The sequence below is a fragment of the Novosphingobium sp. genome (assembly GCF_031417815.1).
Taxonomy (GTDB): Bacteria; Pseudomonadota; Alphaproteobacteria; order Sphingomonadales; family Sphingomonadaceae; genus Novosphingobium.
In genome coordinates this window covers 55069-111873 of sequence record NZ_JANOWI010000010.1, presented here as the reverse complement: position 1 = coordinate 111873, position 56805 = coordinate 55069, and the positions used below count along the sequence as shown (strand labels likewise).

General features: G+C 64.9%; 47 protein-coding genes and 2 tRNA genes (2 of these 49 cut by a window edge). 14 read left to right on the top strand and 35 right to left on the bottom strand.

What is annotated here, in order from left to right:
- Both RMN99_RS02525 and RMN99_RS02520 read right to left on the bottom strand, forming a co-directional pair.
- Positions 1-748, bottom strand: partial view of a hypothetical protein gene (locus tag RMN99_RS02525; protein ID WP_309621717.1) — the 5' portion only. Its footprint begins 47 nt before the window's first position; only the first 748 of its 795 coding nucleotides appear in the window; the start codon lies at positions 746-748; its stop codon lies beyond the left edge, outside the window.
- Between the two features lie 95 nt (positions 749-843).
- Positions 844-1572 (bottom strand): DUF1134 domain-containing protein, encoded by a 729-nt coding sequence (locus RMN99_RS02520; RefSeq protein ID WP_409035224.1) that lies wholly within the window; start codon positions 1570-1572, stop codon positions 844-846.
- A 208-nt stretch (positions 1573-1780) separates the two neighbouring features.
- On the opposite strand from RMN99_RS02520, the gene RMN99_RS02515 reads away from it, so the two are divergent.
- A tRNA-Ser gene (locus RMN99_RS02515) sits at positions 1781-1873 on the top strand.
- An 88-nt stretch (positions 1874-1961) separates the two neighbouring features.
- Here the strand turns inward: RMN99_RS02515 and RMN99_RS02510 are convergent.
- From RMN99_RS02510 to RMN99_RS02465, 10 genes are all read right to left on the bottom strand, one after another.
- A complete protein-coding gene (locus RMN99_RS02510; protein ID WP_309621716.1) occupies positions 1962-4376 on the bottom strand; it encodes a glycoside hydrolase family 3 N-terminal domain-containing protein in 2415 nt (804 codons plus the stop codon).
- An 84-nt stretch (positions 4377-4460) separates the two neighbouring features.
- Positions 4461-5648, bottom strand: coding sequence for an MFS transporter (locus tag RMN99_RS02505; RefSeq protein ID WP_309621715.1), 1188 nt, complete (start codon positions 5646-5648; stop codon positions 4461-4463).
- On the bottom strand, positions 5641-6690 hold the full coding sequence (locus tag RMN99_RS02500) for a LacI family DNA-binding transcriptional regulator (protein ID WP_309621714.1): 1050 nt from the start codon (positions 6688-6690) through the stop codon (positions 5641-5643). The genes RMN99_RS02505 and RMN99_RS02500 overlap by 8 nt, the downstream gene beginning before the upstream one ends.
- A 25-nt stretch (positions 6691-6715) precedes the next feature.
- Positions 6716-7639, bottom strand: coding sequence for a glycoside hydrolase family 16 protein (locus RMN99_RS02495; protein ID WP_309621713.1), 924 nt, complete (start codon positions 7637-7639; stop codon positions 6716-6718).
- On the bottom strand, positions 7636-9135 hold the full coding sequence (locus tag RMN99_RS02490) for a tryptophan 7-halogenase (RefSeq protein ID WP_309621712.1): 1500 nt from the start codon (positions 9133-9135) through the stop codon (positions 7636-7638). Before RMN99_RS02490 ends, RMN99_RS02495 begins: the two co-directional genes overlap by 4 nt.
- Positions 9132-10157 (bottom strand): cupin-like domain-containing protein, encoded by a 1026-nt coding sequence (locus tag RMN99_RS02485; RefSeq protein WP_309621711.1) that lies wholly within the window; start codon positions 10155-10157, stop codon positions 9132-9134. The genes RMN99_RS02490 and RMN99_RS02485 overlap by 4 nt, the downstream gene beginning before the upstream one ends.
- Entirely contained in the window at positions 10150-10866 is a 717-nt protein-coding gene (locus tag RMN99_RS02480; RefSeq protein ID WP_309621710.1) for a SapC family protein, read from the bottom strand. The genes RMN99_RS02485 and RMN99_RS02480 overlap by 8 nt, the downstream gene beginning before the upstream one ends.
- 25 nt (positions 10867-10891) lie before the next feature.
- Positions 10892-12406: a tryptophan 7-halogenase gene (locus RMN99_RS02475; protein WP_309621709.1), complete on the bottom strand. Its 1515-nt coding sequence runs from the start codon at positions 12404-12406 to the stop codon at positions 10892-10894.
- Between the two features lie 103 nt (positions 12407-12509).
- Complete coding sequence (locus tag RMN99_RS02470) at positions 12510-15521, bottom strand: TonB-dependent receptor (protein WP_309621708.1); 3012 nt, start codon at positions 15519-15521, stop codon at positions 12510-12512.
- Between the two features lie 163 nt (positions 15522-15684).
- Positions 15685-15760: transfer RNA gene (locus RMN99_RS02465), tRNA-Lys, on the bottom strand.
- Between the two features lie 178 nt (positions 15761-15938).
- Between RMN99_RS02465 and RMN99_RS02460 the strand changes: the two genes are divergently transcribed.
- The gene (locus tag RMN99_RS02460) at positions 15939-19643 is read left to right on the top strand and encodes an autotransporter domain-containing protein (protein WP_309621707.1); all 3705 of its coding nucleotides are present in this window, start codon (positions 15939-15941) and stop codon (positions 19641-19643) included.
- Here the strand turns inward: RMN99_RS02460 and folK are convergent.
- Genes folK through RMN99_RS02445 form a run of 3 tightly spaced genes read right to left on the bottom strand, consistent with a single transcriptional unit; the run spans position 19640 to position 21854 of the window.
- On the bottom strand, positions 19640-20128 hold the full coding sequence (folK, locus tag RMN99_RS02455) for a 2-amino-4-hydroxy-6-hydroxymethyldihydropteridine diphosphokinase (RefSeq protein ID WP_309621706.1): 489 nt from the start codon (positions 20126-20128) through the stop codon (positions 19640-19642). The two genes, RMN99_RS02460 and folK, sit on opposite strands and share 4 nt — an antisense overlap.
- A gap of 3 nt (positions 20129-20131) precedes the next feature.
- On the bottom strand, positions 20132-20983 hold the full coding sequence (gene aguB, locus RMN99_RS02450) for an N-carbamoylputrescine amidase (RefSeq protein ID WP_309621705.1): 852 nt from the start codon (positions 20981-20983) through the stop codon (positions 20132-20134).
- Between the two features lie 13 nt (positions 20984-20996).
- The gene (locus RMN99_RS02445) at positions 20997-21854 is read right to left on the bottom strand and encodes a hypothetical protein (RefSeq protein WP_309621704.1); all 858 of its coding nucleotides are present in this window, start codon (positions 21852-21854) and stop codon (positions 20997-20999) included.
- Between the two features lie 113 nt (positions 21855-21967).
- Between RMN99_RS02445 and msrA the strand changes: the two genes are divergently transcribed.
- Positions 21968-22495, top strand: coding sequence for a peptide-methionine (S)-S-oxide reductase MsrA (gene msrA, locus RMN99_RS02440; protein WP_309621703.1), 528 nt, complete (start codon positions 21968-21970; stop codon positions 22493-22495).
- A gap of 13 nt (positions 22496-22508) precedes the next feature.
- Here msrA and RMN99_RS02435 read toward each other — a convergent pair whose 3' ends face one another.
- From RMN99_RS02435 to RMN99_RS02425, 3 genes are all read right to left on the bottom strand, one after another.
- Positions 22509-23333 carry a hypothetical protein gene (locus tag RMN99_RS02435; RefSeq protein WP_309621702.1) on the bottom strand — a complete coding sequence of 275 codons (825 nt, stop codon included), beginning with the start codon at positions 23331-23333 and terminating at the stop codon, positions 22509-22511.
- 186 nt (positions 23334-23519) lie between these two features.
- A complete protein-coding gene (locus RMN99_RS02430; protein ID WP_309621701.1) occupies positions 23520-25652 on the bottom strand; it encodes a penicillin acylase family protein in 2133 nt (710 codons plus the stop codon).
- A 56-nt stretch (positions 25653-25708) separates the two neighbouring features.
- On the bottom strand, positions 25709-26941 hold the full coding sequence (locus RMN99_RS02425) for an RsmB/NOP family class I SAM-dependent RNA methyltransferase (protein ID WP_309621700.1): 1233 nt from the start codon (positions 26939-26941) through the stop codon (positions 25709-25711).
- A gap of 52 nt (positions 26942-26993) precedes the next feature.
- On the opposite strand from RMN99_RS02425, the gene RMN99_RS02420 reads away from it, so the two are divergent.
- Positions 26994-27161, top strand: coding sequence for a DUF1674 domain-containing protein (locus RMN99_RS02420; protein WP_309621699.1), 168 nt, complete (start codon positions 26994-26996; stop codon positions 27159-27161).
- A gap of 396 nt (positions 27162-27557) precedes the next feature.
- The gene (locus tag RMN99_RS02415) at positions 27558-27818 is read left to right on the top strand and encodes a BrnA antitoxin family protein (protein ID WP_309621698.1); all 261 of its coding nucleotides are present in this window, start codon (positions 27558-27560) and stop codon (positions 27816-27818) included.
- Here the strand turns inward: RMN99_RS02415 and RMN99_RS02410 are convergent.
- Genes RMN99_RS02410 through RMN99_RS02395 form a run of 4 tightly spaced genes read right to left on the bottom strand, consistent with a single transcriptional unit; the run spans position 27815 to position 33498 of the window.
- A complete protein-coding gene (locus tag RMN99_RS02410; protein WP_309621697.1) occupies positions 27815-29191 on the bottom strand; it encodes a cytochrome P450 in 1377 nt (458 codons plus the stop codon). The two genes, RMN99_RS02415 and RMN99_RS02410, sit on opposite strands and share 4 nt — an antisense overlap.
- Before the next feature lie 39 nt (positions 29192-29230).
- The gene (hemH, locus tag RMN99_RS02405) at positions 29231-30244 is read right to left on the bottom strand and encodes a ferrochelatase (protein ID WP_309621696.1); all 1014 of its coding nucleotides are present in this window, start codon (positions 30242-30244) and stop codon (positions 29231-29233) included.
- Entirely contained in the window at positions 30244-32511 is a 2268-nt protein-coding gene (locus tag RMN99_RS02400; RefSeq protein ID WP_309621695.1) for a molybdopterin cofactor-binding domain-containing protein, read from the bottom strand. Before RMN99_RS02400 ends, hemH begins: the two co-directional genes overlap by 1 nt.
- 21 nt (positions 32512-32532) lie before the next feature.
- On the bottom strand, positions 32533-33498 hold the full coding sequence (locus tag RMN99_RS02395) for an Mrp/NBP35 family ATP-binding protein (protein WP_309621694.1): 966 nt from the start codon (positions 33496-33498) through the stop codon (positions 32533-32535).
- 117 nt (positions 33499-33615) lie between these two features.
- On the opposite strand from RMN99_RS02395, the gene RMN99_RS02390 reads away from it, so the two are divergent.
- The 3 genes from RMN99_RS02390 to RMN99_RS02380 all read left to right on the top strand — a co-directional run bounded on the left by RMN99_RS02390 (position 33616) and on the right by RMN99_RS02380 (position 37041).
- On the top strand, positions 33616-34635 hold the full coding sequence (locus RMN99_RS02390; protein WP_309621693.1) for a protease modulator HflK: 1020 nt from the start codon (positions 33616-33618) through the stop codon (positions 34633-34635).
- A complete protein-coding gene (locus tag RMN99_RS02385) occupies positions 34632-35468 on the top strand; it encodes an SPFH domain-containing protein (protein ID WP_309621692.1) in 837 nt (278 codons plus the stop codon). The genes RMN99_RS02390 and RMN99_RS02385 overlap by 4 nt, the downstream gene beginning before the upstream one ends.
- 82 nt (positions 35469-35550) lie before the next feature.
- Positions 35551-37041: a Do family serine endopeptidase gene (locus RMN99_RS02380; RefSeq protein ID WP_309621691.1), complete on the top strand. Its 1491-nt coding sequence runs from the start codon at positions 35551-35553 to the stop codon at positions 37039-37041.
- Here the strand turns inward: RMN99_RS02380 and RMN99_RS02375 are convergent.
- Positions 37038-38138, bottom strand: coding sequence for a putative sulfate exporter family transporter (locus tag RMN99_RS02375; protein WP_309621690.1), 1101 nt, complete (start codon positions 38136-38138; stop codon positions 37038-37040). The genes RMN99_RS02380 and RMN99_RS02375 overlap by 4 nt on opposite strands.
- A 133-nt stretch (positions 38139-38271) precedes the next feature.
- Here RMN99_RS02375 and RMN99_RS02370 point away from each other — a divergent pair, with 133 nt between their 5' ends.
- Positions 38272-39144, top strand: coding sequence for a dienelactone hydrolase family protein (locus RMN99_RS02370; protein ID WP_309621689.1), 873 nt, complete (start codon positions 38272-38274; stop codon positions 39142-39144).
- Here RMN99_RS02370 and RMN99_RS02365 read toward each other — a convergent pair.
- Complete coding sequence (locus RMN99_RS02365) at positions 39141-39632, bottom strand: hypothetical protein (protein WP_309621688.1); 492 nt, start codon at positions 39630-39632, stop codon at positions 39141-39143. The genes RMN99_RS02370 and RMN99_RS02365 overlap by 4 nt on opposite strands.
- A gap of 115 nt (positions 39633-39747) precedes the next feature.
- Here RMN99_RS02365 and RMN99_RS02360 point away from each other — a divergent pair, with 115 nt between their 5' ends.
- The 3 genes from RMN99_RS02360 to RMN99_RS02350 all read left to right on the top strand — a co-directional run bounded on the left by RMN99_RS02360 (position 39748) and on the right by RMN99_RS02350 (position 43313).
- Positions 39748-40662, top strand: coding sequence for an SPFH domain-containing protein (locus RMN99_RS02360; RefSeq protein WP_309621687.1), 915 nt, complete (start codon positions 39748-39750; stop codon positions 40660-40662).
- Between the two features lie 4 nt (positions 40663-40666).
- A complete protein-coding gene (locus tag RMN99_RS02355) occupies positions 40667-41113 on the top strand; it encodes an NfeD family protein (RefSeq protein ID WP_309621686.1) in 447 nt (148 codons plus the stop codon).
- Positions 41114-41192: 79 nt separating this feature from the next.
- Positions 41193-43313: a PBP1A family penicillin-binding protein gene (locus tag RMN99_RS02350; RefSeq protein ID WP_309621685.1), complete on the top strand. Its 2121-nt coding sequence runs from the start codon at positions 41193-41195 to the stop codon at positions 43311-43313.
- On the opposite strand, the gene RMN99_RS02345 is transcribed toward RMN99_RS02350, so the two are convergent.
- Entirely contained in the window at positions 43310-43555 is a 246-nt protein-coding gene (locus tag RMN99_RS02345; protein WP_309621684.1) for a DUF6356 family protein, read from the bottom strand. The two genes, RMN99_RS02350 and RMN99_RS02345, sit on opposite strands and share 4 nt — an antisense overlap.
- Before the next feature lie 114 nt (positions 43556-43669).
- Between RMN99_RS02345 and RMN99_RS02340 the strand changes: the two genes are divergently transcribed.
- Positions 43670-44149: an Lrp/AsnC family transcriptional regulator gene (locus RMN99_RS02340; RefSeq protein WP_309621683.1), complete on the top strand. Its 480-nt coding sequence runs from the start codon at positions 43670-43672 to the stop codon at positions 44147-44149.
- Here RMN99_RS02340 and RMN99_RS02335 read toward each other — a convergent pair.
- The 10 genes from RMN99_RS02335 to RMN99_RS02290 form a co-directional block, all read right to left on the bottom strand.
- The gene (locus RMN99_RS02335; protein ID WP_309621682.1) at positions 44146-46041 is read right to left on the bottom strand and encodes a TonB-dependent receptor domain-containing protein; all 1896 of its coding nucleotides are present in this window, start codon (positions 46039-46041) and stop codon (positions 44146-44148) included. The genes RMN99_RS02340 and RMN99_RS02335 overlap by 4 nt on opposite strands.
- A gap of 357 nt (positions 46042-46398) precedes the next feature.
- Positions 46399-46956 carry a VOC family protein gene (locus RMN99_RS02330; RefSeq protein ID WP_309621681.1) on the bottom strand — a complete coding sequence of 186 codons (558 nt, stop codon included), beginning with the start codon at positions 46954-46956 and terminating at the stop codon, positions 46399-46401.
- On the bottom strand, positions 46953-48041 hold the full coding sequence (gene hppD / locus RMN99_RS02325; protein WP_309621680.1) for a 4-hydroxyphenylpyruvate dioxygenase: 1089 nt from the start codon (positions 48039-48041) through the stop codon (positions 46953-46955). Before hppD ends, RMN99_RS02330 begins: the two co-directional genes overlap by 4 nt.
- Before the next feature lie 66 nt (positions 48042-48107).
- On the bottom strand, positions 48108-49253 hold the full coding sequence (locus RMN99_RS02320) for a glycosyltransferase (RefSeq protein WP_309621679.1): 1146 nt from the start codon (positions 49251-49253) through the stop codon (positions 48108-48110).
- Between the two features lie 4 nt (positions 49254-49257).
- On the bottom strand, positions 49258-49785 hold the full coding sequence (locus RMN99_RS02315; RefSeq protein ID WP_309621678.1) for a DUF2141 domain-containing protein: 528 nt from the start codon (positions 49783-49785) through the stop codon (positions 49258-49260).
- Entirely contained in the window at positions 49782-50666 is an 885-nt protein-coding gene (locus RMN99_RS02310) for a hypothetical protein (RefSeq protein WP_309621677.1), read from the bottom strand. The genes RMN99_RS02315 and RMN99_RS02310 overlap by 4 nt, the downstream gene beginning before the upstream one ends.
- Complete coding sequence (locus tag RMN99_RS02305) at positions 50663-51814, bottom strand: glycosyltransferase (RefSeq protein ID WP_309621676.1); 1152 nt, start codon at positions 51812-51814, stop codon at positions 50663-50665. Before RMN99_RS02305 ends, RMN99_RS02310 begins: the two co-directional genes overlap by 4 nt.
- On the bottom strand, positions 51811-52554 hold the full coding sequence (locus RMN99_RS02300) for a polysaccharide deacetylase family protein (protein WP_309621675.1): 744 nt from the start codon (positions 52552-52554) through the stop codon (positions 51811-51813). Before RMN99_RS02300 ends, RMN99_RS02305 begins: the two co-directional genes overlap by 4 nt.
- Positions 52555-52604: 50 nt before the next feature.
- A complete protein-coding gene (locus RMN99_RS02295; protein WP_309621674.1) occupies positions 52605-53582 on the bottom strand; it encodes an agmatine deiminase family protein in 978 nt (325 codons plus the stop codon).
- A gap of 2 nt (positions 53583-53584) precedes the next feature.
- Positions 53585-55279, bottom strand: coding sequence for a M28 family metallopeptidase (locus tag RMN99_RS02290; RefSeq protein ID WP_309621748.1), 1695 nt, complete (start codon positions 55277-55279; stop codon positions 53585-53587).
- Positions 55280-55398: 119 nt separating this feature from the next.
- On the opposite strand from RMN99_RS02290, the gene RMN99_RS02285 reads away from it, so the two are divergent.
- Positions 55399-56805, top strand: the 5' portion of a protein-coding gene (locus RMN99_RS02285; RefSeq protein WP_309621673.1) for a bifunctional [glutamine synthetase] adenylyltransferase/[glutamine synthetase]-adenylyl-L-tyrosine phosphorylase. 1302 nt of this gene lie beyond the right edge of the window; the window shows 1407 of its 2709 coding nt (coding positions 1-1407); its start codon is at positions 55399-55401; its stop codon lies beyond the right edge, outside the window.

The following is a 56805-nucleotide window of genomic DNA, read 5'->3' as shown; positions in this document are numbered from 1 at the left end:
TTTCCTGCGCCAGCTTCGGATCGGTCTTGGCGATGTGCGCAATCATCGCGTCGATCGTTACTTTCTCGATCTCTACTGCGGCCCAGTCCGGTGCATAGTTGGCCCACTTGGTGTCGATCGCCAGTTTTTCCTGGGTCAGCCCCACCATTTTGCGGCCCAGCGGGCTGCTCATGAAGGTCATCACCGTACGCTTGTGTTCGGGCGATAGCTCCATCGCAGCCTTCGCGCCGCTATCGGCGAGATCACCCCGGATCGATTTGGCCGAAATGTCGCGTTCATCAATGATGTCGTCCGCCGTCCGCGACAGGCTGAGGTTCTGGTAGGTACTTTTCTGCAGCGCCTGAAAAGCGGGTGATTGCAGGAACACCGCGATCTCCTGCAATTCGGGCAATGTGAAATTGCGGCAATACATGTCGGCCATTTCTGCCCTGTACTGCGGGATCATCTCGTTCTCCGCACGTACCATGATCGGGCGCCAGGCGGCAACCACCGCGTCGCTCAGCCCGGGAAATTCGCGCTCCATTATGGTCAGCTCGCGATCGGACTCGATCAACTGCCTGACCAGCGTTGGCAAAGTCTGGTTGAGCCGACTCTCGATCTGTTCTGTGGGCACGACCAATGCCGCTATCCGGTCGCAAACCGCAGACATTTCGGTTGAAACGGTAACTTGCGGCGCGGGCGTCGCTGCGGCGGCCTGCGCGGCGAAAGGCGCATGCACAGCCACGGCGGCCAGCGCCAAATATCCCATACGGCCAATCACCAATCCCGACTCCTGCATGGTGGCGAAGATCAGGCTAGCGACGTAATAACGCGGGGAAAAGCGGTTTGCGTGTGCCGCCCGGTTCAGAACGGGAACCACTTCTGCTTGCGCGAGAACTTCATGTACCCGGCATTGACCCCAAGCCGCAGGCCGACGCCCATGCGGATCGGGATCAGCACGACATTGCCGCGGCGCAGATAGCTGACATTGAATCCGCCGATCAGGTAGGCTTGCCCCTCGCCGGCAGCAAAACGGTGATACAGGTCATCGCTATTGTAGAGGTTGTAGACCAGCACGAAAGTGCTGCCCGCGCTGGCCCCGGCGTCGAAACCCACCGAAGGCCCCGTCCAGTAGACCGGATGCTGCCCTTCGACCTTGTGGAACAACGTGCCCGAACCATAGCGCAGCCCGATCACGAACGCCCCGCCGCCTTCGCGCCCGGTGATATAACCGTTTGGCTCGCCCTGCTTGCGCAGGATATCCTCGATGATCCCGGCCAGGCCCTTGGCACCCTTGCCGAACACGCCTTCGGCCGCGCCCAGAATGTCGTCCCGCTTGTAGGTCGTATCGCCGGGCTGCGAGGTGGAAACGGCATCACCGGCCACCGTCGGCGCGGCTTCCTCAGGCAGCGCCGCGCTGGTCGCGGTCGCGACCGGTTCGGGCGCACCGCTGGGGCGGGAGAGATCGCCATCGATCGCCTTGTCGGGATCGACCGGCTGGATCTGGGCCGGCGCGGCCACCGGCCCGGCGACCAGGATCAGGCTCATAACGACCAGGATCAGCTTGCGCAGGAGCGAACGGGACTGATGCATGGCGTTACCCTCAATGATGCTATGCGGCGGCAGCCGGCGCACAGCTGGTCCATCTATCCCGCCTTGCAGAATCGAACCTGAACCTCGCGACAACGGTGCGGCGGCAGAGCGAGTCGGTTTTGCGACCAGCCGAACACAAATTTGCCTGTTCCAGCCCCTTGCCGCCTGCCAAAGCCCTCGCTATAGCGCCGCTTCGCCGCAGCGATCCGGAGACGTGGGTGAGTGGCTGAAACCAACGGTTTGCTAAACCGTCGTACTGGTAAATCCGGTACCGAGAGTTCGAATCTCTCCGTCTCCGCCAGCGGCCTTCCGCAAACACTACTGAACACGCAGCGGCCCATGCGGTGCCGCCCGCGCCGGGTGGCGCTTGCCTTGCTGGTGGTGCCTGATCAGCGCGAGCCGCGCACCACAACAGGGCAAGCGGCCTTGACCGGCCCAGAATCGATCCGTGCGGTGCGCAGGGTCATGCCGAAGCCCGCCGAAGCGGTCAGCCGCAGCGGTTGTCCGACACTGGCGAGGTTGGCCCCGCCGCGCTGGAAGCAGCGCAGCGGGATCCGGGTCTTGATCACACTGCCGGGCCGCACCGCGCGAACCCGCGCGGTGATATCAAGCGATACGCCGCCCAGCGAAACACTGACCTTTCCGCGGCCGGGGCGATCAATCCGCCAGTCAAGCGCCAGCGATCCGCGCACAAGAGATCCGCCAAGGTTCACCGGGGTGCCCTCGATCGTCAGCGCGCCATTGCCCGACCAGCTGAACTGACGGGCATCTTCCTGCGCGGAAAGATCAACCGCGCGCACCGCGATCGAACCATCGTTCGAGATATGCCACGGCGCCAGCGCCTTGCCGCGCACGAAAAACGATGTTGCGGTATCGAACTGCGACAGGTCGATCCGCGGATCCTCATTGACATGGCCCACGGCGCGGTTTGCGGCATAGCTAAGGCCGTATCCCACCGCAAACAGCGGGGCCACCACCGGTGAGCGGGCATCGGCGGGCCAGGCAAACGGCAGGCGTCCGGTGAAATCGCGCACCGGCGTGCCGTCCTTGCCGGCAACCAGCACATCGGCCACGCCGCCGCCTTGGCTGCCGGGGAGCCAGGCGGCGACAAAGGCATCGGCCTGGTTGAGCAGGTGACCGGTAAACAGCGGGCGGCCCGAAAGGAACACGATCACCACCGGGATACCCTGCGCCTTGAAGCGGGTGACCAGCCGGGCCTCATCGCTGGGAGGGGTGAAAGCCAGGTGCGGCACATCGCCCTGGAATTCGGCATAGGGCACCTCGCCCAGCACCACGATCGCGACATCGGGTTTGACGGCATAAGTGCCATCAGCGGCAATCGCTGCCTGTCCGCCCGCCGCGCTGACGGCATCAACGATGCCCTGGCCCACGGTCTGGCCGCCCGGAAAATCCTTGGCCGTGGTATCGCTGCCTTGCCAGGTGATCGTCCACCCGCCGGCCTGCATCGCCATGCTGTCTGCACCGGGCCCCGCTACCAGCACCCGCGCGCCGGGCTTGACCGGCAGCAAGCCGCCATCGTTCTTGAGCAGGACCAGCGATTTCGCCACCGCCTCGCGCGCCACGGCAAGATGTGCGGGCGTGCCGATTGCAGCCGGATTGCCGCGCCTGACCAATGTATCGCCCATCAGGCCGAGTTTATATTTCACGCGCAGGATCCGCCGCACGGCGTCATCGATCCGGGCCGGGGCAATGCGGCCTTCGCGCGCCGCGCGCAGGGTCGATTCGTAAAGCCCTTTCCAGCTGTCGGGCGCCATGAACAGGTCGAGCCCGGCATTGATCGCCTGCGGGCAATCGGTGGCGGTGCAGCCCGGCACCTGACCGTGGCCGTTCCAATCGCCTACCACCAGCCCGGCAAAGCCCATCCGCCCTTTGAGGACATCGGTTATCAGACTAGCATTGCCGTGGTTCTTGATCCCGTTCCAGCTGGAGAAGCTGACCATCACGGTCAGCGCTCCGGCATCGATCGCGGCGGGATAGCCTTGGGCATGCTTGGCCACCAGTTCGGATTCGGAAATGCGCGCATCGCCCTGATCGCGGCCTTCCATCGTGCCGCCATCGGCAAGGAAGTGCTTGGCTGTTGCGGCAACCTGCTCGGCCCCCAGCGGGCGGCCCGCCACCAGTTCGCCCTGCAGCCCCAACGTCATCGCCCGGCCATAGGCGGCGACCAGCGCGGGATCGGCGCCGTAGCCTTCATAGCTGCGCCCCCAGCGCAGATCCTGCGGCACGGCGAGCGTCGGCGCGAAGGTCCATTCGATTCCGCTGGCTGCCACTTCGGCCGCGGTGACCGCGCCGATGCGGCGGATCAGATCGGGATCGTGGGCCGCGCCAAGGCCGATGTTGTGCGGGAACAGCGTTGCCCCCGGCAGGTTCGAATGGCCATGGACCGCATCGACCCCGAACAGGATCGGCACCCCTGCACCGCTGGCGCGCGAGGCATCCTGGAATTCGCCAACCAGCCTGGCCCACTTGGCCGCATTGGCGCGCTCATCGCCGTAGGGTCCCGAATTGCCGCCCGCCAGGATTGAGCCGAGCGGGTATTTGGCAAGATCGGCCGGGGTAATCGCGCTGATATCGGCCTGGATCATCTGGCCGACTTTTTGTTCCAGCGTCATCTTCGCGATCAGCGCGTCGATTTTCGCTTCGGTGGCAGCATCGCTCAGCGCGGCGGGGCTTTTCGCCTGCGGCCACAGCGCGGGATGCGCGATCCCGGCATCGCCAGCTGCAAGCGCCAGCGCCGTCGTGCTGCCCAGGACCAGTGCCATGGCAGCAAAAGCCGATTTCATCCGCATACAATCCCCACCAGCAGCATTCTTGTGAACGTTCCCAACTTTATTCGCATGCGCCGCCGCGAAAATCAAGCTGCGGCTTCAGCTTTGTGGGGTGATGGTGGCAAGCAATGCGGCGGCGCACAGCGCCAGTGCGGCCAGGATCACGAACAGCGCCTGGTATCCGAACAACGGCACCAGTGTGATCGCCAACCACGGCATGATCAGCGATGGCACGGTGTTGGTAAGGTTGAACAATCCCAGATCACGCCCGCGCCGTCCGGGACGCGGCAGGATCCGCAAGGTCTGCGAAGAATGCAGCGATAGGAACACCGCGCTGGCAAGGCCAAACAGGCCATATGCGGCCATCGCAAGCGTCAGGTCAGCCGCAAGCGCCATGCCGATCAGCCCGGCGGCCGATACCAATGCCGAGACGGCCAATGGCACGATCGGCCGGTCGACCCGGTCAGACCAGCGTCCGGCCGCCAGCGCCACCGGGATCGACAGCACCATGATAACGCTGAACAGCAGCGCGGTCTTGTTCTCGCCAATGGCCGGATCAAGGCTGCGCAGCCAGAACAACAGGTAGGCAAACAGCGTCGCCTCGGCGATCTGGACCGAAAGCCGCGCGCCCCACATCTGCAACACCTTGCGCCGGGCAGCGGGCGTGATTGGCGGCGGTTGATCCGCTGTTCGGCGTCCGGTTGCGCCACCGGGCGGTGCCAGCCACAGCACCGGCACCACGCAGGCCGCCACGATCAGCGCCACCACCGCAAGCCGTTCGGTCCCCGGTATCAAGCCCGGCTGGGTTACGAGTGCGCCTGACAAAGCCCCGGCCCCCGGCGCGATCGCCATCAATCCGCCGAGCAGGCCCTTGCTGGAATCGGGCACCCGATCGCCCGCCCAGGCGGCCAGCGGCGCCAGCATCATGTTGAGCGCCAGTTGCCAGGCGACTACTGCCATAATCAACCCGTCCAGTGTCTGCGCTTTGCCGATCCGCGGCAAAAGCAGCGCCGACAACACCAATCCGCCAGCGATCCAGCCGCGGCGATTGCCGGTAATGTCGCTGAGATAACCGAAAACGACGTTGCCAAGCGAGGCCACCAGCGCCCCGGCCAGGGCAATCCGGGCCAGCCAGCCAATCCCGGCATCGGTTCCGGCAAGGTTGGCCACATGGCTTGGCAGCAAGATCATCAGCAGCGGGGTATAGGCAATCGCGCCGCCGGCCCAGGCCAGCGCATAAAGCAGGACGAAGGTATCGGGCCGCGCCGCAGGCGCAGCGTCAGCCACGCCGCGAGACCGAGCCGCGTTCCACCATCTGCGCCTTGATCACGGTCAGCGCGGCCGGCGCGGGATCGCCTTTTTGTGCGGCGATGATCAGTTCAACCGCCTTGGATGCGGTGGCTGCGATCGGCTGGTCGACCGCGGTCAACGGCGGCTGGGTGAAATGGACCAGCGGGGTGTTATCGAAACTGATCAGCGACAATTCCTCGGGCACCGCGATCCCGCGCTGGCGCGCCACTTCGAGCGTGGCCAGCGCCATCTGATCGTTGCTGGCGATGATCGCGCTGGGCGGCTGCGGCAGATCGAGCAACAACTGCGCCGCCGCCTCACCCGAAGCGTAAGAGAAATCACCCGGTGCCAGCAGGCCTTCGGTCGAAAGCCCCGCAGCCGCCATTTCGGCCGTCCAGCCATCGATCCGCCAGCCGCTCAGCTCGTATTCGCTCGATCCGGCGATGAACCCGATGCGCTGGTGGCCGCGTTCAATCAGATAGCGCGTGGCGGTGCGGGCCGATCCTTCATCGTCCATCGATACCGGGATGCCGTGGCCGCTCCGCTTGGACCCGATCCGCACGAAGGGGATGTTCTGCTCGGCCAGCAAGGTGACGATCTGGGCGTTGTCCGAATGCGGCGGGGTCAGGATGATCCCGTCGGGCTGCAGCGCGGCAATCGCGCCCAGCAGTTCGCGCTCAACATGATCCGAATGGGTATCGACCAGTTCGAAAATCATCCGGTAGCCGTGCTCGGCGCATTTCAGCATCCCGCCCAGCAGCATCTGATCGACCCAGTCGGTCCCCTGGCGGGCCTGCCAATCAGCAATCGTGCGTTCGCGGTCGTTGATCGCCAGGATCAGGTAGGAACGCGATCCGCTCATCCGCTGGGCGGCGATCGAGGGAACATAGCCCAGCTTGTCGATCGAGGCCTGGACGCGGGCATTCATCTCCGGGCGGACGTTGGGTTCGCCGTTGATGACGCGGCTGACCGTTTGCAGCGACACGCCGGCATCGGCAGCCACATGCTTGATCGTCACAGCTTGGCGGCGTCTTGCCATGCCCTATCTGCCCCCGCCCCGACTGTTACCCACCCGAAGCCCTAGCGGCAGGCGCGCCCTTTTGCCAGACGCGAACCCAGTCCACTTCCATCCGCTTGGGATAACCATCCTGGCGGACCCCGCCCAGGCCCCGGCCTTCAGGCAGCTTGCCGCCGATCGCGAGGTTCAGGATCAGGTGGAACGGCTGGTCAAATGGCGCGCCGGGGGTCTTCGCGCCGGTGGTGAACCACTTGTCGGCGGCCTGCTCGGCATAGGTCCGCCCATCGACCTGCCAGACCACCCGGTCGGCAAACCATTCGACCGCATAGGTGTGAAAACCGTCCAGCACTTCGGGAAAGGCGATCTCTGTGCTGGCAAATTTGTTGGCCGGCCACTTGCCGCCGAAATGCAGCGTGCCCAGGATCGTGTTCTCGCGCCCGCCCTGACATTTGGGACACAACACGCCGAGGTTGACCGCCTCGAGAATGTCGATCTCGCCCGATGCGGCCCAGGCACCATAGCGGGTCTTTTCGGGCAGCATCCAGATTGCCGGCCAGGTCCCCTGCCCTTGCGGCAGCCTGGCGCGCACCTCTATCCGGCCATAGCGCCAGGCGGCCCGGCCGCGGGTGGTCAGCCGTGCGGAAGAAAAATCGCGCGTCGCCTCCTTGTTTCCCAAGGCGGATTGGCGGCGCTGTTCGGCCGGGAGTGCGGGGCCGGTGGTGCGTTCGTACCTCGCAGTAATCACCAGCTTGCCGTCCTCGATCGCCGCGTTGCGCTTGCTGCGGGTGTAGCATTGCCGCTCGTCATTGCCGCCGCCCCAGCAGTCCTCGTCAAAGCCCCATTTGCGCTTGTCGATCTGCGGGGCATCGAATTCGTCAGCCCAGACCAGCGACCAGCCGTTCTCGGCGCTCGACATGGCCGGAGCCATCCCTGCAGCCACCAGCGCCAGCATTGCCGCAATCCGCTTCATGCCGCCATCTCCTGTTTCGCCGCGCAATAGTTGGCGATATAGTCCATTTGCTGGGGCAGCCCGGCCACGGTCTGACTGACCCCGTCGCGCAGCATGGTCAGGAACCGGTCGAGCTCGTCCTGGCGCAGCTTGTCGGCTACCGGATGATAGCTGGTCGGCATGATCCCCTGGCCCAGCATCACCTGGATCCAGCTGTTTTCGGCAAACAGTTCCTCGTTCTTGCGGAACACCCGCCCGGTTTCGCGAAACAGTTCGATCTTCTGTTCCAGGCTTTCAGGGATCGCCATCGCCGCGCACTGGCGCCAGAAGGCGCTGTCGCGGCGGTTGGTGGCCTTGTAATGCAAGACCAGAAAATCGCGGATCTGCTCCATATCGGTGAAGGTTTGTTCGTTGAATTCGGTCACGTCGCGCGGGCTGATCTTGCCGCCAGGCAGCATCCGGATCAGCCGCAGCACCGCGCGCTGGATCAGGTGGATCGAGGTTGATTCGAGCGGTTCCATGAACCCGCCCGAAAGCCCCACCGCCACGCAGTTCTTGTGCCACTGCTGGCGCCGCACCCCGGTGCGATAGGCGATATGGTTGGGCTGGGTCAGCACCTCGCCCTCAACCGATCCGAGCAGGCGCTCCAGCGCCGCCTCGCGGTCCAGATAGCGGCTGCAAAAGACGATACCGTTGCCCTGACGGTGCTGCAACGGGATCCGCCACTGCCACCCGGCGTCATGGGCAATTGCGCGGGTATAGGGCACCGCCGGGCGGACGCTGGCGGTCTGCACCGCGATCGCACTGTCGCAGGGTAGATAATGCGTCCAGTCATCGAACCCAGCGTGGAGCGCGCCTTCGATCAACAACGCGCGAAAGCCCGTGCAATCGAGAAACAGATCGCCCTCGATCCGGCGCTCGCCGTCGAGTTTCAGCGCCGTGATTTCGCCGCTCGCGCTGTCCAGCTCAACCTCGGCAATCCGCCCTTCGATCCGCCTGGCCCCGTCGCCTTCGGCCTTGCCGCGCAGAAACTTTGCGTAAAGCGCGCTGTCGAGTTGGTAGGCGTAGTTCATCCGTTCATCAGGCAAGTGCGCGAACTTGCCCTCCAGCGCGGCCTTCAATTCAAGGCTGTAGTCATCAAAACTGTGCGGATGGCCGCGCTTCAATCCGGCCAGCCAGAAGTGCTGGAAGCCAGCCGACCAGTGATCCTTGCCGGCCGCGCCGAACGAGTGGAAATAGCTGTCCCCAACGTCCTTCCAGTTTTCGAACTTGATCCCCAGTTTGAAGGTCGCCTGGGTGGCGCGCATGAATTCGGGCTCGTTGATCCCCAGCAGGCGGTTGAACAGCAGCAGCGGCGGGATCGTGCTTTCGCCCACCCCGATCGTGCCGATTGCATCGCTTTCCACCAAGGTCAGGTCGATCGCGCTGCCCAGCGTATTGGCCAGCGCCGCAGCGGCCATCCACCCGGCGGTGCCGCCGCCCGCAATCACCACGCGCAGCTTCGACTTGGGGGTCATCGCGACAATCCTCTCAGCAATTTGGCCTTGATCTGGCCGGCAGTATCGGGGCTCAGCGGGGCAAGAATCCCGCGCGCGGCTTCAGGCAGATGCTCCGCCGCCGCCGCCCCGCCAGAAAAAACGTAGTGTTCGAACTGCTCGCGCCATTGCGCCCGGGCTTCGTCTGGCAGGTCGCGGATCGCCAGCACCGCGTGGTACAGCGCGTCCTCGGGATGGCCCAGGAACACCGGCACATCGCGCCACCAATAGTTGACCAGCACGTTGAACGCGCCCAGCCCTTCGACATGGTGCCACCACAGCGAGGGAATATGGAGCGCATCGCCAGGTTCCAGATCGGCCACCAGCGCATGCTCCAGCGCCTCGGCAAAGCGCGGATAACGCGCCAGATCGGGTGCCCGCAGATCGACCATGCTGACCGGGCGGCCAGCCGGGGTATTGTCCAGCGGGCCGGGATAGAGATTGGCCATCTGCCCTGGCGGAAACAGCACGAAGCGCCGCTTGCCCACCGCGCAGACTGCCAGATTGTCGGGCACATCATTGTGCGCCGCGATCCGGGTGCGGTTGCCGATCCACACGCTGGTGATCGGGCGGCGATTGCCCAGCGGCATCGGATTGGCTTCGGCCAGACCGGTGAAATAGGCATCGACATCGATCGAGGAGAGATAGATCACCGGGGCGTCGCGCTGATCCGCATTGGCGATGATCCCGTCCAGGATCTTGTCCAGCGGATCCTGCGCCATGCGGAAATTCACGCCCATCGCCGCGTCGTAGAACAATCGCTCACCGCCGCCGGGCAAGCCCATGCTGACCGGAAAGGTCCGGTCGCGGGCATGGCTGACGAGGTAATCCCGGACCGCCGCTGCCCCCGTCAGCCCGACCTGCACCAGCGGCCAGTCCGCCACCAGACCGCGCACTACAAACGGCTCGCGCGCGGCGCGCAGCCGGTCATCCAGCTGCGTGCGGTCAAGCGTTAGCTCGGCAACGCGCGGCAGCGCGGCAAGGGCGGCGTCCGCCTCAACCATGGCCCTTGCGGTTCTTGCGCCGCACAAGCTTGCCCAGGTTGCCGAGCGAGGCGACCGCGAAGTAAAGCGGCGCGAGATGCCCGGCTGCGTGAAGTTCAGCCAGGATACCCGGCTCCAGCCCGGCCAGGGCTTCTTCATTGACCATGTTGTAGCCGACCATCCGGTGCGCCGCGCCGCTATCCAGCGTGACGTCCATCGAGAACGGTTCGAGCAGATCATAGCGATCGACCGCAGCGAAGAAATCGGCGCTCGCCTGGTACCCGTTATCGAGCAGGCCGAGCATCTCGATCGCTTCTTCAAGGAACGGCGAGGGCGTGCCATCTGCGTCGAATACCCGGATCCCCTCACCATCCGCAGCGATGCGCGGGTGGGCCATGTCGATGTGGACCTGCGATGGGCCTGCGCCATCGGCGGCACGGCCGATCAGGAACGGTTGCACGGCCAGCGACAGCGGGCGGCACACGGCATCCCAGCGGGTCCCGGCCAGGAACAGGTTCTCGCCCGGTTCAAACCCCAAGAGCGCCAGCGCGGTCCACGCGCCGCTGGCCCCGTCGCGGCGGAAAAGCAGCGGAAATTCGCAGGCCAGGCGGCGGAATTCGGCCGGCACCGCGAGCGCCGCAGAGACACCGTCGCCCAGTTCGCCGCCGGCCTCGGCGCGGATGCGCAGGTCGGCGTGGGTCTTGGGGTCGAGGATCTGGTGCTGGCTCATCAAGGGTTCCGTTTGGCTGGAAGGTTCAGGCTGCCTGCGCGGCCAGGGCATCAAGATAGGCGCGGTTGGTGGGCAAGGCAGCGCGCAGCGCGCGGGACCGGCCCTGCACTTCGGCCAGCTGGGCGGAGGCCGCAGGCGGTGCTGTCTCGCGCACCGGCGGCACGGCAAAGCCCATGCCGTAGAGCACATAATGCTGGCTGGAAGCCGAGAAAATCTCGTCAATCTGCGGGAAATCCCAGGCCGAAGGCGGCTGGTCGCGCCATAGCGCCAGGTTTTCAGCCAGCCGCGCCGGAATGGTCGCAGATTCACGCTGGGCCTGCCAGTACGGCTCCGCGCGGCGGCTGAGTACATAGTGCAGCTTCAAAAATTCGACGATCCGTTCCCAGCGATAGCGGAACAGCGCGTTGAACCGGTCGGCATGAATATCCATCGCGTCGCGGCTCATGGGGAAATTCTCGGTCAGCGCGCGCAGCGACAGTTCGATCAGCACGATCGCCGAGGCTTCCAGCGGTTCGATGAACCCGGCCGACAGTCCGATCGCCAGACAATTGCCGTGCCAGAACCGCGAACGGTGGCCGGTGGCGAACGCCAGCTTGCGCGGGGTCAGCGCCGCAAGGTTGGTTTGCGGCAGCTGCTTTGCGACATAATCGCGCAGGATCGCTTCCGCCGCATCCTCATCCATAAAGCGCGAAGCATAGACGCAGCCGATCCCGCGCCGGGTCGGCAGCGCAATATCCCACAGCCAGCCAGCCTGGTGCGCGGTGCCGACGGTTTGCGAGGCAATCGCGCTGCCGGGCAGCACCGGGACTTGCAGCGCCAGGGCGCGGTCGTTGAACGACACGTCCGAGCGGTCAATCCACGCGGCGCCGCAGTGTCCGCCGATCAGCAGCGCGGCGTGGCCGCTGCAATCGAGGAACAGATCGGCGGCCAGGGTGGTGCCATCATTCAGCCGCAGCGCCGCGATATCGCCGTTCGCCGCAGCGTCCACCCCCAGCACCGTGGCCGAGCGCAAGGTCACCCCCAGCCGGGTGGTGGCATGGCGTGCCAGCAGCGCGGCGAACTTGCCGGCATCGAGGTGATAGCCGTAGTTTAGCGCCCCGGCATAGTCGGGCATCGCGCGCTGGCGCGGGGCGAGATTTTCCGTGCAGGCCGCCGCTTGCGGGGTCATCGCAGCGGCGAAATCGGCGCCGTTCTGGGCCGTCCAGGCTGCGAGGAGATCGCGCATGTCGCCGGGCGGCGGCGGGGTGAACGGGTGGAGATAGCTTTCGTGCGCAGCCCCGGTGATCCAGCCATCAAAGCGCGAACCCTGCTTGAACGAGGCATCGCAGGCGGCGAGGAATTCAGCCTCGCTAATCCCGATAGTCGCCAGCGTATCGCGCATCGTCGGCCAGGTCCCCTCGCCCACGCCGATCGCCGGGATATCGGGCGATTCGACCAGCGTGACCTGCAGGTCCGGACGGCGCGCGGCGAGCATGCAGGCGCTGAGCCAGCCAGCCGTGCCGCCGCCAACGATTGCCACTTGCCGTACTGCGCCTTCCACCAGTTTCGCCTTTTCGTTCTAGCTGTCCCCGAAACGGTTCGAGAGCCGCACCTTGGCGGGTGCGACTCTCGACCGGAAAGCAGACAGGATCAAGCCGAACCTGTCAGAAGTTCAAGCGGAACCCGGCCGAATACCGGGCATAACCGGGGGCAGCGAAGGTCACTGACTGGTCGTTGCGCGTGTGCCCGCGCCGATCGGCGTTGGTCACGTTGATCCCTTCGACGAAGACCGTGTAGCCCTTCTTGATTTCCCAGCTCGCGCTGACATCGAACTGCCCATAGGCATCGATGTAGCCCGGATCGAAGCCATAGCCCGCCAGGAACCCGTCACGCCAGTTGTAGGCGACGCGGGCCTGGATGCCATTTTTGTCATAGAACAGCACCGCGTTGGCGCTGTCGCTGACTCCGTTCACCGCGAACTGCGTAACAGTGTAGCGCAAGGTGTTGTCGAAGCGGGTGTCGCTGTTGACGATCGTGTAGTTGACGATTGCCCCAAAGCCGGTGTCACCAAGCGTATGCTGGATCGCAAATTCCCAGCCCGAAAGGTGCGCCGTCTGGCTGCTGTTGCCAGGCGCGCCTAAGGTGAAAATCAGCTCCGGATCGCCAGCTTGTCCGATAATTCCTGTGGGTATTTGAGGACCATTCGGGTCGTTTGGATTGGTGCCGTAAGCGACGACGCTCGGCCTGTTTGTAACCAGATACTGCAGCACACTCTGGAACGTCGCGTTGGGCCCGAGGGCGGCAATCGCGGCGTTGTACGCAGCGCCCTTGGATGGGTTGGTCAGTCCGAACGCTGGTGCCTGCGTGGTGGTGGTTCCGATAAAATCGCTGACGTGCTTGTCGAAGTAGCCGACCGAAATGTAGCTTGATTTGCCGTAATACCATTCAGCCGAAACATCGATATTCTTCGACTTGTACGGCAGAAGGCCAGGATTGCCCGATTGCCCGGTGCTGCCCCCATTTGGACGAGCCGGTGAATTGACGGTCAGTCCGCCCGCCAACTGAGCATAAGACGGGCGCGTAATCGTGTGGCTGTAGGACGCACGCAGAATCACGTTCTGTGTTGGCCTGAAATCGAAATCAAATGCCGGAAGCCACTTTTCGTATTCGCCGGTCTGACTGATCGCCACCGAAGACCCTTGAGGTGTGACGATGCCAATTTCGTTACCGCCGGTCCAGACAGTGGTGGTCGGAGCACCGACGACAGCCGAACTTGTGACCTTGGTCTGCTCATGCCGAAGGCCAGCGCGCAGGTGCGCTGGATTGTTGAACATGTCCCAGCTGAACAGGGCCTGGGCATAGGGCGACAGGGTTTGCTCGCCGATCGGGCGATCAACCTGATAGTTGGCGAGACAGGTTCCCGGCTGCGCGGAGCCGCTCCATGGCGACGAGCAAACGCCGATGGTGCTTTGCAGCAGGTTGATCAGGCCAACAGTGTCAATCTGGAAGTAGCTGGGGATGATGTTGGTGCCGTTCGAGCCGTTCATGCCCGCAAGCCGGCCTGGCAGGTTGGTCAACGTATAGAGGCTGTCTGGGGTCTGTCCCGCGCTGAGCGTTCCGCCCCAGCTGTCGCTCTGGATAAAGCCATAGGCTGAGCGGACCTTGTTGTCGGTATAGGTGACGCCGAAATCGAGGCTGTCAACGATCCCGCTGTCGAAATCGAACCCGCCGCGAAGCGAAATTTCGTCGATCCGGTCCTTCATGTAGGCATTGCGGAAGGCATTGCCCGAGGGACGGATATTCTGCGCCAGCAATTCACTGCCGGGGTACAGGTTGACAGAAATCACCGGCATTGGCGTGGTATAATCGACTGTCTGGTTGCGCACGCCATAGATCGCGCTGCCGACGGCGATGTTGCTGCCATAAGGCGACGTCGGCTTGCTTTCGGCAATCGAATGATGCGCGTCGAGTTCGAACCAGACCGGGCCGTCACCCTTCCAGCGGGTGTTGAAGCCGATCGACTTGTTGATCGAACGGTTCTTGGCGATCGCACCGGTGATCGCGATATCCTTGCCCTCACCGGGACCAAAGGCTTCGGAATAGAAGTTTGGGCCGGCCGCCGGGCCATTGGTCCAGCTGCTGGTGGTGTTGTTATGATTGAACCACACGCCAATGCTGCTGGTGCGGGCGTCGATGGTGTTCTGCGAGTAGGTGTAGTCGAGTACCATGGTCAGCGATTCGGTCGGCCGGATCTGCAAGACTGCCTGGCCGTTGATCCGCTCACGCTCGATATCGGTGAAATCATAGCCCGCGTTCTGCGTCACCTGATAGACATCGGTGGGCTTGGGGTGGTTGGTGACCTGTGCGTAATTGCCGCGCCAGTCGTTGGCGTCAACCGGCAGCGAACCCCAGTTGTTTTCGTTGCCGAGATAGCCTTCGCGCCAGCCGGCATTGAACTGGGCCAGGCTGGCCTTGCGCTTCTGGTACGATCCGGTGATCAGGATCCCGATCGTGTCGTTGTTGAAAGTCGAGCTGACGATACCCGAGAATTCGGGGGTCACCTGCGTGCCTTCAAAGCTGTGGTCGACCACACCCTTGACGCCGAGGCTGCCCTGGAACCCGGGGCGATCAAGCGGACGCGGAGTGAGAATGTTGATCACCGACCCAATCCCGCCGGTCGCCAGATTGGCGCGGCCCGACTTGTAAACTTCGACCCCGGCAACGCCTTCTGCGGCCAGGTTGGCGAAATCGAAACTGCGCGAGGCCGGCGCTTCACAGCAGCTGCCCAGCCCCGAAGTCGGCATCTGGCGGCCGTTTAGCAGCACCAGGTTGAAATCGGGACCAAAGCCGCGAACGGTAACAGTCGATCCTTCACCGCTGTTGCGGTCGATCGACACGCCGGTGATCCGCTGCAGCGATTCAGCCAGGTTTGTATCCGGGAATTTGCCCATATCTTCGGCCGAGATCGCATCGACCACGCCGACCGCGTCACGCTTGGTGCGCAGCGATTTCTGCAGGCTGGCGCGGATCCCGGTGACAACGATGTCGTCGGCCTGGGGTTCATCGCTGGCTGCCGCTGCATCCTGGGCCATGGCCGGCTGCGCCGCCATTCCCAGAGCCACGACCGAAGCACCGACCATCATTTTCCCGGCCAAGCGCGTGCGCAGTCCCGTCATTTCCCGATTCCTCCCCGTGAATGCCTGCACATTTTGACGTGCAGCGCCTCATTGTGAACGTTCACCTAAATGATAACGTTCACTTCGTCAAGACCCACAAAACGCGTTCCAGCCGGAATTGCACAAGTTGGAGTTCTGCCTCACCGCGCGGGAGAGGGCAACGTGGTGAGCCCTGCTGGGTTCGAACCAGCGACCTACTGATTAAAAGTCAGTTGCTCTACCGACTGAGCTAAGGGCCCCAAAGCGGGGTGGCACCACGGGGGCCCACCTAGGGGGGCAGGGGCCGCTGGTCAAGCAGGGCTTAAGGGGCATACTGGTTTTGCGCATCATCGGGAAATCATCGTTTGACCAACCTAAGTAAGAGCGCGCAGCAAGCCCAGGTTGGGTCGCAGCAACTGGTTTGCCAGGGGAATTTGCATGCTGACCGTTTTTGCCCGCAGTTCGATCAATCCGCGCAGCCTTGCCCGGCGCCTGATGGCCTGGGCCGCAGCCGCGCTGGCGGGGATGATCCTGTTCGCCGGGCCGGTGGCGGCGCAAACGTTTACTGCAACCAGCGTTACGCCCAGCACCTTTTCCGGTGCCGGGCAGACCTTGACCTTCAGCGTCACGGTCAATTCCGGCAACCGGCAAGTGACCGGTGCCACGGCAGCGAGCGCGATTGGCGTTTCTTATGTTTGCGCGGTGCCGCCCGGCGGCGGTAACAACACAAACATCACCTTCACGTGCAGCGGCACCTATGTGACCACCCTGTCCGATGTTGGCGCACAACAGGTGTTCGATGTCCCAACGGTGACAATCGATTCGGCCGGCGTACCGATTAGCCTGACCGCCAATCCGATCTTCGCGAACTATGTTGCGCCTGCTTCGCCGCCGACCGTAAGCAGCATTTCTCCGACCTCAGGTTCGACCAGCGGCGGCACCAGCGTGGTAATCACTGGCACCAATTTGAGCGGGGCAACTTCCGTAACATTTGGTGCGACTTCGGCAGGTTTCACAGTCAACAGTGCAACCCAGATCACCGCTATCGCTCCGTCCGGCAGCAACACCGTTGATGTGCGGGTGGCCACCCCAGCCGGCACCAGCGCCACATCGGCGGCGGATCAATTCACCTACCTGGCGCCCCCCGCCGTAACCTCCATTTCGCCCGCCAGCGGCCCTGCGGCGGGCAGTACCGCGGTGACTATCAACGGATCGAACTTCAGCGGCACCACCGCGGTGACTTTTGGTGCGACCGCGGCGAGCGGCTTTACCGTCAACAGCGCCAGCCAGATTACCGCAACGTCGCCCCCCGGGACCGGCACGGTGGATGTCAGGGTTACCGGGGCGGGCGGTACCAGCGCCACATCGGCGGCGGACCAGTTTACCTATATCTCGGCAGTCGCCCCAGCAGTGACCACCAATCCGTCGAACCAGACGGTCAATGCGGGCGGCACCGCCACCTTCACTGTCGCCGCATCGGGAACGCCGACGCCGACCGTGCAATGGCAGGTGGATTCCGGATCCGGCTTTGCCAACATCGCCGGTGCCACATCGACCACGCTGTCCTTTACGGCCGCTGGCTCGCAGAGCGGTAATGCCTACCGCGCGGTGTTTACCAACACGGCCGGCAGCGCCAACACCACGGCGGCGACGCTAACGGTGAATACGGCGCCCAGCGTTACCACCAACCCGGCCAGCCAGACGGTGACCATCGGGGCGACCGCCACTTTTACCGCATCGGCCAGCGGTAGTCCGACCCCGACCGTACAATGGCAGGTTGATTCCGGTTCCGGCTTTACCAACATCGCCGGGGCCACTTCAACCACCCTGTCATTCACAGTCACGCCAGCGCAGAGCAATTACGCATACCGCGCGGTGTTTACCAACACGGCAGGCAGCGCGACCACTGCGGCAGCGATCCTGACGGTCAGCTTGGCACCGCAGACGATCACGGTGACCAGCCCAGCGCCGGCATCAGCCATGGTTGGCGGCGCAACCTATACCCCCAGCGCCACCGCCAGTTCGGGGCTGGCAGTTGCGATCACGATCGATCCATCGGCCGGCAGCGTCTGCGCGATCGCGGGCGGGACGGTTTCGTTCCAGACCGTCGGCACTTGCGTGGTCAATTTCAACCAGGCTGGCGACTCCACGTATCAGGCCGCGCCGCAGGTGCAGCAAAGCTTTGCGGTGGGCCAGGGCAGCAATGTCATCACGTTCCCGCCGCTGGCCGATACGCCGTTCACCTCCACCCCGCCCAGCCCGGCCGCATCGGCCAGTTCGGGCCTGGCAGTGAGCTATGCCTCCACCACGACCGGCGTTTGCACGGCAACCAGCGGCGGCGCGATCAGCTTCGTCACCGGCGGCACCTGCACGATCACCGCAAGCCAGGCCGGTAATGCCAACTATGCCGCAGCCACCCCGGTCAGCCAAAGCTTCGCGGTGACGCCGGGGGTGAACACGATCACTTTCGCGCCGCTGCCCAGCCGGGCAATCGCCAGCGGCAGCTTCGCGCTCGCGGCTACTGCCAGCTCGGGTCTCGCAGTCAGCTATGCCAGCACCACGGCGGCGACCTGTTCGGTCAGCGGCAGCACGGTAATGCTGCTCGGCGTCGGCACCTGCTCGATCACCGCCAGCCAGGCCGGTAACGGCACCTATGCCGCCGCCGCCCCGGTCAGCCAGAGCTTTGCGATCACCAAGGCGGTCAGCACGACCACGCTGACCAGCTCGGCTGCGACGGTGTTCTTCGGCCAGCCGGTGACGCTCACCGCCACGGTTGGCGGCGTTTCGCCGACCGGCACGGTGACCTTCAAGGATGGCACCACCACGCTTGGCACTGTGTCGCTCACCGGCACCACCGCCAGCTTTAGCAGCACCACGCTGAGCGCCGGGGCACACAGCCTCACCGCCACCTACAACGGAGATGCCAGCAACGATGTCTCGACCTCGTCCGCGGTATCGGTGACGGTCAACGCGCGGCCCGATCCTTCGGCCGATCCCGATGTGCGCGCCTCCACCGATCAGCAGTTCCGCCAGACCCAGCGGTTTGTCCGCGGCCAGATCGACAACATCGGCGGACGGCTCGATCAGCTCCATTCCGAAGGCGACAATCGCGGCGGCATGGCAGTGCGGATCAGCCAGGTGCGCCCGCAGCTGGCCTCGGCGCTGCCGTTCGGCGGTGTGCCGGCTCAGGCCCTCAATGGAACGGGCGCCATGCCGGGTGCAGCGATGGACGGCGGTGCGGCTCAACCGGTCGGCACCGTTGCCGCCGGGGCGGCAGCGGCCAGTGCCGCAGGTACAATGCAGGACGAAGCCCCGCGCTGGAGCATCTGGGCCAGCGGCGACATCAGCTTCGGCAAGCAGCAGCCCAGCGGCCAGGTCGAAACCCGCTTCACCTCGCAAGGCTTGACCGTGGGGATGGATGGCCGCTTCAGCGACAGTCTCAAGCTCGGCGCGGCGTTCGGCTTTGGCTGGGATAACAGCCGCTTTGGCACCAACGGTTCGCAAAACGATACCACCAACGCCTCGCTTGCCTTTTATGGCAGCTGGCGCGCGGCTCCGCAGTTCTACATCGATGGGATTGTCGGGCTGGGCTATGGCAACATCAATACCACCCGCTATTCCACTACCGGCGCGGTGTTCCTCGATGGCCAGCGCCGCACCAGCCAGACCTTCGCGGCGGTGATCGCCACCTGGGAAGGGCGGATCGGCACGATCGAGTTCGCGCCGTACCTGCGGGCTGACGGGATCTGGATCCACCTCAGCCCCTATTCGGAAACCGGATCGACCACCTGGGCACTGGCCTTCCAGGCGGCGGACGAAAACAGCTTCAGCGGGGTTGCCGGGACGCGGCTGCGCATTCCGCTGAACCGTTCGGGCAGCTGGAAGCTGGTCGGCAAGGCCGAATACCGCACCCGCCTGTCGGGCGATTACACCCAGTTGCTCGGCTATGCCGACCTGCAGGGGGTGCAAGGATCGCCCTATGCGATCACCGGCGCCGGGGTCGACAGCTCGACCTTCACCGGCGGTCTGGGGATCGAAGGGCGGCTGCGGCAGGCGACGATCCGGCTGAACTATGACCTGACGACCATGGCTGGCGGCAACATCGCGAACCGCTTCAGCGGCGCGCTGATCGTGCCGTTCTAAGCTCTCACCGGCCTGGCCAGGCGCGCAGCAAGCTGCCGCAGGGTCAGGCCGGTCAGCGGATCGCGCCAGTCCGGGGCGATTGCGGCGGCGGGCTTGAGCACGAAATGGCGCCGGCGGAATAACGGGTGCGGCACGCTAAGATCGGCCGAGGCCCAGGGTCCGCCGCTCCACAGCACAATGTCGAGATCGAGCACGCGGCTGGTCCAGCGCTGCCCGCCGGCGCGGCGGCCGAAAATCCGCTCAATCGCTTTGAGTTCAGCCAGCAGCGCTTCGGGATCAAGCCCGGTTTCAATCAGCCCGGCAGCGTTGGCATAGCGCCGCAGCGATGGCCCCACCGCCGCGCTGCGCAGCACCGGGGCGGCGATCAGCACGGCCATCCCGCGCCGCGCCAGCGCATCCAGCGCCGCCACCAGCACACGCTCGGGCGGACCGTGGCGGTGGTGGCGCACGTTGGAGCCCAGCGCGATCAGGTAGCGCTGGCGCATGGCCTAGATATCCTCGGCAATCCGCCCGTAGAGCTGCGGGCGGCGATCACGGAAAAAGCCCATGCCGGCGCGGTGTTTGGCGGCGCGGCCAAGGTCGAGCCTGCGCATCAGCACGCCGCTTTCCTCGCTGCCGAAGTGTTCCACCAGATCGCCCCATTCGTCGGCGATGAACGAGTGGCCGTAGAACCGCTGGGCACCCTCCGCGCCGATCCGGTTGGCGGCGACCACCGGCATGCAGTTTGACACGGCATGGCCCTGCATCGCGCGGCGCCACATCCGGCTGGTATCGAGCTCGGCGTCGTAGGGTTCAGACCCGATCGCGGTCGGATAGAACAGCACTTCGGCCCCCATCAAGGCCATCACCCGCGCGCATTCGGGGTACCACTGGTCCCAGCAGATCCCCACGCCCAGCCGCGCGCCGAATAGATCCCAAACCTTGAAGCCGAGGTTTCCGGGGCGGAAATAGTACTTTTCCTCATACCCCGGCCCATCGGGAATGTGGCTTTTGCGATAGGTCCCCATGATCGCCCCATCGGGCCCGATCATCGCCATGGTGTTGTAATAGTGGTGCCCGTCGCGCTCGAAAAAGCTGACCGGGATCGCCACCCCCAGCCCCACCGCCAGCGCCTGCATCGCTCGCACCGAAGGGTGTTCGGCGGTTGGCCGAGCCAAAGCAAACAGCGCCTCGTCTTCCACCGTGCAGAAGTACGGCCCCGAAAACAGCTCGGGCGGCAGGATCACCTGCGCGCCCTTGGCAGCCGCCTCCTCAACCAGCGCCGAAACACGGGCGATGTTCTCCGCCTCGTCAGCGGAACCGAGGGCAAGCTGCAGCGCAGCAACGGTTAGCGTGCTCATGCCCCGGCGGTTATCACTTCCGCTTGCGGAACAACAGGGTCATCCGGTCACTCTCGCCAATCTCGAGCAGGCGGGCTTTTTCAGCGGGATCGGTTACGCCCGAAAGATTGGGCGGCAAGGTCCAGACGCCGCCGGGCCAGTTGGCCGGGTCTTTCTTGTTGGCGTTGATCTCGCTCTTGCCGACCAGTTCAAACCCGCAAGCCTCGATCAGCGCGATCACATCCTGCTGGCGCATGTAGCCCATCGCGCCGTCGAGATAGCTGACTGGCGCCTTGTCCTTGGCGCGGTGCTCCTCGATCCCCAGCAGGCCATCCTTGTTCAGCAGGCCATGGATCGCGGTCAGTTCCTTGCGCAGGATATCGACCCGCCACAGGTTGTGAATTTCGCGCATGATCAGCACCCGGTCGACCTTGCCCTTGAGATCGCCGGGCACGTCATCGGTGTTCCAGCCATCGATCGCGGCGATCCCGGTCATCCCGGCAAACCAGCCCTGGGCCTTGGCCGGAAAGGTCTGATGGGTGCCGCTGTAATTGGTTTTCCAGTTGTCGCTGAGGCTGCGGACATCGGGGTTGAGCCCCACATAGCGGCCCTTGTCGCCCAGGAACGGCACCAGCACGCGGGTGTACCAGCCGCCGCTGGGCATATAGTCCACCACGGTCATTCCCGGTCTGATCTTGAAGAACGCCAGCGTCTGCGCCGGATGGCGATACTGATCGCGCACCCGGTCGCTATCACGGCGCGGATCGGCCAGCACCGCGGCCATCGCCTGCGCATCGTTGACCTTGGCGGCAGCAGAAGCCTGGGCATTGAGACCCAGCGCCAGCGGCGCGGTGAGAGCCAATGCCGAAAGGGCAAGAATGGTGCGGCGCATGACGAAATTCCTCCTGTTTGCAATCGGCTCGCACGTTAACGATGGCGCAGGCGATGACAAGGGCAGGCAGCGTGCCTATCTACGCCAAGTAACCCGAAAAAGGAGAACGATACGTGGCTGAAGCAATCCTGGCAGGCGGATGTTTCTGGTGCACCGAGGCGGTGTTTGGCCAGCTCGCCGGCGTCAGCAAGGTCGAAAGCGGCTATATCGGCGGCCCCGGCGATAACCCCACCTACAAACAGGTCTGTAGCGGCACCACCATGCATGCCGAAGCGATCCGGGTGACCTTTGATCCGGCGGTGATCAGCTATGCCGATCTGCTCGACGTGTTCTTCGCCACTCACGATCCGACCCAGCTCAACCGCCAGGGCGGCGATATTGGCACGCAGTACCGTTCGGCGGTGTTCGTGGTGGATGGCAACGAACGCGGCGGTATCGAAGCTGCGATCACGCGGGCCCAGGCCGAACGCAGCGAACCGATCGTCACCACCATCGAAGGCCCCGCCACCTGGTGGCCGGCCGAAGACTATCACCAGGAATATTGGGACGGCGAAGGCCAGCGCAATCCCTATTGCCTCGCGGTGATCCCGCCCAAGCTGGCGAAACTGCGCAAGGGGTTTGCCGATCGGCTCAAGGCCTGACCCGCACCCCGCCTCACAGCATCAGCCCGCCTTTTGGCACGTAGACCGCCGGGCCGCCTTTGGCGGTACCCGGCGCACCTGCCGCCAGACCTAGATTCTTGTCGCCCGATTTGATCTGTTTGGCCAGTTCATAGACCAGCTTGCCGGTGGTCTTGTCGCGCCGATAAGACAAGCGCACCAGTTCGGCGCCGATTGTCAGCGGCTCGTTGGTGGCGGAATACTTGATCACCGAATTGTCACTGCTGGCCGATTTCACGCCGACCTCGCCGCCGACCACCCCCTGGATCATCGGCACGTCGAGCGAGACGCCCTTGCCGCTCGAAGCGCTGGCCTTGACGCTGATCGAGCTGGTTTCGATGATCGCGGTGAGGACGTAGATTTCGTCGCGGTCAAACAGCATCTTCATCGCCGGACCCATTCCGGCGGCCTCGCTCGCCGCCGCCAGGAAGCTGTCGAGCGCATTGAAATCAGCGCGTTTTTCAAACACGTCGCCAAATTCGTATTCGACGTTCGAAGCCTTCTGATAGGCCGCCTTGAGCCCCAGTGAGCTGCCCGCCAAGGCCCCGATCACGCTGCCCAGCAGGTTCAGCCCGACATCGATCTTGAGCGATTTGGATTTCGAGCCGCTGATTGATCCCGCGCGCGCCCGGTTGATCGCCGGCAGCGGCACCGCGCCCGCATTGAACGAGGCGGCCAGCGGCCCTGCCGGAACCAGGATCTTGCCGTTGCTGGTCATCATCAGCAGCGGCTGGACACTGGCCTTGGGCAGCGCCAGCGTGGCATAGCCAAAGTCCTTCAGATAATCGTTCTGCGCCTTGCTGCACGAAAACAGACCCATGACACGCTCCCAAAACTAGGCGAATTGCGCCGCAGCGCGCTCGCTTGCTCGGTCTCGCCAGGCCATGACGGGGCTTATGGAGGCTCAGGCAATGCCGCTGGATCGGCGACTCCGGATTGGTTCCTCGTCGCCGCGACAATAACACGGATAGCCCTTGTGGGCGTGATCGAAATCACATCCAGGCGATTACCTTGACGCGATCCGGTGCGTGCTCTTGACATGCCCCTGCAGATCCTCCGGATAGAAATACACCGGGCGCAAGTTGCCCGACACATAACGCCCGACCTGGTCGGCAAAATGCGGCGAGGCCGGATCGCCGCTCTCCCCGCCGGCCGTCACGGCCCGCGCCCGCACCCTGGGGCCGAATTCGACCACCGCGACGAAGCTGTTGCCGTACGTGCCGTAATAGCGTTTGGTCCCTGGATAGCGCGACGCGCCAAAGGCGGCGAGCGAGCCCCAGTTGGCTGAGGCGAACATCACCGGCGCGCTCGGTTTGGCATCGTCGAAGGTCTGGACCACATTGCCGTCGTTGCGCTGGAAGTGATTGATATCGCCCCACGGTACTTTCCAGCTGCCGAAATCAGCGGTCAGCCGGGCCATCGCTGCATCGAGTGCAGCAAGGTGCTGTTCGTCGCTCGCCGCCGAGGCCATCCATTGCGGAACCCCAGGGAAATCCTTGAGGCCAGGATCCTTCTCAGCAGTGGCCCACAGGACTTCGCCGTAGTTCACTGCAAGCGTCGTTTCCACCGAAGTCAGGCCCCATTTGCGGTCCCAGGCCTGGAGCATGGTGATGGCTTCAGCACGCTTTGGATCAGGATTCCGGGCCTGCGCCTGAGCGAGCCGCGGGATCAGTGTTTCGAAGGCTGGAAGCCACGGATCGTATGCCGCTTGAATCAGGCTATCGAGCGTGAACTTGGGACGCGCGCTCAGCACCGCGATCGCATGCTCCGTGCGCGGCTGCGTTCCCTGGGCATCGGCATAGCGCGGGAAGTCACCCTGCTTCGGGCTGTCTTTCCCCGCCGACCACCACGGCCCGTCGTTGACGTTCATCACCCAGCCGTTCTGCGGGTTCACCACCTGCGGCAGCGCGGAAAGCGGGTGGAGGCCTTTCCAGTCGGTCGCCGGGTCGCTGCCGTCTACCGGCTTGGTATAGTCAAACCGGTCGTCGCGGACTGGCAGGAATTGCGGGTGGAAATAAGCGTATTCGCCCTTGTTGCTGGCAAACAGGGTGTTGTTCGAACTGTTCGCCTTGAGCAAGCCGACCTTGCGGAATTCGGCCACCGAGCGAACCTTGGTGCGCAAGAAGCTTTGCTGCAACGCGGCCACCGGCTTGTTCATCAGCGCAAAGGCGATCCATTTGTCGCCAACGCTGCGCACGATCGGGCCATGGTGGGTGGCATAGGTTGCAAAGGTACGCTGGCCGATACTGCCATCGGCCTTGCGAAAGGCCAGCGTGATCGCCTTTTCCTGCACCGCGCGCGATTGCTTGCCGTAGCGGTAGGCAAAGCCGCCCGCGGGCCGCTTCACAATGGTTTCGGTGAATTCGTCAACATTATCGACCCCGCTTGAGGTGTGCATCCACCCGGCCGCGTCGTTGAAGCCCTGATAGATGAAGAACTGCCCCCAGGTCGCCGCGCCATAGGCGTTCAGGCCCGAATCGCTTTGCACCTGCTGTTCGGAACGGAAGAAGAAGCTGGTGTGCGGGTTGATCAGCAGCAGCGGGTGGCCGCTGGCGCTGTGCGATGGGCCGATCGCAAAACCGTTCGATCCCGCCGGTTCGCGATAGGCGAAGGGCTGTTCGCCCAGCGCCAGCGGCACCTGCCGGCCAGAATAAAACGCCTCAAGCTGACTGAGCGGCACGTTTTCGATATCGCCGCCAATGCTGCCTTCGGAAAAGCACAGCGCCATCCACGGTTCGAACCGGGTGATGACCTTGGGCCTGACCTCGGGATGATCGGCCAGATACTGGTTGAGGCCCGCAGCCCAGCCCTGCATCAGGGCTTTCAACCACGCCGGGCTGGCCGCGTACTGGCGCTTAAGTTCAGCAGGATCAATGAACAGGCGCTGCCGCAAGTCAGACCAGATCGCGCTTTCGCCCTGCGCCTCGGCCAGCCGGCCCAGGTTGGTAAGGTAATTCAGTTCAATCCGGTTAAAGTCATCCTCGGCCTGGGCATAGATCATGCCAAAGACCGCATCCGCGTCGCTCTGCCCCTTGATATGGGCGATGCCCCAGTCATCGCGGGTGATCGTGGCTTGATAGGCCAGCGCCGGCGCGGGCAGGACCAGCGCCAACGCCGTAAAGGTTGCCAGAATGCGCATGTTCCCTCCTGTCGATCCAAGCCGATAGTGCCAGCTTGAACGGCAAGGGCAAGCGTTCAGTCGTGCTGCCAGCGCGCAATGAAGAACCCGTCGATCCCGCCCTGGCCCGCCAGCATGCCGGGATCGGTGCGCAGCCAGCCATCGGCGCTGGGTGCAATGCTGCCAGGCAGCTCGGCAGGCCCGATAGGCACGGGATTGAGCCGCACCCCGGCAGCCTGCGCCTCGCCCTCCTCACGCTCCAGCGAGCACACCGCATAGACCAGCTGTCCGCCCGGTTTCACCCAGCCAGCCGCGCGTTCGAGCAGGACCTTCTGAAACTCGGCCATTTCGGCGATCTGGCGCGGCCCGATGCGGTGGATCACATCGGGATGGCGGCGGCAGGTGCCGGTGGCGGTGCACGGCGCATCGAGCAGCACGGCATCGAACGGCGCGTCCGGCTCCCAGGTCAGTGCATCGGCCAGCACCGTTTCCGCTTCAAGCCCGGTGCGCGCCAGGTTCTGGGCCAGACGCTGGAGCCGTTTGGCGCTGTTGTCGAGCGCGGTAACCTGCCAGCCCGCCGCTGCCAGTTGCAAAGTCTTGCCGCCGGGCGCGGCGCACAGATCAAGCACGCGGCGGCCTTCCCCGGCGTCAAGCAGCCGCGCGGGAATGCTGGCCGCCAGATCCTGCACCCACCAGGCGCCAGCATCGTACCCGTCAAGATTTTCGACCGCCGTGCCGCGCGGCAAGCGCAGATGACCCGGCGCCAGTGACACGCCGCCCAGCCGCCCGGCCCATTCCGCCGTGGCCCTGGGATCGCGCAGCGACAGATCAAGCGGCGGCAGATCGCCCAGCCCCGCCGCGATTGCGGCAGCGCGTTCGCCCCAGCGCTGGGCCACGTCACGCGGCAGCGTCGGACTTTGCGGCAGCGTCACACCGCGCTTGCTCAGCGCCGAGAAGACCCCGTGCGCCAGCCGCCGCGGCCCGCCGATCAGCAGCGGCAGCCCGGTGGCGATCACCGCATGCGGCGGGGTTTCCAGCCGCAGCCAGCCAGCCAGCATCAGCCGCAGCACCGATCGTACTTTGGCATCATCGGCCAGTACCAGGCGGGTGGCGCTGTCGATCAGGGCATCCAGATCGGTCAGCCAGCGCAGCGCTTCACCAGCCAGCGCCCGGGCCAGCGCACGGTCGGCCTGGCCCTTGACGCCCAGCAAAGCCGCGTTCGCAGCCGCATCCAGCGTCTCGCCCCGGCGCAATACCGCATCGAGCGACTTGAGCGCACCCTTGCGCGCGGGCAAACCGGGAATATCCATTGCACGGCCCCTAGCCCTTGGCCCGCGCGCCCGAAAGGGCTATCTACGTCTCATGACCCAGCGCGCCACCAAACGGCCCCAGCCCTTCACCAAGCCCGCCCACTGGAGCAGTGATCCCGCGCCGCAGCCCGCGGCGGCGAAGGACGAGCCCGATCCCGCTGGCCTTTCCCCCACCCGCTATGGCGATTGGGTGAAAAAAGGCATCGCGGTGGATTTTTGAGATTTTTTGTATATACGTTATTGACGCAGTATAATTTGTGTGTATACGATAAACAATCAGGCATTGCCCGCGCCTGGAACTCGACAGGGCATATGATAGGAGCAGCGTGATGAATCGAAACGATATTGATCGCTTGGCAGCGGTCCACATGTGGAGTGGCTCCTGTGTAGATCGAGTACGATCCCGCTAAACGCGACGTAGTCCTTGCTGCACGCGGGCTTGATTTGGCGCGCTGCGGGGAAGCCTTTGATGGGTTTCATCTGACCAGGCACGATGACCGGTACAGAAATCAGGAATAGCGCTTTCGTTCGCTCGCCTTACTCGACGATACCGTAGTCATCATAGCGTGGACGCAACGAGGAAAACTGCGCCGCATTATTACGATGTGGAAAGCAAATGATCGAGAAAGACAAAGCTATCGCCTTGCTTGCGAGCGATCCGGATGAAATCAAGCCTGAGCTTGACGACGACTGGTTTGCCGAGGCCGATGCCTACATCGGCAGCAAGCTTGTGCGCCGGGGCCGCCCCAAGGCGGCGAATCCCAAGCAGCCGGTGTCGCTAAGGCTCGACCGCGATGTGATCGACTGGTTCAAACGCAAGGGCGAAGGCTGGCAGACGCGGATCAACGACGAACTGCGTAAAGCAGCAGGTCTCTAAAGCGCCACGAACCGCACTTTCAGCCCGTCCTTGGGCTTGGGGATCGGCCAGGGCTGCCATTTGGGAGCATAGCCGGGTTCGATTTCGATCCGGTAGCGGGTCAGGATCTGGGCCATCAGGATCTTTACCTGCATGTAGGCAAAGTGCAGCCCCAGGCACATGTGCGCGCCGCCGCCGAACGGGACCCAGGCATATTTGTGGCGCTTGGCCGCCGCTTCGGGCGTGAAACGCAGCGGATCGAACCGTTCGGGATCGGGCCAATACGCGGGATCCATATGCACCCCAGACGGGCTGATCCCAACCCCGGTGCCGGCCGGTATCCGATAACCGCCGAATTCAAATTCACGCAGCGCGCGGCGCGGGATCGAAGGAACTGGCGGGATCAGCCGCAATGCTTCCTTGAACGCCATTTCGGTCAGCTCAAGCTTGCCCATATCGTCATACATCAACGGGCGTCCGGCCCCTCCGGTTACCGCCAAGGCCTCGGCCCGCAGTTGGTCCTGCCATTCTGGATGCTTGGCCAAGAGCCAGACCAGCGAGGTGGCTGAAGAGGTGATGGTATCGTGCGCGGCCATCATCAGGAAGATCATGTGATCGACCACTTCATCAACCGGCAGCATTGTTCCGTCTTCGCGGGTGGCGGTGGCGAACTGGCTGAACATGTCTTGCCCGCCGCCTTCAGCCCGGCGTTTCAGCGCCTCGGCGGTGAACCAGCCGACCAGGAAATTGCGCCCGGCCACGCCCCGGCCCATCGCTGTAAACGGCAAGGGTTTGCGCACCACGCCAACTGCGGCCTGGACCATATCAACGAAAGCTTTGTTGATCGCAGTCGCTTCGGGGCCCAGCGGCACTCCGAGGAAACTGTCCGCCGCCAGATCGAGCGTAAGCTGCTTGATCGCTGGGTAAAACGGCATCTCGCGCCCGGCCCAGCCCTGCACTTGCGCGGCGATCCCCCGGTTCAGCGCATCGGTATAGTGCCGCATCGGAGCCGGCTTGAACGCGATCGAGAGCGCGCGGCGATCGGCCCGGTGATGATCGAAATCAAGTAGCATCAACCCGCGCGGGAACAGCAGATCAAGCACCGAACCCCAACCCTGCGCCGAAGAGAAGTTCTTGTCGCGATCGAACAGCACCAGCTCGTTGGCGTCAGCACCTGACAGCAGAACCGAGGTTCGCCCGAACGCGCGGTTGCGGAACACGTCGCCATAGGTTTCGCGCATGCGGGTGCCGAAACCGACCGGATCGGCCAGCAAAGGCAGCGTGTTGCCGAGGATCGGCCAGCCGTCCTCGCCCGGAATATGATCGAGCGCATGCTTGGGCTGATCCTGCGACCAGTGGGTGTATTGCGGAGCTTGCGGTGCGAGCGTGGCCATGGTTGTCCTCGTTACTTACACCGGTGTAACTTGTCTCGATCAGGAAATCCACCCCGCCAGTTCGCGCCGCACCAGCGCTTCCAGCATCGCCATCCCGGCCTCGCCCGCGTTGAGGCAATCGAGCGCTGCGAAATCCGTGCCGCCGGCCTCGACGAACTGCTCACGCCCGCGGATTGCCAGTTCCTCGCGGGTTTCAAGGCAATCGGCGGAAAAGCCCGGGGCGGCAATGGCAAGGCGCCTGGTGCCCTTCGCGCCTTCCGCCGCCAGAACCGCGTCGGTGGCCGGTTCGAGCCACTTGGCCCGGCCGAAGCGTGACTGGAAGGCCACTTCGACGCGCAGATCAGGGAAATCCCCCGCCAGCGCCTCGGCCAGCAGCCGCGCGGTCTTGCGGCAGTGGCAGTGATAGGGATCACCCAGATGCAGCGTGCGTTCCGGCATGCCGTGAAACGACAGCAGCAGCACTTCGGGGGTGAAAGCCAGGGCGCGCAACTGCTGTGCGATATCACCCTGCAAAGCCGCGATATGCGAGGGATCATCGTAGTAGGGCGGCAGGGTGCGCACCGCTGGTTGCCAGCGCATCGCAGCCAGCTGCGCACCCAGCGCGTCGATCACGGTGGCGGTGGTAGCGGCGGAAAACTGCGGATAGAGCGGCGCAACGAGGATCCGTTCGCACCCGGCATCCTTCATCCGCTGCAATTCGGCGCCCAATGCGGGATTGCCATAGCGCATCCCCCACGAGACCATGACGCCCTGCCCCAGCTGGTCCTGCAAGGCAGCGGCCTGCGCCTTGGTGATCGCCGCCAGCGGTGAGCCGTCTTCGCTCCACACCTGGGCATAGGCATGGGCGCTTTTACGCGGCCGGGTGTTGAGGATGATCCCGTTGAGCACCAGCCACCACAGCGCACGCGGAATTTCGACCACGCGCCGATCCCACAGGAATTCCTTGAGATAGCGGCGCACGGCGCGCGCATCTGGTGCATCGGGCGTGCCCAGGTTGACCAGCAGGACGCCGATCCGCGGGGGCCGTATCGCAGGATGATCAGACGGCAACATTATGCTTGTTCCGCGGTAAGCGGCAGGTGGTGCAGCCGCACCGAACCCGCCGAAAAAAGTGCATTGGCGATCGCCGGCGGGGCCACCACGGCCCCCAGTTCGCCCGGATCAAACGGTTCGCCGCCCGCTTCAATGAAATCAACCAGCACTTCGGGGCAATCGGCCAGTTGCGGCAGGCCCAACATGCCAAGCCGGGAAGTGGTGGGCAGGCCATTGGTGTAGCTGGTGCTCGATCCACTGGCGAGGCCCATGCCGAACAGCAGCCCGCCTTCGATCTGCTGGCGCGCGATATCGACATTCACGATCCGCCCGATATCGACCACCGCGGTCAGCGTGTCGACGCGCAGGCCGCGATCATCGCGCCGCGCGCTGGCCACCACCGCGATCCGTCCGATACGGTCATCCAGCTGCATCTTCCAGCAGGCCAGCCCTTGCCCGCTACCGGCCCCGCCGCCGCCCCATTGGGCCAGCGTTGCTGCACGTTGCAGGCAAGCGGCCAGGCGCTGATCGCCCGCCAGCATGGTCATGCGATAAGACAGCGGCTCGCGCCGGGCGCGCTGCGCCAGTTCATCGATAAAAGTTTCGACCAGGAACGCGCCGATGGCGTGCGAATTGCCGCGCATCCGCGTGGTCGGCAGTCCGATCTCGACCGGAACGTGCTCGATCTTCAGGTTGGCGATGCCATACGGCGGAATCAGCCCTTCGCCCGCCAGCCGATCCGATGAGGATTGCAGGAACAGCGCATCCTTTCCGCTCCGCTGGTCGAACAGCCGCCCGCCCAGCTCGCGCGTGCTGGATGGCATGGCAAGCCGCAGCCCCAGCGCCACCAGCGATCCATCGGGCGCGGTGCGCGCCGATAGCACCGCCTGTGACGGCGCGCGCGGACGGCCGGCAAGATGTTCCTGCCAGCGCGACCAGGTCAGCTGCACCGGGCGGCCCACGTCTTTCGCGATCAGCGCGGCTTCGAGCGCGTGATCGCTGTCCAACCGGGCATCGAAGCTGCCGCCCGCGGCAACCGGATAAAACGTCACATCGCCCGGCGCCAAATCGAGCGCGGCCGCTGCGGCCAGCCGCAGGGCCTGCGGAGCCTGACTGGCGGCCCACAGTTCCAGCCGGCCATTTTCGAACCGGGCCGTGGCACTGGCGGTTTCCACCCCGGCGTGGAGCGCAGGCGCAATCGTATAGAGCGCAACGTGATCGAATTTGCTCTTCAGCCAGGTATCGGGATCGCCCACCGTTGCCACCCGGTCGGCAGCGCCCGACCGCAGCGCCTTGCGCAGGGCGGCGCCAATCGCTTTGCTATCGGCGCGATCACCCACTGCAAATTGCGGGGCGATGCGGGCCAGCGCCTGCTCGGCTGACCACCAGTTGTCAGCCACTGCGGCCAGCCAGTGCGGCCCGGCAACGGTCTTGATGAAGCCCGGCATTCCCTTGGCCCTGGCGGCATCGAATGTGCCGAGCCGCACGGTGCCGATCGGCCCGTGGCGGATCGCGGCGTGGACCATATCGGGCAGCCGCACATCGCTCGCAAAAGTGTGGCTACCATCGACCTTGCTGGGCAGATCAAGCCGGACAAAACGCAATTGTGCGCCCGGCGGCATGTCGGCGGCGCGTTCCTGCGGTGCCATGGCGCGCAGCACCGGCGGATCTGGCGGGCTGTAATCGGCTGCGGCATCCAGCAGCGCGGCAAACGGCAGGCGCTTCCTGCCGTGGAGGATGAAGCCGTCCTGCGCTTCGCATTCTTCCCACTCTACGCCCCATTTCGCCGCCGCAGCCTGCGCCAGCACCGCCCGCGCGCCTGCTGCTGCGGCGCGGGCCGCCAGTTCGTGCGCGGCCAGCGATGTGCCATCGGCGGTTACAACGAAGGCATCGTTTTCGGCCATGCGCCGCGTCAACAGGCCATCGGGCGCATCGGCCAGCCCCGACAGCATCGGCAGCCACAGCTGCGACCAGCGCGCCGCCAGCACCGGATTGCCATAGGCCCCACTGACCGGCGCCGGTTCCACCGCCATCTGCCGCCAGTCTGCGCCCAGCTCCATCGCCACGATCTGCGGGATCAGGGTGGTGATCCCCTGCCCCATCTCGAGGTCGGGCACGGCCACGCTGACCACCCCGTCCTTGCCGATCTTGAGCCAGGCATCGAAGGCATATTCGCCTTCACCGGGGTGCAGCGGCGGCGCGAACTGACGCGGGGTCAACGCCCAGGCGGCAATCAGCCCGCCGGCCGCCCCCATCCCCAGCAAGATTCCCCGGCGCGTAAAAGCCATCTGCGCGTTCCTAACCCAAGCTCAGTGATTGTCGAGCCAATCGGCAACCTGCACGGCGATCCGCGCAAAGGCTTCGGCGGTCGGGCCTTCACCGGCAGCAGGCGGCGTTCCGGCATCGCTGGCCTCGCGGATCGCCAGTTCAAGCGGAATGCGGCCGAGAAAGGCCATATCGAGGCTGCGCGCGGCCGCTTCGGCGCCGCCGCTGCCGAACGGATCAGACACTTCGCCGCAATGCGGGCAAACGTATCCGGCCATGTTCTCGATCATCCCGATCACCGGAACCTGCCCTACTTCGAACAGCTGGATCGCACGGCGCGCGTCGATCAGCGCCAGATCCTGCGGAGTCGAAACGATCACCGCGCCGGCCGGCTTGTAGCGCTGCAGCATGGTCAGCTGGACATCGCCGGTGCCGGGCGGCAGATCGACCACCAGCACATCGGCATCGCCCCATTTCGCGACGATCAGTTGTCCCAGCGCATTGCCCGCCATCGGCCCACGCCAGGCGATCGCCTTGTCCGGCTCGATCAGCTGGCCCATCGACAGCAGCGGCACCCCCCATTTGGTCGGTACCGGGATCAGCTTGTCACCCTCGGCCCGGGGCTTGATCCCTTCGCCGCCCAGCAGGCGCGGTTGCGAGGGGCCATAGATATCGGCATCGACCAACCCGACCTTGCGCCCCATCCGCGCGAGCGAAATCGCCAGGTTCGCCGCGACAGTACTTTTGCCGACCCCGCCCTTGCCCGATCCGACCGCGATGATCCGGCGGCGCGGCTTGTCGGCGACCAGCGCCACCCGCACTTCGGCCACCCCCGCCGTGCTGCCGAGGACGGCCTTGACCTCGTCCTCCAGCGCGGCGCGGGCAGCGCTATTCAGTCCGCCCGCGTCGAGCACCGCGAGCGCGCGACCATCGGTAAATTTCAGCGATTGCAGGCGGGCCTGGACATGCGGCGGCAGCGCAGCGCGCAGCTCTTCGGAACGGTCAGTCATCGCGGCTGCCTGTAGCAAAGAAAAAAGCGAAGTGAGCCACTGTTTTTGTGGTCTGAGCCGCTTATAAGCAGCCGCATGGATGCAAAGGACCCAAACCAGCGCCCCCGGCCACTCGCAATGGCGCGCGGCAAGAGCCCGTGGGGCGATGGCAGCGGTGAGCGCGACGAGGACAAGGCCAAGCCCGCCGAGGCCGCGGCGGCGGCGGACGAGCTTGAGCCTAAAAATCCCTGGCTGGGCCAGGACGAAGACCCGCGCCCGCGCCGGTCGGCCAGCATCGAGGATATCCTGCGTCAACGTCCGGGCGGTGCCGGGCGGTTCAAGGCCAGCTGGATCAGCTTGCTGCTGGCGGGGCTGGTGGCCGCGTGGATTGCGGCGTCAAGCGTTCATGTGCTGGAACGCGACGAACGCGCGCTGGTGCTGACCATGGGGCGCTATTCGCACACGATCGGTCCGGGCCTCAGCCTGACCCTGCCGTGGCCGCTGCAATCGGTGATCCGGCGCAATGTTGGTGCCGATCAACTGACCGTGGTGCCCGACAAGGACGGCGAGACGCTGATGCCGACTCGCGATGGCGAACTGATCGACCTTGGCTTTCGGGTGCGCTGGCGGATTTCCGATCTGAAGGCTTTCGCCTTCAACTTCCCTGAGGGCGAGGCAGCGATCCGGCGGCTGGCCGATGCCCAGGTGCGCGCCGCGGTCGCCGAACTGCCGTTCAAGGCCACCTATGACGGGGCTATGCGCGGGCAGCTGCAATTGCGCGCCGCACAGCGCATGCAGCGTGTGCTCGATGCGTGGGGTGCCGGGGTGACAGTGGTCAGCATCGAACTGGTGCGCGTGGCCCCGCCGGCGCGGCTCACCGAGACGTTCCAGAAGATCGACAAGGCCCGCGAAGAAGCCCGCCGCAACCGCGAGAACGACGAAGCCTGGCGCCAACAGGAGCTGGGCAATGCGCGACGCGAGGCGGCTGAATTCGAAAGCGTCTATGCCCAGTATCAGGTGGCCCCGGCAATCACCCGGACCCGCATCTATTATGAAACGATGGAGCGGATCCTGCGCGCCAATCCGGTGATCGTCGGTGCCACCGCGCCGCTTAATGCCCCGCCGTCTTCCCCCAAGGCAGATGGGAAGCAGCCATGACCCGCCAAATCGCAACCAACCGCGTGCTGTGGTTTTTTGCCGCGCTGGCCGTGTTGCTTGCCGCCTCAAGCGTGGTGGTGGTGGACGAGGGCGAGCAGGTTGTGATCGCGCGGCTGGGCGAACCGGTGCGCGTCGCCAACCGCTTCCGCGCCGGGGGGCCTAGCGGGGCAGGGGTCGTGTTCAAACTGCCGTTCATCGAACAGGCGATACACCTTGATCGCGGGCTGAAGGGTTATTCGGCCGGCAACCAGAAGGTGCGCAGCGGCGATGCGCAGGACCTGCTGGTCGACGCCGATGTGACGTACCGGATCATCGATCCGGTACGGCTGGTGAACCGGCTGGGATCGCCCGAACGGCTTGATGGCGAACTGGGATCGCTGGTCGGCGTCATTCTCGGCGGGCGGCTCTCGCCGCTTTCCGCGGCCGAGATCGCGTTGCCGGGCAGCGGCGGTGCGGCGCCGTTGCTGCGCGCAGATCTGGACAGCCGCACCCGCGCGCTGGGCGTGCAAGTGGTTGATTTCCGGATCGGACGGGTCATGCCGGGCGATGCCGCGCTGCAGCTGGCCTATGATATCATGCAGGGCCGACACCTGCGCGAAGCCGATGAAGTGGCCGCCCGGCAAATCGCCAGCGCCCGTCAGACCCGGGCCCAGGTGGCCGCAGAAACCGCCGGAATCATGCAAGCAAGCGCTGGCAAGGATCCCGAATTCTACGATTTCTGGCGCGCGCTGCGCAGCTACACCTATGTGTTCGAGAACCCGGACCCAAAAAACCCGCCCTCTATCGTAATTCCGCCCGGCAGTTCCTATTTGCGCCACTTCAACGGCCAATAGGCATTCAATCCCGGTTCAGGCGAAACCGGGTGGAATCCGACCGGGCGGGACGTGAACGAAATCAGAGAAAGAGGATCACCACGTGCGATACGCTTATGGAGTGACCAGTGCCTTGCTGCTTGGCGGTGCCGCGCTTTCGCTGGTGACGGGCCTGCCCGCCGGGGCCCAGGTGGCACAGAACGACGACGCCCAGATGCGCGGCGTGGTGCCGCGGCCCGGCGCGCCCGAAAGCTTTGCCGATCTGACCGCCCAATTGCAGCCCGCGGTGGTCAACATCGCGGTGCGCCAGAAGGTTGAGGTGCCAACCTCGCCGCTCGCCCAGATCATGGGCCGGGGCGGACAGGCACGGCTGGCCGAAGGGGCCGGATCGGGCTTCATCATTTCAGCCGATGGCTACATCGTCACCAACAACCACGTGATCAGCCTGGATCAGCAGGGCGTGGCCGACAACATCTCGGTCAAGCTGGCCGATGGCACCGAATATACCGCGCGCCTGATCGGCCGCGATACCGACAGCGATATTGCGCTGCTCAAGATCGATGCCCCCGCGCCGCTGCCGTTTGTGAAATTCGGCGATTCGGGCAAGGCGCGCGCCGGGGACTGGGTGATCGCGATCGGCAACCCGTTCGGCTTTGGCGGCACGGTAACCTCGGGCATCATCAGCTCGGTCAATCGCAGCACCGGCAACGGCGCTTACAACCACTTCATCCAGTCCGACGCCTCGATCAATTCGGGCAATTCGGGCGGGCCGATGTTCGACATGCGCGGCAACGTGATCGGCATCAACAACTGGATCGTTGCGCCATCGGGCGGCAACGTCGGGATCGGCTTTGCGATTCCTTCCGATACCGCCAAGCCGATCGTCGCCAAGCTGATGAGCGGCAGGGCGATCGAGCGCGGCTTCCTGGGTGTGCAGATCCAGCCGATTACCGACGACATCGCCGATTCGCTGGGACTGCCGCATGACCGCGGCGAACTGGTCCGCGCGGTGCCGGCCGGGATGCCGGGGGCCAAGGCCGGGGTCAGGCCGGGCGACATCGTGCTCAAGGTCAACGGCATTGATGTGACCAACGACCGCACGCTGTCCGCGATTGTCGCCGATATCGCACCGGGCACTGCAATCCCGCTCGATATTCTGCGCCAGGGCAAGCCGGTCAGGCTGACCGCGGTGGTCGCCCGCCGCCCCAGCCAGCAGGAAATGGCGCAAAGCATCGGCCCGGGCCAGTCGCAGGGTGATCCGCTGCAGAACGCCAAGGGCCAGGGTCTGGCCGGGGCAGCTCTGGGGCTGCAGGTGCTCGACATGAACCCCGACATCGCGATGCAGTTGCGCGTGCCCGGATCGACCCGCGGCGCGGTGATCGCCGATGTCGACAGCGCATCGGACGCCGCCAACCGCGGGTTGCAGCGCGGCGATATCGTGGTTTCAGCCAATTTCGCGCCGATCACCGGCACGGCCGGGCTGGATGGCGCGATCAATGGCGCGAAAACAGCGGGCCGGCCCAGCGTGACGCTGGAAATCCAGCGGTCGGGCCAGCCGGGCACGATCTTCGTCGCACTGCGGCTGCGCAGTTAGAGCAGCACCAGCGCGAAACCGAGTGCGGCGACAAAGCTGGCAAGGGTGGCGGTGACGACCGGCACCGCCGCCTTCCAGCCCATCTGCAACAGCAGATCCATGCGGCTGCGCATCGCGGTGGCGGTCACCGCCAGCAGCAGCAGGCCCTTCGACAGGATCAGGCCATTGTCCACCACCGGCCGTGGAATGGCCACCATGCTGCCCAGCGCAACCACCCCCAGAAAAGCCAGGATGAACCACGGCAGCGCCAGGCGTTGCCAGATGCCGCCGGTGCCCGCGCCTTCAGCGGGGCCGATCCACAAGCTGGTCAAGGCCACGATCGGCGCGAGCATGGCAACGCGTGAAAGCTTGACGATCGTGGCATAGTTGCCGGCCGGATCGGAAAAGGCATAGCCGCCGCCCAGCGCCTGCGCGACATCGTGGATCGAAGCGCCGATCAGGAACCCCGCCTGCCCGTCGGACAGGCCAAATTCGCCCGCCAGCACCGGATAGACCGACATCGCAAAGGCGCTGGCCAGTGATATCCCGACCAGGGTCAGCGCGAACTGCGCCTGGCTGAGACGGTCCTTGCCGATCACCCCATAGAGCGCCAGCGCGGCGCTGGCCCCGCAGATCGCAGTCGCCCCGCCCGCCAGGATCCCGGCATAGCGCGATTGCCCGGCGATCCGTGCGCCGGCCATGCCCGCCGCCATGGTGACCGCCATGACCACGCCCAGCGCGGCAAACGGTGCGGGCCCAAGGGCCGCGACCTGCCCTGCCGTTACCTGCAGGCCAAGCACCACGATCCCCCAGCGCAGGCAGGTGCGCGAGGCGAAATCGAGCCCGGCGTGGCTGCGCGGATCGTGGCTGATGAAATTGAGCGATAGGCCCACCAGGAGGCCCAGCAGGATGATCGGAAAGCCATAGTGTTCGGATAGCCAGGCCGCGGTTGCCGCCCCCACCGCGCACAGCGCAAGGCCCGGAAACAGCGACGGCTTGAGCGGTTCGGCGCGGGCTGACGCTTCCGACAGGTGGATTTCGCCGAACAGATCGCCGCCATAGGGCAGCTGGTCCCAATCGATACTGCGGCGCGGCCCGGTGCCGGGTTGTTCGTTCATCTGTCCCCCCTTGGTCAGGCTCTTTGCCGCATGGCGGGGACGATGGCAAAGCCCTATCGCGAGGAAATTCCCCAACAGGCAGACTGGACAGCGCGGCTGCGCAGCATAAGTTATAAGCGAAAAGGAAACTGGCATGTGTGACGATCTGACCGCGTTCGATGAAGAACAGACGCTTGCCGACAAGGGCCTGACCCGCCGTACCTTCGCCGGGCTCAGCGCCGCCGGCCTGCTGGGTGCCTGTACCACAATGCCCGCAGACGGCACCGCCCCGGCGCTCAAGGAAACCGCAGTTACGGTGCCGACCGGCGATGGCAGCGCTGATGCGTTCTTCATCCACCCCGCCAAGGGCCGCCATCCGGCGGTGATCATGTGGCCAGATGTGGCCGGCCTGCGCGAGGCATACCGGCAGATGGCCACACGGCTGGCGGCAGCAGGCTATGCCGTGCTGGTGGTCAACCACTATTACCGCCACGCCAAGGCGCCGCTGATCGCCACCATGTCCGAATGGCGCACCCCCGCCGGACAGGACAAGCTGAAGCCCGCCATCGCCACGCTTTCGCCCGCGAACACCGTCAAGGACGCAACTGCGTTCGTCGCCTGGCTCGACAAGCAGGGCGCGGTCGACAAGCGCCGCAAGATCGGCACGCAAGGCTATTGCCAGACCGGATCCTTTGCGGTCCGCATCGCCGCCGCGCTGCCCGGCCGCGTCGGCGTGGCCGCGTCGTTCCACGGCGGCGGACTGGTCACCCCTGCGGCTGACAGCCCGCACCAGCTATTTGCGAAGTCAAAGGCCGCATTCCTGATCGCGATCGGCAAGAATGATGACGCCCGCGCGCCCACTGACAAGGACGCGCTGCGCGCAGCGGCCAGCGCCGCGGGCAAGACCGCCGAGATCGAGGTCTACAACGCCGATCACGGCTGGTGTACGCTTGATGCGCCCAGCTATGACAAGGCCGAGGCCGACCGCGCCTGGGGGCGGCTGCTGAGTTTCTACAAGGAGCTTTAGGAAGCGGCCGAAGGCGCGCCGGCGGGCTTGGCACCCTTGGGCTTAACCAGCATCAGCACCTCGTCGTATAGCGCGAGGAGGTGACTGTCGTACCACTGGTCGAGCACGCATCTGACCCGTCCGAAGAACGGCGGCACGTCTTCGAGCACATAGTGCCCGCTCGATCCGCCGCCGTCCTGCGGATTGTGCATCCGCGGCAGTTCGACCACGAGCGCCTGAGCTTTCAGATAGGCGGCAATTTCGTCGACATGCTGTTTGAGTGCCATGCGGCGGCCATCGGCGCTTTGTCCGCCGCTGCGGGCCATGCCCAGCTCTTCCTTGGCCTTTTCAATCAGGCCGTTGAGATAGACATAGATCCGGTCCATGTTCTCACGCTTGAGCGAGACCATGGTATCGACATAGTCTTTCTGGACGCGCAGCGCGGCGGTTTCGGGATGCTCGCTGCCCCAGAAGCCTTGCGAGAACTCTTTGGGATTTTGCTGGATCATGCCGCTTCCATTAGCCGGGGCATGGTTACTATCGCGTTAAGCCAACCGGTTTCGCTTGCCCGCCGTCCCCCAGCCGCTAAGCTTAGTTTTCTGATTTACGACGAGGGTTGGAACGATGGTCGGTACTCTGCTTGCCCTGCTGGGGTTGGTGTTCATACTTCTGCTGATGGGGGTCCGCGTGGTTCGCCAGGGCCATGTCTATACCATTGAACGGCTGGGCAAGTTCACGCTGGCGGCCGAACCGGGGCTGCACGTGCTGATCCCGTTTTTCGACCGGGTGGGCCACAAAGTCAACGTGATGGAACAGGTGCTGGATATTCCGGGCCAGGAAATCATCACCCGCGACAACGCGATGGTCGGCGTTGATGCGGTGGTGTTCTTTCAGGTGCTCGATGCCGGCAAGGCCGCCTATGAAGTCTCCAACCTCTATGTCGCGATCATGCAGCTGACCACCACCAACCTGCGCACCGTGATGGGCAGCATGGACCTTGATGAAACGCTCTCGCGCCGCGACGAGATCAACGCCAAGCTGCTGCAGGTGATCGATCACGCCACCGAACCGTGGGGGGTCAAGATCACCCGGATCGAGATCAAGGACATCCGTCCGCCCGCCGATATCTCCAACGCGATGGCGCGGCAGATGAAGGCCGAACGCGAAAAGCGCGCCAACATTCTTGAGGCCGAAGGGTTCCGCCAGGCCGAAATCCTCAAAGCCGAAGGCGAAAAGCAAGGCGCAATCCTTTCGGCCGAGGGCCGCAAGGAGGCCGCTTTCCGCGATGCCGAGGCGCGCGAGCGTTTGGCCGAGGCCGAAGCCCAGGCGACCAAGGTGGTATCCGAAGCGATCGCCACTTCGGGCACCCAGGCACTCAATTACTTTGTCGCCCAGAAATATACCGAAGCAGTCGCGGCCTTTGCCACCTCGCCCAACGCCAAGACCATCCTGTTCCCGATTGAAGCGACCCAGCTGATCGGTTCGATCGGCGGGATCGGCGAACTGGTCAGGGACGCGCTCGGCAAGAAGGAAGGATAGGGCAATGGCCTGGCTCGATACCGTCTCGTCGCACTGGCTGTGGCTGGCGCTGGGGCTGCTGCTGGCGATCGCCGAGATCACCATCCCCGGCCTGTTCCTGATCTGGCTGGCGGGTGCCGCGCTGATCACGGGCGTGGTCGCGTGGCTGGCGCCGATCGGGATGCCGCTGCAAATCGTCCTGTTTTCGGTGCTGTCGGTGGTTTCGGTATTCATCGGGCGCAGCTATCTGCGCAGCAATCCGATCGAAAGCGCCGATCCCATGCTCAATCACCGCGGCGCACAGGCGATCGGGCAGGTGGTGATGGTCACACAAGTAATCACGGCGGGCCGCGGCCGGGTCAAGCTGGGGGACAGCGAATGGATCGCAGCTGGCCCCGATGCCGAGCCCGGCACCCGCATGAAAGTCACCGCAACCGAAGGCGCGGTGCTGGTGGTCGAGCATCTGCACTGATTTTACACATTGCCCCCATTAACCCTGCGCGTCCATAGCCCTAACGCGGACGCTGCACGGGAGGAATACGCTAAAGCCCATGGCCAGGTCTGATATCCGGCGCTCTGCCCCCCAGCCGCGCGGCGGCAAGCCATCGAAGCCGCGGCCAGGCGGTTGGCGGCTGTTCTTTCGCCGCCTGTTCGTGTGGAGCTTTTCGCTCGCGCTGATCGGGGTGCTTTCGCTCGCGGTCGCGGTCGGCCTCGCCGCGCAGTCGCTGCCCGGCTACGATCAGCTCAAAGCCAGCCAGAACGAGCAGATGATCGTGGTGCGCGCACGCGATGGCACGCAGATCGTCTCGCTTGGCCCCAGTTACGGCAAATGGCTGCCCAGCGGCCAGATCCCGCAGGTGATGAAGGACGCGATCCTTTCCACCGAAGACCGCCGTTACTACAGCCACATCGGGGTCGATCCGGTCGGGATCGCGCGCTCGTTCTATGTACGCTATCGCGATGGACGCTTCCGCCAGGGCGGATCGACCATCACCCAGCAGCTGGCGCGCACCGTATTCCTCAACAATTCGCGCACTTTCGCACGCAAAGTGCGCGAAGCGGTGCTCGCGCTGGCGATCGAATGGAAGTTCTCCAAGGACCAGATCCTCGAACTCTACCTCAACAAGGTCTACTTCGGCGGCGGCGCTTACGGCGTGGATTCGGCTGCCCGCAAATTCTTCGGCCACCCCGGCGACAATCTGTCGCTGCCCGAAGCCGCGATCATTGCCGGGCTGGTCAAGGCACCTTCGCACTATGCCCCCACCGCCGACGCTGCGGCCGCAGTGGGCCGGGCGCAGGTCGTGCTTGGCCTGATGGAAGAGAACGGCAAGGTTGCACCAAGCGCAGCGCGTGCGGTCGATTTCAAGGCGATCAAATTTGCCCAGGAAGGCGGCCAGAATGCGGTCCGCTATTTCACCGATTGGGCGCTGCCGCAGCTCGATATGCTGCTGGGCGACAATACCAGGCCGATCGAAGTCTGGACCACGCTCGACATCAGATTGCAGAACACCGCAGCGGCGGCGATCAGGAACAATGCGCCCGCCGGGGCGCAAGGCGCGCTGGTCAGCATGGACCGCGACGGGGCGGTGCTGGCGATGGTCGGCGGCACCGATTACGTCACCTCCAACTACAACCGCGCGATCAATGCCGTGCGCCAGCCGGGTTCGGCGTGGAAGTTGTTCGTTTATCTCGCCGCGCTGGAGGCTGGCTACACCCCGGCGACCGAAGTGGTGGATGAACCGGTGACGATCCAGGGCTGGAGCCCGCAGAATTCGGGCGGCGGCTTTGCCGGCAAGATCGATGTGCGCACCGCTTTTGCCTATTCGAAGAACACCGTGGCGGCGCAGCTTGGCAACGAAGTGGGCTTCTCATCGGTCGCATCGATGGCGCGGCGGTTTGGCATCACCACCCCGATTTCGACCGTACCTTCGATGGTGCTGGGATCGAACGAAGTGCGCGTGATCGACATGACCCGGGCTTTCGCCGCAGTCTCCGCGCGCGGCAGATCGGTCGAACCCTATGGGATCATCAAGGTGACCACCACCGACGGCGAACTGCTTTACCAGCATGAGACCAAGGGCAGCACGCAGCTGGTGCCTGAAAACGTCGCCAACGGCATCACCGATCTGTTGCAGAGCGCGGTGGCAATCGGCACCGGCCAGGCCGCGCAGATTGGCCGCCCGGTGGCCGGCAAGACCGGCACCACATCGTCCAACAAGGACGGCTGGTTCCTTGGCTTTTCCAGCGGGATCACCACCGGCGTGTGGATGGGCCGCGATGACAACCGCCCGGTCAACGGACTGCAAGGCGGGCACGCCCCGGCGCGTGCCTTTGCCGCATATATGAGAGTCGCCGTGGCGGGCCGACCGGTTGAAAAGTTCCAGACCGAAATGGTCGCGCCGGCGTGGCAGCTTTCAGCCGATGACCAAGGCCAGTTCAGCGGCAGCCCCGACGAATACTATTATGTCGATGAGAACGGCAATCTGATCGAACCGCCAGGCACTTCGGCCACTTCGCGGCGCCAGACACCACCAGGCGATGAACCCGCCGCTGGGCCGGACGACGCCGATCGCAACGGGCTTGAGCCGGTCGACGCGCCGCCAGCGGCCAGTGACGACTTCCTCGACAAGGCAACGGGCCGCGATAGCGGCGACGGCGCGCCGCCGAACTAGATCACGAAGTCGAGTATCGCCGGCAGCGGCGGGCGCCGGCGGTGCGCCACCATCGTATCGTGCAGCGCGCTGATCTGAACCGAGCCGGTGCGCACGAACAGGAACGGCAGGACGGCGTGGATCAGGCAGGCGATGCCGCCCAGGATCATCCGCAAGCCGAAACTCCCGGCCACTGCCAGGTGCTGGCCATAGCTTTCGCCGACGGCGGCCGGATGCTGGGTAAACAGGTGCTTGATGGCCATGGCTTGCCTCCCCGAAAGCGATGCGGTTGACGTGCGTGCAAGATACGGCGAACTTTCGTAAATTTCATCACCTAAATTCTGGCAATATCGCTTTGATGCGGTTATTCTATCCCAATGAATGATGCTTTTCCGCAACTGGATGCGATTGACTGGGCAATCCTTGGCGTCGTCCAGCGCGATGCATCGCTGCCGGTGCACGAAGTGGGGGACCGGGTCGGGCTGTCCGCCAACGCCTGCTGGCGGCGGATCAAGCGGCTCGAGGACAGCGGCATCATTGCCCGGCGCGTCGCGCTGGTTGATGCCGCCAAGCTGGGCCTTGCCACCACCGTGTTCGTGGCGATCCGCACCCAGCGGCACGATCCCGCCTGGCTGGAAGCGTTCAGCAAGGGCGTTGCGGCAATCGACGAGATCAGCGAATGCCACCGTATGGCCGGCGACGTCGATTACCTGCTCAAGATCGTGGTGCGCGATATTGCCCACTATGACCGGATCTACCGCAAGCTGATCGCCGCGGTGCCCGATCTGGCCGATGTCAGTTCCAGCTTTTCGATGGAAAAGATGAAGGCGACCACCGCGCTGGCGCGGCCAGCCTAGAAATCGGCGACGAGTTGCAGTGCGATCGAACGCGGGGCGGAATAGGTCCAGCCGCCGCTGGTGGAGACCTGCCAACCGTAATTGTCGAACAGGTTGAGCACTTGCGGCCGGATCAGGAAGCTGCCGCCGGCGGTCTTGATCCGGTAACGCACGCCCAGATTGATCACTGCGCGCGGCGGGGCGAACAGCGTGTTGGCAGAATTTCCGACGCGGCTTGACCAGCCTTCCACTGTCATGTCGAACGACAGCGGGCCATGGCCCTCGCCCAGCCGCCAGTCGAGTGTCACAAAGGTGTGGCTGCGCACCTGGCCAAGCGGGCGCGGACCGATCTGGCCGCTTTCCACCGCCTCGCCCGCAATTTTCGGATCGAGCAGCATCGTTCCGCCAACCACGCTGAGCCCGGGCACGATCTGCCCGGTAAGCGACAGCTCGATCCCGCGATTGGTCAGATCGCCCAGCTGGCGATAACGCAGCGCCGGATCGAGATTGTAGTAAGGCTTGGTGATGCTGAACGCGCCCGCCACCAGCGTCAGTTTGGGGCTGAGCGCCAGCTTGATCCCGGCTTCGATCTGGCTGGTGCGGATGGCCGGCGGCGCTTCCGAACGATTGATCGCTACGTCGGGTGCGATCAGCGCTTCTTCGAGCCCGCGCGATGCCCCGATATAGAGGGTAAGGCGCGGCAGCACGCGGTAGGAAGCCGAGAGGTTCCAGGTGATCGGCCGGTCATCGATGCGCGGATCGGCCAGCAGCGGATCGGCAAAATCGATCGCCTTCGCATAGCTGCCGCGCGACAGCCCGGCATCAATGATCAGCCCGGAATCGCTGACCAGGCTCCACCCGATCCCGGCGGTAAGCTGATCCACCTGGTCGCGGTTCTTGGCACCGATCAGGATGGCGGGGCGGGCAAATTCGGTGCGGCTGGTCAAATCGCCAGGGCCGAGATTGAAACTGGCCACCCCGCCGAAGCGGCGCACCTTGTGCCGCCCGCGCAAGGACACAATCACCTGCTGGCTGGTCCCGCCGCGCTTCCAATGTTTGATCAGGCGCAGCTCGCCCGAGATCGAACTGTCGAACGCGCCGCGATCGGCGATGATGCGGTGCCCGGTGCTGGTCCCGTCAGCCTGGACCCCGGTGTAGAGATCGGCATAGGCCTGGTGGTAATCGCGCCGGGCATGGAACAGCCCGCTTTCCAGCCGCAACCCATTGCCGAGCGGGGTGCGGACGACCCCGCCCCATTGCCAGCTATCGCTATCGCGCCCGGTCCACGGCTGGCTGAGGTCTTGCCCGCGTTCGAGCACTGGCGGGCCGGCGGTTCCGGCCAGGAACAGCGTCGGGCGGGCTTCATCGCTGCGTGAACGGAAATCGCCGACGAACAGGATCACGTCGGTGCCGGGCGAAGGCCGGAACGCCAGTGATCCGCCAAGCGCGTTGAACGTACCATCTCCGCCTTCAAAGCGGTGTGCATTGCGAAATCCCGCCCCGCCCGAAATACCCAGCCGTGCGCCGTCGAGCGGTTGCTTGAATTCGAACGAGCCGCCCAGCCCGGTGGAGAACGAATTGCCCAGTTCGAGATTGAAGCTGTAGCTGGCCTTGTCGCGCGGCTGGGTGAGGCCATAGTCGACAAGGCCGGTTGGCGCGGGGAAGGCAAAGCGCTGCGAGGCGATGCCGACGCGGATCGTGTTGCCATCGATTACCCGCTGCGAAATCCGGTCCACCTGATCGAAGTACAGGCCCTCGATCCGGACATTGCCCGCGTCGACCGGGTTGAACCCGCGGACATCGTCGGAATTGTAGATCCCGCTTTTGTCGTTACCCACCGAACGGCCGAAGGCATCGCTCGACTGGGTGGCGGCGTTTTCGTCGGCACGCTGCGCCCACGCGCACTGCGGCACAAAGACTACACATGCGGCGCAAGCCGCGGCCCCCAGTTGCAAATCAAAACGCATATGTCGCCCATACCGATTATGGGCGGCGTGAAAAGCCCCTTATACCAGCCTGCACTGATCCTGACCCATGAGGATTGCCCTTTCCCGTTCGCTGGCAAGGAACAGTCGAAGCTACGATGTGGTTTATCGTGGCGAGGCTGCGACGAAGTCCAGCGGGCGGGAAAGGGCACCCGGAGGCGGGTTCTGGCGACCCTCGGACAGCGTCGCGCGCTCGTGACGATGAACCACATCGCCACTTCGTGTGCTCCTTGCCGAGAACCGCCAGAACCCGTCCTCATGGGTCAGGATCAGTGTAGTCTGGTATTATGCGTCGCCGCGTTCAGCCGGGTCCTCGTGCAGCCAGGCCGCGTGTCGCGGCGCGCGCTTGGTCGCGGCCCATTCGTTGAGCATGGCCGGCGCGATGGCGCGCAGTTCGGCATACTGATCGGGGGTGCCGATGTTGCAGGCCAGTTCCAGCCGGTGACCATTGGGATCGAAGAAATAGATCGAGCGGAAGATGCCGTGATAGGTCGGCCCGATCACTTCGATGCCCTGCGCTTCGATATGCGCCTTGGCGGCAAGCAATGCGTTGAGATCCTCAACCTCGAACGCAAGATGCTGGACCCAGGCCGGGGTGTTGGGATCCTTGCCCATGTCAGGCTGCTGCGGCAGTTCGAAAAAGGCCAGCACATTGCCGCCGCCGCAATCGAGGAAGACGTGCATGTAGGGATCGTCCTCACCGGTCGAAGGGACCTTGTCCTCGCTGAACGCGGTCACGTATTCCATGCCGAGGGTGCGCTGGTACCAGTCCACCGTTTCCTTCGCGTCGCGGCAGCGATAGGCGACGTGGTGGATGCGCTTGAGGGCAGGTGCGGTGTTCATTCGGTAGCTCCTTCAACCTGAAGCGCGCCGCGGCGGATCTGGTCGCGCTCCATCGATTCGAACAAGGCGGTGAAATTGCCTTCCCCGAACCCTTCGTCCTTCTTGCGCTGGATGAATTCGAAGAACACCGGGCCGACCTGCGTTTCGCTGAAGATCTGCAGCAGCAAACGCGGATCGCCATCCTTGGTCGAGCCATCAAGCAGGATGCCGCGCCGCTGCAGTTCGGCCACCGGCTCGCCGTGGCCAGGCAAACGCTCGTCCAGCATCTCGTAATAGGTTGCGGGCGGCGCGCTCATGAACGGAGTGCCGATTGCCATCAGGCGGTCCCACACGGCCAGCAGATCATCGCAGATGAAGGCGATGTGCTGGATCCCTTCGCCGTTGTAGGCGCGCAGAAATTCGTCGATCTGGCCGCCGCCAGCCTTGCCTTCTTCGTTCAGCGGGATGCGGATCTTGCCATCGGGCGCGGTCATCGCCTTGCTGGTCAGGCCGGTATATTCGCCCTTGATATCGAAAAAGCGAATTTCGCGGAAACCGGCGATCCGTTCATAAAACGCCGCCCAGTGCGCCATCCGTCCGCCATAAACGTTGTGAGTCAGGTGATCGATCAGGTTGAGGCCTGCACCCACCGGGTGGCGATCGATGCCCGGTTCGTAGACGAAATCGATGTCATAGATCGACAGGTCATCACCATAGCGGTCGATCAGATAGATCATCGATCCGCCGATCCCGCGGAATGCGGGCAGGCGCAGTTCCATCACCCCGGTGCGGCTTTCAACCGGCTCGGCCCCGCGCGCGATAGCTTCGGCATAAGCCCCCGCCGCATCGCGCACCCGCCAGCCCATCCCGCAGGCCGAAGGGCCGTGTTCCTGCGCGAAATACCACGCCGGGCTGTGCTGCTCGTAATTGGCGATCAGGTTGATATCGCCCTGGCGCCACAGTTGGACGTCCTTCGAGCGATGGCGGGCAATCTGCGTGAAACCCATGGCCGCGAAAGCCGGTTCGAGCAGGCCTTTTTCCGGGGCGCAGAATTCGACGAATTCGAAGCCATCAAGGCCCAGCGGGTTTTCGAACAGATCGGCCATGGGAGAAAGACTCGCGTGGGAGGACTGGTTGCAAATGCAACTAGTTTGCCGCCACGAAAAGTCAAGTCAATGCGCGGCGATCCGTTCGCGGTAATGGCCAAAAAGCTGTTCGAAATGACCCCGCATGGTTTGCACTTCGCCAGTATGGCTGCGCGGGAACCCTTGCTCAGCGAGCGCACGGATCGTCTGCGCCAGGGCCTCGGGATCAGCGCTTTTGTAAGTCACGCCCGCGCCGCCATCGGCCTGTTCGGCCGCGCCGCCGCGATCCGGCACCACCACCGGCACCCCGCTGGCGCGTGCTTCGGCCGCGGCCAGGCCAAAGGTTTCCGCCTCGCAGCCGTGGACCAGCGCATCGCTGCTGGCGAGGATCGCGGCAAAGCGCGGCCGGTCGCGCACCGGATCGAGCAGCTTGATATGCGGATCGGTGCCGATTGCGGCGCGCACTTCGGCTTCCTTGCGCCCGCCGCCCAGCAGGATCAGGCCGAGCGGGCGGTCTTTGGCGGCGCGGCGCACGGCCTTGATCACCATCGGCCAGCGCTTTTCCCCCGCGAGCCGCCCCACCCCGATCAACAGCCCGGCACTTTCGGGCAAGCCGAGGTCAGCCAGCAGCTTTGCCCGCAGTGCCGGATCGCGGTTGGCGGGGGAGAAGACGCCTTCGTCAACCCCCATCGGTTCGCAGCGAATGTTGGCCACCCCGCCCGCCTGCATCCGTCCGGCCAGATCGCGGCTGGCGCAGATCACGCTGTCATAGCGTGCACTTAACGCGCGGATATGTTGCCAATAGGGCGCGAACAGCCGGTCAGTGGCCGCGCGCGGCAGCAGCGGATCGCACCAGCGATAGGCATAGGCGCTCAGCGGATCGGCGTGCAGGAACAGTGCCTTGGCCACATCGGGCCGCCAGTTCGCCACCCACGAAGGGCTGCGCCACGGCGACGAGCATTCGACCAGATCGGGCCTTAGCCGATCAAGCGCGGCCTGCAGCGCCGGTTGATCGGCAAAATACCAGTAGTTCTTGTCCACCGCGAGCCGCGGCGAAGGGATCGTGATCAGCTGGGCCCCCGGACCAAAGTCGATCACCGCGTGCTCATCGCCCGGAGCCAGCACCGTGATCCGCGCGCCGAGGTCCGGCCCGATCCGCAGCTTCTGTTCGGCATAGGTCTTCACCCCGCCGCCGTGCGGGGTGTAAAATGCGCAGACATCGACCAGGTGCAACCGCTCAGCGCCCGACCGGCCCGACGCCCAGCCCGTTCTTGTAGTTGAGCACCACCGAGACCCGTGAGACCCCGCCCGAACGCACCACCACGCGGGTTGAACTGGCTTTGGGCTTGGACCAGCCCAGTTTGGGATTGCTGGCAAAGCCGATGCCATCGACCTTGTAGTTGAACTTGCGGTCCATATCGCGATCATGCAGCACCACCAGCGAATAGGTGCCGGGGCCGGGAATGCGGATGCACAGCACCGCCGCGCCGCTTTTGGGCGGGGGTGCCTCAACCCGGCGGAACACCTTGCCAGCGGCGACCAGCACGTTGTCATCAGCCAGGAAATCCGTGTCGTTGGGCGGATAGACCTCAACCTTGATCTGTCCGGCGCGGTCCTTGAGACCGGCCGCTTCGACCAGCAGCGCCGGGCCTGTTTCTCCGGGGCGGCAGCGCCCCTCGGCCTTGCCCAGATCGGGGCTGGAACGCAGCGCCGGCCCAGCGGCCAGCAACAGGGGCAATGCCGCAAGGGCAGCAATCGGCTTCATTTCGTCTTCTCCGTATCGATCAGGCCCAGCAGGCCAAAAACTGTCCCGACGGCGAGATGCGTGACCAGCAGCAGCACCGCCATCATCGCCATCAATGCCGCAACCTGCGCGCCGTTGCCAAGCAGCAGCACGGTCAGCCCGGCAAATACCACGTCCTTGTTGGGCATCAACGGCAGCCGTGAAATCAGCTGGCGCAGCGTCGCCAGCACCAGCCACATGGTCAGCGCGACGGCGGGCAGCACCGCGTGCCACATCACCGCCGACAGCAGCAGCACCGCCGCGATCCGCACCACATGCACCGCCGCAATGAACGCCAGTTCGCGCTGCGGCAGGGTGAACAGCTTTTGCCGGAACAACAGGATCGCCAGCGAGGTCAGCAGCACCACGCCCAGCGCCGCAAAAGCCGTCTGCCCCTGCAGGCCCAGCTGTCCGGCCGAAACATAGGGCCAGGCCAGCGCCAGCATCACCAGCGTCGCCAGATTGCCGGCCAGCGCAGAGAGGATCGTAATGTCCTTGATCGCGGCGAACGGCGCATTATCGACTCTGCCGCGCGCGCGGACCCACGCATAGAATTGCGCCTCGCCCAGATAGCCCAGCAGCAGCTCGTTCGAGACCAGCTTGCGCAGCAGCGCCCCAAATCCCGCAGACGGGAAATGCCACAGCCGCCGGTAGATTACCCATTCGCTGATCGGCAGCGCCAGATAATAGCCGGCAAAGGCCAGCCAGAACACCGGCGAAAGCGGCAACAGCCGCAGCAGCGCTGCCAAATCGAGATCGCGGAACTGAAGCGCCACGGCGATCAGCAGCGCCAGCGAAACCGCCATGCTGGCCAGCGCCGCCCAGCGATTGCCGCCGCGGCTTTCGCTTTGCGGCGCGCTCATCGCGGGCTGCGGCCTGGCGCGGAGCTGGGCTGCACCTTCGCCATTGCCAGCGCGGCGAACAGCGCACGATAGCGGGTGGCCGCGGCGGCGATGCGGAATTTCGCCACCGACGCGCGCGCGGCGGCGGGATCGAACGGAATCGCCAGCACCGCCTCCATCGCCTCGGCCAGCCGTTCGGGCGAACGGGTCGGCACGAGCTTGCCGTACTGGCCATAGCCAAGCAGTGATCCCATCGACACGCTGCAATCGGTGCCGGCAATCGGCAGCCCCGCCGCCAGCGCCTCGATCACCACCGCAGGCACGCCCTCATAGTCCGACGAAAGCACCAGCGCCGAAGCGGCAGCAAGGTACGGTGCGGGATCGGTATGGCCGGGCATGGCCAGCCGCCCGGCAATGCCAAGTTCGTTCGCCAGCCGCTCCAGCTTGCCCCGATCCGGCCCTTCGCCGACGATTGTCAGCCGCGCATCGGCGGGGAGCAAGGCGAAGGCGCTGAGCAGGTTGGCAAAATTCTTCTGCCCGGACAGCCGCCCGATGGCGAGGTACTGCAGCGCGCGCGGTCCTCCTGACGGACGCGGCAGGGCGAGGAGTGCCTGATACTGGCCTTCTGCCAGCGCCGGATCCTCGATGATGCTGATGCGGTCATCGGCCACACCGGTGCATTCGGCGATTTCGGCCCGCATCGGCTCGGCCATGCCGACAAAATGGTCGATAAAGCGCCGCTGCACCGCCAGCCAACGGCGATAGCACCAACGTGCCGGGGCGGGCAGATTCATCCGGTAAAGGTCATTGCTGATCTTGATCGCCAGTGGCGGACAGCGCCGCCCCAGCAGCATCTTCATCACCACCGCGACCACCGCATAGGTGTTGCCGCCAGCGAAGACGACGTCGGTGGGATTGTGCCGAAGATGACGGTAAAGCCGCCACATCATCCACAGAGTCTCAAAGCGGGCGGTCGGCACCGGTTCGTGTTCAAGCGCGTAATCGAGCTTTGGCGCGGTTGCTGCCATCGCCCCGTCCTCGCGCCCCAGCACCACGGTGACTGCAACGCCGCCCGCCGCCCATGCGGCGCACAGGTTCAGCGCCACCCGCTCCACCCCGCCCGGTTCAAAACTGTGGATCGGCACCGCGATCCGGAGCGGCCCGTTCATGCGGATCGCGTGAGCAGATCGGCATAGCGGCCCGCCGGACGGCGCGCCGCGAAAGCCTTGAAGGTTGCGGCAATGCTGCCCAGCAGTGCAGGCACCGCCGTATCGCCAGGATGCACCGCGATCCGCATCACCTTTTGCGGGTGCAGCGCATGGCGCGCCAGCCCCGCGACCATGCGCGAAGACAGCTGACGCGGCAGCGAGCGGCTCGCCCAGGTGATCACCGGGCCTTTGGCCAGCACCTTGCCGCTGGCCGGTTGCCAGACTTTCATATGGTCTTCAGCCAAAGCGAAGCCGCTGGTCGCCAGCGCCTCCATCGCGCCTTCGCCATAGAGCCACGCAGGCGCAATGAACCCCGCCACTGCGCGCCCCGTCGCATCCTCGATCAGCTTGCGGCCATCGGCCATGCGCTGGGCTGCGACTGCGCGCGACAGGCCGAGGAACTCACCCTCGCCCGCGGTCATATGCTTTGCCTTGAAGGCCGCCGCGCCGCTGTGCTGCGCCAGGTCCTTGTGGAACCAGCCGTGGACGAACATTTCGGCGCCGCTATCCGCCCAATCGCGCAAGCGGCGCTGAAACGCGGCGTTCCCGGCCAGCGGTGCCTCGCTCCAGTGATCGGGCACCACCAGCATGGCGAATTTCGGCCCGCCGAGAATGCCGGACATGAGCTCGGCCAATTGATCGACCTCACGTTCAAAGCGCGGGCCGACATCGTGGATCGAGGCGAGGAGGAGTTTGGACATCTTGAAACTGCCCATACAACAAACGCGGTTGAACCAAAATCCGGTTTAGCTCAAAGCCGCTCCGGCATCTGCTGGCTGGCGCAGTGGAAACTGCCCCCGCCCGCGAGCACTGCATCGGCCATGATCCCGACCACGTCGCGGGTCGGGAACAAGTCAGCGATCGCAGCCACCCCGGCGGCATCGTGGGCCGTGCCATAGATCGGCACCACCACGAGTTTGGTCGTGATCGCGAAATTCATGTAGCTGGCGGGTTCGATCCGCCCGTCCGATTCCACCCGGCCCGGTGAAGGCACTTCGCACACTTGCACCCCGAATGCCTCGGCGCGCGCCTTGGCATCGGCGTAGATCGCCGCGTTGGGATCATCCGCCCCGGTCGCGCGGGGCAGTGCCAGCACGCCCGGCGCGACAAACCGCGCGATGTTGTCGACGTGGCCATCGGTGTGATCACCCACCAGCCCGTCACCCAGCCACAGCACCCGGTCAAAGCCGAGGTCGCGCTGCAACCGCGCCTCGATATCGCCGCGCGACAGGTGCGGATTGCGGTTGGAGTTGAGCAGGCACTGCTCGGTTGTGGCGACCAGCCCCGTGCCATCAGGGTCGAGCGCGCCGCCTTCCAGCACCCAGTCCGCCGTTTGAGCCGTCAGCCCGGCGCTTGCCGCCAGCTCTGCGCCGATCTCCTGATCACCGTCCATCAGGTATTTACCGCCCCAGCCGTTGAAGCCGAACCGCTGGCCCACTTGCTGGCCATCACGCTCCACCACCAGCGGCCCGGTATCACGCAGCCAGACATCACCGTAGCGCCGCATTTCGAGCGTCACCGCCGAGGAACACAAAGCCTCCGCCCGCGCCCGGTTGGCCGCATCACGCACCACCAGCCGCACCTCTTGCCCGCTATCCGCCACCGCGCTGGCAAACTCGGCAATCTGCTCCTGCGCACGGCCCAGAAACCCCGGCCATTCTTCGGCGAGGTGCGGGAAACCTACCCACAGCCAGCGCTGCGGGTGCCATTCGGGCGGCATGAATGTCATGGCTATTTCCCGCCGGCCCGGCTGCGATCACGCACCGCACGGAATTCGTCGCCCTTGTGCCAGTTGGGCCAATCACTGCCCATGGCGAGCATCCGGCCGAGCAGGTAATAGAGCTGCACCTGCTGCTGCGCGCCCGACCAATCCCAGGCGGGATCAAACTGGTCGCTGGGCTGGTGATAGCGGTGCTGGACATAATCCTCAGCTGCCGCTTCGCCAGCTGCCTTCCCGCCGGTGATCCAGTCAGAGCCGCGGCTAACCGCGAACATCGGCACGCCCAGCTTGGCGAAACTGAAGTGATCGCTGCGGTAATAGCCCCCGCGTTCGGGGTGTTGCTCGGGGGTCAGGTAGAAGCCCATCTGCTTCATCGCGGCGCCCAGATAGCGGGTCAGTTCGTTCTTGTCGCCGCCCGCCATGCTCACGTCGCGGCTGGGGCTGCCCGGGCCGACCCCGTCCATATTGACCCCGCCAACCGTGCGCGCGAGCGGATAGACCGGGTGTTCGGCATAATACTTCGACCCCAGCAGCCCCGATTCCTCCAGCGTCACCGCCAGAAATACCTGGCTGCGCGCGGCCGGGCCGGCCTTGACGTTGGCTTCGGCCAGCGCCGCAAGCGCGGCGACGCCGGTGGCATTGTCGATCGCGCCGTTGCAGATGTCATCGCCGCTGGCATCAGGCGTGCAGCGGCCGAGGTGATCCCAGTGCGCGGTATAGAGCACATAGTCATTCGGGCGGGTCTTGCCCGGCTGGATCCCGATCACGTTGCGCGATACGCCCTTGGTGATCTTGTTGTCGAACGCCAGGCTGGCCGTGGCCGAAAGCGGCACCGGCTTGAAGCCCTTGCGCTTGGCCTTGGCGCTCAGCGCGGCCAGATCCTGTCCCGCTGCGCTGAAAATCGCTTCGGCCACCGGCTTCTGGATCCAGCCGTTGGCCTGCGTCTGGCTCATCCCGTTATCGGCGCTCTGGATATAGAGCTGCGGGCCGGTCCAGCTGGAATTGACCACTTGCCAGCCGTAAGCCGCGGGGAAGGTATCGTGGACAATCAGCACACCCGCCGCGCCCTGCCGGGCGGCTTCTTCATACTTGTAGGTCCAGCGCCCGTAATAGGTCATCCGGCGGCCCTTGAAGAGGCCCTGTTCGGTGGCCTGCTCATAGTCGGGATCATTGACCAGCACGACCGCGATCTTGCCCTTCATGTCGAGCCCGGCATAATCGTTCCAGCCCAGCTCGGGCGCGTTGATCCCGTATCCGACGAAGACCAGCGGGGCGTCGCTGATTTCGGTGCGCGGCACCGCGCGGTAGCTGGCGACGACCATGTCCTTGCCGAAATCGAACTGCAGCATCTTGTCACCGGCCATGACATGCAGACCCGATGCATGCTGCGCCTCGATCTCCGCCGTGGGTACCTCTTGCAGCCAGCTGCCGTTGTTGCCTGGCTTGAGCCCGGCGGCCTGAAAGCGCTTGATGATGTAGGTGATCGTCAGGTCTTCGGCGCGGGTGGCCGGGCCGCGGCCTTCGTAGCGGTCGCTCGACAATTCCTGGGTGACCCCGCGCAAAGTGTCGATGGAGATTTCCGGCACCACCACTTTGGGGATCGGGCTGAATGCGCTGCGCAGCGGCTTGGCGGCAACAGCAGCGCCCAGCACCAAGGCAGCGGCGGCCGCCACAAGTGCGATACGGCGGGTCGGTTTGGCGATCATGACGGGCAAGCCTCATGCAAAGGGACAATCGCACGACAGTGGCAAAGCACACGCCCACGCGCAAGGCGGCATCCGACGAACCGCTTGATCGCGCAGGCGCAGCAGGGCATCGCCGCTCCATGACCCGTCCCGACTGGACCAATGCCCTGGCCCGCGCCCGCGCGCATGCCCCCTTCCTGGCCGCGGGGCTGGAACGGCTGCCTGATCTGGCGGCGCTGCTTGTTACTGGCGAGGAGCAGGCGGCGCTTGGCTGGGCGAGGGCCGCAGGGGCTGCCTGCGAGGACACCGGTGTGGCGCTGCGCCGCGAAAAGCGGGCTCTGGCGCTGGCGCTGGCTGTCGGCGATCTGGCAGGTGCCTTCCCGCTGGCCCGCGTGGTCGGCGAACTATCCACCTTTGCCGACCGCGCGCTGGACCGGGCGATCGCCGCCGCAATCCGTGAACGGGTCGCGGATTGCGAGCCCGCCGGGTTCACCGCGCTGGCGCTGGGCAAGCACGGCGCGCAGGAGCTCAACTACAGCTCGGACATCGACCCGATCCTGCTTTATGATCCCGCGAAGCTGCCGCGCCGCAGCCGTGATGAACCCGGCGAAGCCGCCCAGCGGATCGCCCGCAAGCTGGTCGAACTGATGAGCCACGTCACGCACGAAGGCTATGTCTTCCGGATCGACCTGCGCCTCAGGCCCGCCAGCGAAGTCACCCCGCTGGCGATCCCGTTCGAAGGCGCGCTGAGCCACTATGAAAGCTCGGCACTGGCGTGGGAACGCGCCGCCTTTATCCGCGCCCGGTCCTGCGCCGGCGATATTGCCGCAGGCGAAGCGTTCCTGGCAGCGATCCGGCCGTTCGTGTGGCGCAAGAGCCTCGATTTCGGGGCGATCAATGAAATCGGGCGGTTGACCCAGCGGATCCGCGCCAATCATTCCGGGCCCAGCCGCCCTGGCCCGGGCTTCAATATCAAGCAGGGCCGCGGCGGGATCCGCGAGATCGAATTCTTCGCCCAGACGCATCAGCTGATCCACGGCGGGCGTCACCCTTCGGTGCGGCTGCGCGGCACCCGCGCCAGCCTTGACGCCTTGGCCGCCGAAGGGCTGATCGAACCCGGCGATGCCCAGGTTCTCGGCGAAAACTATGACCGGCTGCGCACGATCGAGCACCGGTTGCAGATGATGGCGGACCAGCAGACCCACAGCCTGCCGACAGATCCGGTTGCGCTCGATCATGTTGCGCAGCTCGATGGCCTGGCCGATGGCGCGGCGCTGGTAAGTGAACTGGCGGCGATCACCGAGGCAGTCGGGCAACGCTATGACCGGCTGATCGAACAGCACGGCGGCGAAGCTGCGGAAACCCGGGTTGCGGCACGCGGCGGGGGCGCGCTTGAGGCAGAGCTGGAGCGGCTGGACTATCCCGATCCGGCTGAGCTTGAGGCGCGGATCCAGGGCTGGCGCGCGGGCAAGGTGCGGGCGCTGCGCAGCGAACCGGCGCGCGCCGCGTTCGACGGGATCCTCGTGCCCTTGCTCGAAGCCTTCGCC

Bases quoted from the DNA above. Each gene is read 5' to 3' on its own strand.
- RMN99_RS02370 (WP_309621689.1), top strand. From the start codon at position 38,272: ATGTGTGACGATCTGACCGCGTTCGATGAAGAACAGACGCTTGCCGAC.
- RMN99_RS02300 (WP_309621675.1), bottom strand. From the start codon at position 52,554: ATGTCCAAACTCCTCCTCGCCTCGATCCACGATGTCGGCCCGCGCTTT.
- RMN99_RS02425 (WP_309621700.1), bottom strand. From the start codon at position 26,941: ATGGATATTCCCGGTTTGCCCGCGCGCAAGGGTGCGCTCAAGTCGCTC.
- RMN99_RS02315 (WP_309621678.1), bottom strand. From the start codon at position 49,785: ATGAAGCCGATTGCTGCCCTTGCGGCATTGCCCCTGTTGCTGGCCGCT.
- RMN99_RS02360 (WP_309621687.1), top strand. From the start codon at position 39,748: ATGGTCGGTACTCTGCTTGCCCTGCTGGGGTTGGTGTTCATACTTCTG.
- RMN99_RS02500 (WP_309621714.1), bottom strand. From the start codon at position 6,690: ATGGCAAGACGCCGCCAAGCTGTGACGATCAAGCATGTGGCTGCCGAT.
- RMN99_RS02410 (WP_309621697.1), bottom strand. From the start codon at position 29,191: ATGGCCACGCTCGCACCGCAAGCTCCGCAATACACCCACTGGTCGCAG.
- RMN99_RS02520 (WP_409035224.1), bottom strand. From the start codon at position 1,572: ATGCATCAGTCCCGTTCGCTCCTGCGCAAGCTGATCCTGGTCGTTATG.
- RMN99_RS02480 (WP_309621710.1), bottom strand. From the start codon at position 10,866: ATGAGCCAGCACCAGATCCTCGACCCCAAGACCCACGCCGACCTGCGC.
- RMN99_RS02485 (WP_309621711.1), bottom strand. From the start codon at position 10,157: ATGGTTGAGGCGGACGCCGCCCTTGCCGCGCTGCCGCGCGTTGCCGAG.
- RMN99_RS02295 (WP_309621674.1), bottom strand. From the start codon at position 53,582: ATGACATTCATGCCGCCCGAATGGCACCCGCAGCGCTGGCTGTGGGTA.
- RMN99_RS02345 (WP_309621684.1), bottom strand. From the start codon at position 43,555: ATGGCCATCAAGCACCTGTTTACCCAGCATCCGGCCGCCGTCGGCGAA.
- RMN99_RS02305 (WP_309621676.1), bottom strand. From the start codon at position 51,814: ATGAACGGGCCGCTCCGGATCGCGGTGCCGATCCACAGTTTTGAACCG.
- RMN99_RS02290 (WP_309621748.1), bottom strand. From the start codon at position 55,279: ATGATCGCCAAACCGACCCGCCGTATCGCACTTGTGGCGGCCGCCGCT.
- RMN99_RS02470 (WP_309621708.1), bottom strand. From the start codon at position 15,521: ATGACGGGACTGCGCACGCGCTTGGCCGGGAAAATGATGGTCGGTGCT.
- RMN99_RS02390 (WP_309621693.1), top strand. From the start codon at position 33,616: ATGGCGCGCGGCAAGAGCCCGTGGGGCGATGGCAGCGGTGAGCGCGAC.
- RMN99_RS02490 (WP_309621712.1), bottom strand. From the start codon at position 9,135: ATGACCCCCAAGTCGAAGCTGCGCGTGGTGATTGCGGGCGGCGGCACC.
- RMN99_RS02395 (WP_309621694.1), bottom strand. From the start codon at position 33,498: ATGACTGACCGTTCCGAAGAGCTGCGCGCTGCGCTGCCGCCGCATGTC.
- hppD (WP_309621680.1), bottom strand. From the start codon at position 48,041: ATGGCCGATCTGTTCGAAAACCCGCTGGGCCTTGATGGCTTCGAATTC.
- RMN99_RS02385 (WP_309621692.1), top strand. From the start codon at position 34,632: ATGACCCGCCAAATCGCAACCAACCGCGTGCTGTGGTTTTTTGCCGCG.
- RMN99_RS02460 (WP_309621707.1), top strand. From the start codon at position 15,939: ATGCTGACCGTTTTTGCCCGCAGTTCGATCAATCCGCGCAGCCTTGCC.
- RMN99_RS02330 (WP_309621681.1), bottom strand. From the start codon at position 46,956: ATGAACACCGCACCTGCCCTCAAGCGCATCCACCACGTCGCCTATCGC.
- RMN99_RS02350 (WP_309621685.1), top strand. From the start codon at position 41,193: ATGGCCAGGTCTGATATCCGGCGCTCTGCCCCCCAGCCGCGCGGCGGC.
- RMN99_RS02340 (WP_309621683.1), top strand. From the start codon at position 43,670: ATGAATGATGCTTTTCCGCAACTGGATGCGATTGACTGGGCAATCCTT.
- folK (WP_309621706.1), bottom strand. From the start codon at position 20,128: ATGCGCCAGCGCTACCTGATCGCGCTGGGCTCCAACGTGCGCCACCAC.
- aguB (WP_309621705.1), bottom strand. From the start codon at position 20,983: ATGAGCACGCTAACCGTTGCTGCGCTGCAGCTTGCCCTCGGTTCCGCT.
- RMN99_RS02495 (WP_309621713.1), bottom strand. From the start codon at position 7,639: ATGAAGCGGATTGCGGCAATGCTGGCGCTGGTGGCTGCAGGGATGGCT.
- RMN99_RS02365 (WP_309621688.1), bottom strand. From the start codon at position 39,632: ATGATCCAGCAAAATCCCAAAGAGTTCTCGCAAGGCTTCTGGGGCAGC.
- RMN99_RS02375 (WP_309621690.1), bottom strand. From the start codon at position 38,138: ATGAACGAACAACCCGGCACCGGGCCGCGCCGCAGTATCGATTGGGAC.
- RMN99_RS02510 (WP_309621716.1), bottom strand. From the start codon at position 4,376: ATGAAATCGGCTTTTGCTGCCATGGCACTGGTCCTGGGCAGCACGACG.
- RMN99_RS02400 (WP_309621695.1), bottom strand. From the start codon at position 32,511: ATGGCTTTTACGCGCCGGGGAATCTTGCTGGGGATGGGGGCGGCCGGC.
- RMN99_RS02420 (WP_309621699.1), top strand. From the start codon at position 26,994: ATGACCCAGCGCGCCACCAAACGGCCCCAGCCCTTCACCAAGCCCGCC.
- RMN99_RS02415 (WP_309621698.1), top strand. From the start codon at position 27,558: ATGATCGAGAAAGACAAAGCTATCGCCTTGCTTGCGAGCGATCCGGAT.
- hemH (WP_309621696.1), bottom strand. From the start codon at position 30,244: ATGTTGCCGTCTGATCATCCTGCGATACGGCCCCCGCGGATCGGCGTC.
- RMN99_RS02310 (WP_309621677.1), bottom strand. From the start codon at position 50,666: ATGAGCGCGCCGCAAAGCGAAAGCCGCGGCGGCAATCGCTGGGCGGCG.
- RMN99_RS02355 (WP_309621686.1), top strand. From the start codon at position 40,667: ATGGCCTGGCTCGATACCGTCTCGTCGCACTGGCTGTGGCTGGCGCTG.
- RMN99_RS02435 (WP_309621702.1), bottom strand. From the start codon at position 23,333: ATGGGTCTGTTTTCGTGCAGCAAGGCGCAGAACGATTATCTGAAGGAC.
- RMN99_RS02430 (WP_309621701.1), bottom strand. From the start codon at position 25,652: ATGCGCATTCTGGCAACCTTTACGGCGTTGGCGCTGGTCCTGCCCGCG.
- RMN99_RS02445 (WP_309621704.1), bottom strand. From the start codon at position 21,854: ATGCGCCGCACCATTCTTGCCCTTTCGGCATTGGCTCTCACCGCGCCG.